Origin of the sequence: Facklamia hominis CCUG 36813 (assembly GCF_000301035.1) — a bacterium.
Lineage (GTDB): Bacteria > Bacillota > Bacilli > Lactobacillales > Aerococcaceae > Facklamia > Facklamia hominis.
This window is the reverse complement of sequence record NZ_JH932292.1, coordinates 734,857-792,072: the sequence shown is the minus strand read 5'-3', so window position 1 is coordinate 792,072 and position 57,216 is coordinate 734,857. Positions and strand designations below refer to the sequence as shown.

Sequence of the window (57,216 nt, the reverse complement as noted above, 5' to 3'; positions counted from 1 at the left end):
ACGATCACAGATGCCATTCATACTTATTTAAGTGACGTCTATGCGGACGGTCATAAGGAAGACCGCTTTACCTATGTAGGGGGGTCTACGAGTGAGGGACTAGTGGTTTATGATGACCTCTTTGCCTACTCGCACCACGGAACCGACCCAGTTGGGGGAAACACGGTCAACGCTTTTGACCTTGTGAGAATCCATCTTTTTGGAGACTTAGACCTAGATATAGAACCCGACACTAGCCCTAGCAAGCGACCAAGTTATAAGAAGATGATTGAGTTAGTGAAAGAAGACGGACCTTGTCAGGAAGAGATGGCTCAGTCCCTATTTGATGATGCTCAAGAAGACTTTGCGGACTTTGATGCGGTGGAGGGTTCCAAAGAGAAGCCTAAAAAGAAAGAAAAGGCACAGTTTCGTTTTACGGATACTGGAGCTCTGAAACAGGATCCTTATAACCTAGAAATTATCTTAAGGCAGTCTAAAGAATTCAAAGGGAAGATTGGGTTCAATGAGTTTAGTAGTCGATTTGAAAAGCTTGATTACATGCCATGGGACAATAAAGAAGAAGACCTTATCCCAAATTGGAATGATCCTGATATCGCCCTTCTTAAAAGCTACATTAACCGCAAGTATAACTTATTGTTCGGAGATGACCGAATCATTGATTGCCTAACAGTAGTCGGTAAAGATCGTCCTTTCCACCCAGTCATTGATTTCATCAACCGTGAAGAATGGGACGGAGAGGAGCGGTTAAGTCACTTTTTCATTGATTATCTAGGGGCAGAAAACTCAAGCTATGTCAAAGAAGTAACGCAGTTATGGTTTGCAGCTGCGGTCGCTCGTATCTGTAAGCCAGGCTGTAAATTTGATCAAGTGCCAGTTCTTGTTGGGGCGCAAGGGATTGGCAAATCGACTTTGATTCAAAAGATCGCTGGCAAGTGGTTCTGTGATGATCTTAAGAAGCTTGATGGGAATAAGGATGACGTTCAAAAGCTTGGTCAAAACTGGATCATTGAACTAGGGGAACTTGCTTCTATGAACCGAACGCACGTCGATCAAGCGAAAGGCTTTATCTCTCAAACCGAAGATAACTACCGTCCGCCATATGGTCGAATGACAATTATTCAACGCCGTCACGTTGTCTTTATTGGAACCACGAATAACGAAGAATTCTTGAAAGATGCGACGGGGAACCGTCGTTGGTACCCGATTGTCTGTCGGAAGAACCGTCAAGAAAAGAGTGTGTTTGATGGCAGCATTGAAAAGAACCTTGGTCAACTATGGGCAGAGGCCTATCACCTTTATATGACGAAGTATAAAGGCGGTAAGAATTTAATCCTTAGTGTGGCTAATGAGCGAGTTGCTAATGCAGCAAGGCAGGCGGCCGAAGCTCCCGACGTTACTAGAGATATGGTTCTGGAATACATCGAGATCCCTAAACCCTTAAATTGGCTTGAATTAACCATGAAAGAAAAAGCGGACTTTATGGATCGTTATGATGATGATTCGATCTTGGATACCTGGGATGAAGGCGAGTTAGCCGTGCCTGACTTTGTTACGAGTCGTGAGATTTATGACTTAATGGTCGGACGATTCTTAGGAAAAGGCACCCGAACCGCTCAAGCAAACGGCGAAATTAAGAAGATCGGCATGGTGCTAGGTGGCCAAGAATTGTGGGAAAGTGGCTACAAGAAAGTACAAGGAAAGTCACTTCGAGGCTTTAAAAAGACAGATAATGACGAAAACGAAGATCGCAAAATTATAGAGCTGAGAGGCTAAAAGGTCACACGTAATTCTATCTGTGACCTATGTGTGACCCTATCCGTGACCCTTGCAAACCTTGATAGTAAGCGGATCTTAAAGAGAGGGTCACGGATAACACTTAATTTACTATATAAAAGTAAGTTTATATATATACAGGGTGTATATAAGAGATAAAGGTACTGGTATCTGTAAATACGTGTTTACCTGTGACCAAATGACGTGAGCCCTACAGCCTCAAGGGTCACACTTGGGTCACAGGTAAGGTCACACATAATTTATCCGTGACCTCATGAAAGGAGACTGAATTTCAGACTTGTTAGAAAAGCATGTTGAAAATTATTTAAAAATTTTAGTAGAGCAGTCGGGAGGCTATTGTTTGAAATTTGTCTCCCCGGGTACTCGAGGGGTGCCTGATCGGATTATTCTTTCACCAAGAGGAATCTTCTTCGTTGAATTGAAACGACCTAAAGGTGGAAGACTTTCTCCGCAACAAAAACGGTGGCAGAAAAAATTTGAAGACTTGGGATTAAAGATCCACGTCTTGAAGAATCAAGAGGAGGTGTTAACGTTTGTCGAGCGTTATCTTACATGACTATCAAAAATACTGCTACAACTTTATCTTGGATCATCCGTCTAGCCTACTTCTTTTAGACATGGGGCTAGGTAAGACTTTGATCACTTTAACCGCGATTGATACCTTGAAGAATCTCTTTGAACAGTCTTATAAAGTCTTGGTGATCGCCCCGCTTAAAGTAGCTAAATATACCTGGGGAGATGAGATTGATAAGTTTGATCTGAACTTAACCTATTCTAAAGTTCTAGGCAGCGAGCGAGATCGAATGAACGCTTTGAATAAAAAGGCGGATATCTACTTAATCAACCGAGAGAATGTCACCTGGCTTGTTGATTTATACCGAGGGTGTTGGCCGTTTGACTTCGTAGTCATTGACGAGCTATCTAGCTTTAAGTCGAGCCAGTCTAAACGCTTCAAGTCTTTAAGGAAAGTTATGGGCAGAGTCAAGCGGTTTATCGGACTAACGGGGACCCCAGCACCTAACAACCTGATGGACTTATGGAGTCAAGTTTATCTAGCGGATCAAGGAGCTAGGCTTGGACGAACGATCACGAGCTATCGTAATCAATACTTTTATCCAGCTTATGCTAATGGGCACATCGTCTATAAGTACGGACTGAAAGAAGGGGCCGAGCAACAAATCTATCAAAAGTTGGAAGATTTGGCAGTGTCTATGAAAGCTAAGGACGTTCTGAATCTTCCTAAAAGAATTGATAACTTAGTCAAGGTTGATCTAGAAGCTAAAGAACGAAAACTCTATGACCAAATGAAACGTGATTTTCTACTAGAGGTAGACGCTTCAGAGATCGTAGCAGTGAATGCAGCCGTTTTATCTGGCAAACTCTTACAGTTAGCCAGTGGGGCGGTCTACGACGAGGGTGGAAAAGTTATTCCGATCCATGAAGAAAAGCTAGAAGCCTTAGAGCGGATTGTGGAAGAAGCTCAAGGAGAGCCAATCCTGGTCTTCTATCAATATAAGCACGAGCTAGATCGATTGAAGAAACGTTTCCCGCAAGCTCAGGAAATAGGGGAAAACATCCGAGAGTGGAATAAAGGAGAGATCCCTATTCTTCTAGCACACCCTCAGTCAGCAGGGCATGGACTAAACCTCCAACAAGGCGGTCATATCATCGTCTGGTTTAGCCTCACTTGGTCATTGGAATACTACCAACAAGCTAACGCACGTCTTGACCGCCAAGGACAAAAGCATCCAGTCATTGTTCATCATTTAATCGCTGAAGACACTTTAGATGAAGCGGTTATGGAGAGCTTAAAGCATAAAGACCAAGGTCAAGAGCGATTAATACAAGCCTTGAAAGCCGAGATAGGGGGAATCTAATGACTAAGTATTTATACGCACTCGTCGATCGCAATTCAAAAACAATCAAACACTGGGCAAAGACCAGGGCTGATCTCAATCGGTGGTTACTTAAGACTTACTTGAGACCACAGAAGCGGAAGGCTGATAGCGACATCTTTGAAATGGGGTTTGAAGCGATGATCTATCGAGTGGCATTTAGAAAAGATCAAGAAGAAATATATAAAGAAAAGTTGAGGAAAATTGGAGGTTATGAGAGATGAATAAAAAAGAACTAATCAACGCAATTGTGGAGCTTATCGAGGATAATTTTCCTGATCTGATCAAGAAAGAGAAAGCCCCTTTTGATGACGGGGATACCTATTACTGTATTGGTTCTTCTGGCGGAATTAATAATGATTCTTGGGACGATCATCAAATTGATAAAGAACGCCTATCATTTGGCAATATCTTTAAAACTAGAGAAGAAGCGGAGTTTATGGTCGAAAAACTGAAAGTGATCCATGAGTTGGAAATGCTTGGAAGACCGTTTAAATATTGCAGAAATAATTGCTATATCGCTCTCGATGCAGATGACGGTGACATACTTTTTTATAATAATTATAACCATCAAAGTAAATATTGTAATTGTTACTTTGACAATGAAGAAGAAGCAAAAATAGCCATTGAAAAAATCGGCAGAAAAAGAATCAAAAAGTATCTTTTTGGGGTGGAGGAGGAATGATGATAATTCCTAAAGTACCTATTGAAGATCTCGTCAAGCAATATCGTTTTAAAAAATGCAAAGGTGATTATGGTAAATCTGGCTTGTATTATTTGTGTGTTTCAAGAAACTGCGAAGTTATATTTTTAAGTGAGACGTATCTTGGTATTCAAAAGTGGGAAGATCGAGACCCCAGAATACACACTAGACCCAATTGTCGATATAGCGATCGAAGGGAAGCTATCGAGATACTAATCGATATGGCGAATAAACAAAAGATCGGACTTTTATAAAAAGGAGGATTAACCATGACAAAATTGGAAGATTTAAAAGTGAATATCGAAGAAGTTAAAAATGAATACCTAAAGCAACTGGAAGAACTTAAAGCGAAGATCGAAGAATTAAAACAAGAGTACGGATCAGAGGACGAAACAGATAATCGTTGGAAGCCGAATGTGGGCGAGGATTATTGGCGGGTTAGCGCTGGAGGAGATGTTTATAAAGCTGAATGGGACAATGATAAATTTGACAACAATTTATTTAATCACACAGACATTTTCCCCACCGAAGAACAAGCAATATTTGATAAAGAATGTAACCGTATCAGACGTGAGTTGATGAAGTATGGTAAGAATTTTGTTCCAAACCAGTATAATTGGGCAATTTATTATAATTATCGGGATAAAGCAATCGGTTATTGGAATTCAACTCTCTGCTTTCACCCTTTCGATATTTATTTTGAAAGCGAAGAAATGGCTAAAAAAGCAGTCGAAGAAGTCGGAGAAAATCGGATCAAAAAGTATTTGTTTGGGGTGGAGGACTAACTATGAACCAAATCAAAAAACTAACGTCACTTATCGTGTTTTTACCGATACTTTTAGTATCTAACTACTTAACTTTTACAATCGTTATACGATTTATCACGAGTTGGCCTGAAAGTTTATCTAGACAGATTCTTATTGCAGCGACTGCGAGTGTGTGTTTGACTTTGAATCTGATTGTAAGTGCAGGATTGATCTGTGGAATCGTGAGAGGTGGTGATAGTGATGATGAATCCTATTGATGATAATAAGATGCAAACAGCATTATCGAAGTATACTGCACCCTATCAGAAAGGTAAGTTTAACTTTACGATCGTTTATGATCACCTAAGGTACCGGCTAGACATAACCCCTTGTGGGAGTATTCAGTATCCAATGACGAATTATTTTAGATCGATAAAAGATGCTGAACTTTTTATTGATGAGCTTGGCGAAGGATTTATAATTGATTTTTGGTTTGATGGAGGAGGGAGCCAGTGAAAATGACAGGACTTTCTGATGAAATACTTCAAAAGCTACTTAACGCTAAAGATTCAGATGATGATGACTTTAAAAAGATCTTAGATGAAATGTATCAGACTTACAAAATTAAAAATAAAAAATACGGTGACTCTTTCAACATAACCCATCAGCTGTTCGGCGTTTCTAATGGGGTAGCGAGAATTCTTGAGAAGACGTTGCGTTGTGTTCAAATCGTGCTATTTGATCCAGATGATGATGAAACACTTGAAGACAATCTTCAAGATATCGCCAACTATTGTGTGATGTTAATTAAGAACATTCGAAAGTTTAAGAACCTTCGAAAACCCAAGAACGAGGAATTAGAGCTTAGGTATTCGCAATACATCAACGAGGGGGATTGATAGTTTGACTGTAAAGCTTAGAAGTGGAACCTATAAATATATCGAATCGATCTTAAGGTCTTATCACGATTATGAGCAGTACATTTACTTGAGAGAGCAAGAGTTGCTAAATCCTCATAAAGACTGCGACACCAACGTTGGGGGAGGACGAGGGAATGCGATATCTGATCCTACCAGAATCAAAGCCAGTCGATTAGTTGAAGATCGAAAAGTCCAAGTCTTAAAAGCTGAGAAGCAAGCGGTAGAAAAGGCTCTAGCTTCTGTGGACGACGTATCAAAAGAAATCATCGTTCTATGGTATTTAAAAAAGCCTAGGTTAGTAACCTGGGATGGTGTGGCTAATAAAGTCCATCTATCGAGATCTCAGTGTATTAGAAGGCGAGACAACTTTATTAGCTTAATAGCTGACGAGTTGGGGTTAAAATGATACTCTGATGCGACTTTAGGCCTCACTTTATCTGCTATTATGATAGTGTGGAGTAATCGCAAAGAGGTTACTCAGTCCCAAGATTACATGCGCTGGCATCCTCCTTTCTTTTTGGCACCCTTTTACTTTAAAAAAGCTATCATGTAATCGTATATATCAAAAGAAGACCACCTGACGACGGGGTGGTCTTTTAATATGATAAAATCCTTTTTAACTATTGTATATGTAAATAACATATGTTATAATAGAATTAGAAAGGAGATAGAGGTTATGAACAAACGTGACTTAGTAAAACTCTTATCTAAGAATGGTTTCGAAAAAACTGAACTTGGTAAAGGGAGTCATGAAGTTTGGCGACATCCAGATGGACGAGTCACAACCGTACCTAAGCCTAGTCGTTCTGATTATGCACCTGGAACACTGAACAAAATATTGAAAGACGCCGGGTTGAAATAATCAACCTGGGCGTCATATCATAACTTCTAGTTAAATGAGGAGGGGTCATATGAAATACTCATATTATGCTTTGATGAATGAGGAGGGGGGTATCTATACTATTTCTTTTCCTGATATCCCAGGAGCTATCTCTGAGGCGGATTCAATCGATCAAGCGATTTTAAATGCTCAAGAGGTGTTAGAGATCTTTATGTTGATGTATGAGAATGAGGGGAACGAATTCCCCAAAGGTTCTTCAGCTAGAGAGCTTAGTCAACGTTTAGAAAGTGACAATGATTTCATACAATTAATCACTGTAGATACTCGAATCGTCAGAATGCGAGAAGAAAATAAATCCGTCAATAAGATGGTCACTTTACCTAAGTGGTTGGTAGAGTTAGGCAAAGAGCGTCAAGTTAATTTTAGTCAATTGTTGCAGAGTGCTTTAAGAAGTGAGTTGCACGTATAAAGTATTTATTAAGCCATCTCGTTTGAGGTGGTTTTTTTATACCCAATTTTAGTAAGGTGGTGATGGAAAATGAGTAAGTTAACATTGAAGCAACAACGATTCGCTGATGAGTACATCATCAGTGGGAATGCAATGAAGGAGTTGATCCTTGATGGCTAAATATGATGAGTGGATAACCGAAGAGGGTCTGATTCGTATTCAAGGTTGGGCAAGAGACGGACTAACAGATAAAGAAATAGCAATTGAAAAATGTGGTGTAGCATACTCAACTTTTAAAGAGTGGAAAAAGAGGTTTCCGGACTTATCGGCCTCCCTAAAAGAAGGCAAGGATGTACCTGACCGAAAAGTAGAAAATGCACTTTATAATTCAGCAATTGGTTATTACTACTACGAAGAGCAAGTGACCAACACAGGAGAAGTTGTGGAAGTCAGACGTTATAGCAAACCAAACACAACTGCGCAAATATTTTGGCTTAAGAATCGTAAGCCTGATGATTGGCGAGATAAGCAAGAAGTCGAACAAACCAACCGCAACGTTGAAATTACAGTAGGTGATTACGATGAAGATTAACATTCCTAATCCATCTGCCGTATTCAATAAAAACATTTACGATATTTTATTCGATTATGCAACGTTTACAGAAGTTCACTATGGGGGTGCTTCGAGCGGAAAGTCTCATGGCGTGGTGCAGAAAGTTGTGCTAAAGGCACTACAGCCTTGGGAATACCCTCGTAAGATCTTGTGGCTAAGAAAGGTCGGATCGACTGTTAAAAACTCCATCTTTGCGGATGTGAAGTCGTGCTTGTCTGATTTGAAACTTTTAGATTTTTGTAAGGTAAATAATTCCAGTTTTGAGATTACGCTTCCGAATGGAGCATTATTTTTATTTCAAGGATTGGATGACCCTGAAAAGATCAAATCGATTAAGGGAATCTCTGACATTGTCATGGAAGAAGCGAGTGAGTTTAACTTAGATGACTATACGCAGTTGACGTTACGTTTGAGGGATAAGAAACACAAAGAACGGCAGATTTATCTGATGTTTAACCCAGTCAGCAAGGTGAACTGGGTGTATAAGATGTTTTTTGAACAGCAACCTAAAAAGACCGTCGTTTATCATACGTCCTATAAAGATAATAAATTTCTTGATCAAGACACGATTGATACGATTGAGAACTTAGCAAATACCAACCCTGCTTATTACAAAATCTATGCTTTAGGTGAGTTTGCGACGCTGGATAAGTTGATTTTTCCAAAGTACGAAAAACGATTGATTGATCGCGATAAAATCAGACATCTACCAAGTTATTTCGGCCTCGATTTCGGCTATCTTAACGATCCGAGTGCGTTTATTCATGCGAAAGTAGACACGACAAATCGAAAGCTATACATCGTGGAAGAATACGTTAAAAAAGGCATGTTAAACGATGAGATAGCGAGAGCAATTCACAGTTTAGGTTATGCCAAAGAACAAATCATTGCCGATTCGGCAGAACAGAAGTCCGTTGCTGAATTAAGGCAACACGGAATCACTCGTGTGGTCGCTGCAAAGAAACCGCCCGGAAGTATTCTGCAAGGCATTCAACTCATTCAGCAGTTTGACATCATTGTGGATGAGCGGTGTTTTAATACGATTACTGAACTGGATAACTACACTTGGGTTAAAGATAAAAAGACAGGCGAGTATATCAACAAGCCCGTTGATAGCTATAACCACTGTTTGGATGCTCTGAGATACGCTTTACAGAAACTAGTATTTAAACAAGATAACACGAAAGAAAAGATGAAGATTTTAAGGAAATTGAGGTGATGATTTGAAACAAACACAAGAGTTTTCTCAAGTGGCATCCAATGAGATATTTCGAACGGCATCGATTCCAGAGGATTACGATGTAATTTTGGAGCTAATAAAAAAACATCAGCAATACCAAGTTCCTAGACTAGAACGTTTAAATCGTTACTTTTTAGGTTATAACGACGGGATTGAAAATAGAGATAAACGTAAAGGTGAGGATAAGGCGGATTATCGAGCTAGCCACGCTTTTGCTGAGAACATAACCACTTTTAGAACGTCTTATTTGGCCGGCAATCCAATTAAGACATCCATCGCAGAAGAGGATGATCTAAACGCTTGGTTGGAATCTTGGAATCAGCAACAGTACATTGATGCTCACAACCTTGACGTGGTTACAGACTTATCAAAATATGGACGTGCTTATGAATTATTAAATTATAGCGAAGAAGACCGGATTGAAATTGCTATCAGCAATCCAATGTGGTCTTTTGTTGTATATGATGAATCAGTCCGTCAGGAGCCGTTATTTGGGGTGAGGTATCCAACCGTTATGCGCGATGGGATCGAACAGTATGCGATTGTGGTCTACTTACCAGAAGAAGTTTGGTATTTCGATCCAGTGGATGTGGGGAGCCAACGATTAGAAGAACCGAAAAAGCGGCCTCATAGATTCGGCGGTGTTCCCTTAGTGGAATATAGCGCTAATCGATTTAGGGTGGGTGACTATGAAAAAGTCTTATCATTGATTGATCTATATGACTACGCTCAATCTGATACGGCAAATCACATGACGGATACGAATGATTCTCTATTGGTAGTGGTAGGGGATTTTGATCCGGAGGAAGTTCATTATGACCGTGATTCTAATGCGCTTTTCTTGCGTAGCGGTTTTACGGCTGATGGGCAGCAAACAACCTTGTCTGCTCAGTATATTTATCCACAATATGATGTCGCTGGAACGGAGGCCTATAAAGATCGGTTAAGACGAGATATTTATGCCTTCACCTATACGCCAGACACTACGGATGAACAGTTTGGGGGCAACCAATCTGGGATTGCGATGAAGTATAAACTCATTGGCCTAGAACAAGACCGAGCGATTAAAGAACGATTGATCCGTAAGGGATTGGTGCGGCGTTATGAGATGCTATTCAATCAAGCAAAAGTAGTGGATGGATCATTTACCTACGAGGCTCAAGCAGGAGACTTAGAAGTAATCTTTACACCTAATTTACCTGCGAATGTGATGGAAGAAGTGGCAACTTTGACGAGTGCGGGTGCGAAGTTTAGCCAGGCCACCTTATTAGCACAAGCTTCGTTTGTCGATAACGTGCAAGATGAACTCAAAGCTGTAGACAAAGAGCGAGATGACAATATGAACTTTATGCGCAGGCAGATGGGTGGTGTTGATCGTCATGAGCATGTACTGGGAGAAACGACTGCAACAGGAGATGAAGTCTCTTCAAGAGAGGGACCGGAGTCTACAGGCGGTTTATAGTGATTTATACACCACCACGCATAATGAGATCGTTAAAGAGCTTGAGAATTATCACCATCGCTACGGCAATGCTTTAGGCTTAAGTCCTCAAGAGGCAAGCTTAAGGGTTAGCCAGTATGATGTAGAGGCTTTTGCGGATAAGGCTAAGCGATATGTCCAAACAAAGGATTTTAGTGATAAAGCAAATCGTGAGCTTAAAATGTATAATTACGCTTTAAGAGCAAGACGAGATGAACTATTACAAGCAAGTATTCAGCTTTCAATGCTTGAGTTACAAGCGCGAGAAGAGGCGTTAACCGAACGCAATATTCTTAAAGAAGGCTTAGCGGAGTATGAACGTCAAGCCGGAATCATGGGCATGTCAGTGCCTGATGTTGAAACAATGAAGCAAACAATTAAAGCATTAAGCCAGACGAGCTATCAATGTGCGACTTGGAGTGATCGGATCTGGCAACGGCAGAACGTTTTGCAGCGACATGTTATGAATATTGTGGAAGATGTCGCCTTAAGAGGTAAGAGTCCATTAGAGTATGTTCCCCAATTAAGAAAAGTTTTTGATGTGGGAGCTTATGAAGCCAGACGACTTGCCGTTACAGAATCTTGTCGAGTACAGACAGGGGTTCAAAAAGAGGTCTACTTAAATAATGACTTTCAGTATTATGTATGGTCGCCCGAGCCTTCTGCTTGTCCTGTTTGTGCAGCGATGAAAGGTCAATCATTCAGGACAACTGATATGCAACCTGGTGTTAATGCACCACCGATGCACCCACACTGTCATTGCACCACAGCGCCTGATGCTGATAAAGAGCGTGAGAAGCTAGAAGAGATGTTCAGGGAGTATGAAGAGGATCAATTCGAATTCATTGATCGAAAAGATCTAACGCAACTTATAAAACAATCAGGAAAGATTTCTCAAAAAGATAGGCAAATTATTTATGATAAAGCTTTTGGCTACATTCAATCTAACAATAGCTTTAAAATCAACTATGCGTTAAGAACTAATCAAACATACCGATTAACCGATCGGAGTCAAGAAACGATTCGTGTGCTCGATAAAGTAATTTCAGATAATTCTTTAACCAAGAATGTAAGGACGGTTAGATATGTTGATGGAAAGGTAATTGAATCAATTTTAGAACAGAATAGTGAATTTTTTCCTGGAGAAAGTATAAGTACTTCTGAAATTGTTAAATTGTTTAACAATGAGAAGCTTTCATTTAGAGAAAAAGGTTATACTTCAGTAAGTTTGATAGAAGAAAATAATGTATTTAAACAGTTTAGACCTGTGAAGTGTGTTATTGATGTTCCGTCCAATGCAAATTCATTTGTCACTGAAAATACTTTAGAAAGTGAAATGATCATCCACAGAGATTCCGAGTATGATATAATAGGGGCGAAGCAAGAAGGAAACCAACTGATTGTACACCTTAAAATGAGGAAGTGATAAAGTGCTTAAATTTAATGTTGATGATATCAATAGAGCGTTTGAAGAAGCGGGGATCATTGTGCATCAAATCACCCCTGAAGAATTAAGCCGAATGACAATTCAAGAGCTATTGAGCTTGCGAATGATTGGCTTGTCTGATCAAGAGGAAAAAGATGTGATAGCGGAGTTTGAAAAACCTCATCGCAAGAAGGAATTATTGGAGAAGTAAAATGGGGTGATTATTTGGATAAGACGTTAATACTAGATGGTCCAGAGATGACTCCGGAAGAATTCAAAAAAAGTATTTCTGAATGGGGAAAGAATTATCAAACAGAAGATAAGGATGAAGAAAGAAAACCAAAACAATAAGCACTCACTCATTCGAGGGGTGCTATTTTTATACCCTAAATTAAAGGGGCATGGTCTAAAGGCTAAGACGGTGGTCTCCAAAACCACAAATCAGGGTTCGATTCCTTGTGCCCCTGTAATAAATTATAGGGGGTGAACCATTGTTAGATAAAATTAAAGTCGGTGGAATTGATTACCAAATCGTTTTAAAAGACCTTGATACAAGAGGCGATGACAAAAATGGCCAGCAACTAGGTTGGTGCGTGATGGGCGATAACTTGATTGAAATCAATGAGAAAATTCATAAGACCAGGCAAGATCAAACGTTGATACATGAGCTGACTCATGCAATGTTTTTTGAAGCTGGTCTCGAAGATGAGGAAGATTTGGTCAATCGGTTGGGTTTAATTTTATACCAGGTACTAAAAGATAATGACTTTTCGTGGCTTCGGAGGTGATCCAAAATATATCTTGACTAGCAAAGAGCTAAGTAAAGGAGAGTTGATATGAAAAACGAAAAGAACAATTCGAGAATAGGATTTATGGAATTGCTATGTTTATTATTTATCGCATTAAAATTAATGGGGTTCATCGATTGGTCATGGTTATGGGTGTTAAGCCCGATATGGATTTCAATGACTTTGATGGCAGTGATAGCCGTAATTATTGTATTGGTGGAAAAGTATAGCGATATGTAAATCGTGAGTGAATCGTGTGAAAATCGTGCAAAAAAGATGAAGAACGCTGATCTTGTGAGCTTTGAAACGAAAATAATCGTGAGTGAATCGGTAGATTTGCGGTAGAAAAATATTGTAAATATTAATTTATCAACAATTAAACAGATGATTATCGGTAGATAATCGTGCGAAGTCGTGGAAACACGGCTATTTTTTATGCCCTGAACATGGCATTAAACTGTTTAAGTCATACGGACTTTATAACTGGATTAATTAGTGCATACGGCACTTAAAAAACGGAGGTATTTTATGACAAAGAAAGACAAGCTAAAACTAGACTTACAGATGTTTGCAGACAAAGTTGAATCTTCCGGAAATACCGGTAACGATTCAGGTCACGGAAATAGCGAAAATGCAAACGTAGTAGATTTTGATGAACAGCAACAAGAACATATTAATCGTTTGGTAGCTCAAGCAAAATCTAAAGCTAAAGCTGAAGCAGAAAAACAGTATGAAAAGGACGTCCAGAAAGCTGTTGAAGAAGCTTTGGCCAAGGAAAAGGATTATGCGAAGCTGTCTGAGAAGGACCGTGAGCGCAAACAACGCGAAGATGAGTATGCAGCTTTTAAGGCTGAAAAAGCAGCGTTTGAGTACGATAAGCTAGTTAACGATGTGAAGTCTGACTTATTGGCCAAAGAATTGCCTGGTGAATTCGCAGAGTGGCTAGCGGTAGAAGGCGATACAGAACAATCGCTAGCGAATGTGAAGCTGTTTGCTGAGCGGTTTGGTGCAGCAGTGTCCGAACAGGTCAAACGGCAGTTGATGCATCCTAGCGCTAAAACAGGAAGTGCATCAGGGAGTAAAGTGAATGCCGGTGCTGCGTTAGCTAAAAGAGCAAAACAGCAGTTTGGTGGCAAGATAGTTTAGAAGAGGAGAAAGAGTATGAAATTAAATTTTACAAGCAAAGAGATTTTGCACAACTTACCTTATACCGCTTTGACGGTCACGGTAGATAAGACCACTACAGGAACAGTTGATGAAAAAGGTCGTAAGATCCTTCCTGCAGGAACGGTCGTTTTCGGAGATGGTGCATCGGTATTTAAGGACCGAACCAAAAAGGTGAAGAAATCAACGGGAGAAGAGGCTGATGGTATTATTCTACATGATGTAGATGTGACTGATGGAGATAAAGAGGTCGCTATGGTTTATCAAGGAACCGTCCGATCAGATCGTGTAATTGATTATGCTGATACGATTGACAAAGCTTTGCCGCAAATTAAGTTTATCAAAGGTATTTAAGGAGGGACACTATGGCTTTAATTCATGATTTATTTACTGCTTCTAATGTGGCGGGTTACTACACAGAACTACCTCGGGAGACGATGGTAGGTGAACAATACTTCCCTGCCAAAAAGCAGCTTGGGGATGAATTGACGTATGTTAAGGGTGCGGAAGGGAAACCTGTTGTTTTAAGAGCTTCAGCTTACGATACGAAGGTAACCTTACGTGATCGCATCAACATCGAGATGGATAGCAAGAAGATGCCGTTTTTCAAGGAAGCACGCCTTGTGAAAGAAGAAGATCGTCAAATGCTAAATTTATTGGAACAGACGCATAATCAGGAGATGATTGATGTTGTTTCTACAACCATTTTCAATGATCAAATGGACCTAGTTAAAGGAGCTCACGCTCGTCTGGAGGCGATGCGTATGCAACTTTTGGCTTATGGTGTGATCTATATTAACTCGGGTGGCGTGTTTAAAGAGTTGGATTATGGGGTAGCCGAGGAAAACAAAGGTGTGGTAAAAACTGCATGGACCGACCCTGTGGCAAACCCAGTTCAGGACTTAGACACTGCTGTTGAGGCACTAAAAGCGCTAGGAACAACACCAGAAGTCTTAGTAATGAACTCTGTGACTTTCGTTCAATTACGCAAGGCACCTAAGACAGCTAAGCAAGTGTTGGCGGCGGCTCAGGAAGGATATGTTCCAAAGCGTACAGAGGTGGAGGACTACTTGCTAAGCGAGTATGGTTTGCGGTTATTGATTGATGACCGAACTTTTGTGGACGATGATGGTGTTTTGAAAAAGTATTACCCAGATGGAAAGGTGACATTGACACCTAACATGGCTTTAGGATCAACGGTCTTTGGGACAACACCTGAAGAATCTGACTTAGTATCAGGAAATAATCTGAATGTATCTATTGTTGACACAGGTATTGCGGTGACCACAAAAACAACCGATGATCCAGTAAATACTCAGACTAAAGTATCTATGGTTGCGCTACCTTCATTCGAACAGATCAATCGGGTGTATATGTTGGATGTAACAGCAAATTCAGTATCTCGTATCTAAGGGGGGATGAGTGATGATTGTAACTAAGGAATTCATTGATCAATATGACGAGCACCATTACCGTGTGGGGGACGAGTTCCCCCATGCAGATAGTGTGGTTGAGACCTTTAAAACTGAGCGGATAAATCTACTGAAAAGCGGAGGTTATATTGACCAAGCTACTGCGATGGAGGAAGTGGACTTAACTAAAGATGAGATCAAAGAACGATTGGACGAGCAGGGCGTAAAGTATAAAAGTAATGCCAGCAAAGATGAATTGGTCGCGTTGATGAATAGTGAGGAATAACCGTGAATGATTATATTCGCCGAGTTAAAACGCTACTTTGTATTGATGATAAATTACAGGATAGTCTGCTAGAAGAGATCCAAGACAACACAATCGCTTTATATAAAGCGTTAACTGGAGCGGATGCCGTCCCGCTTGACCACGACTTTATGATTGTGGAAGTTATGGTTAAGCGTTACAACCGAATCGGGAATGAAGGGATGCTTCAAGAGCGCCAGGCGGATATGTTGCAGGTGTTTAATTCGGATGATTTTAGTGAGTACAAGGACATCTTGCTTGCTCGGTATAAGCCACCAGACACAAGACAGAAAGGCGGTGTGTTCTGGCGATGAGATACAACAAACGTATTGAAGTTATTACCAAACGAGGCGAGGAAGTTTATAACCCTCGTACTCGAAAGAAAGAAAAGCAACCCGATGAAAGACAAGTGATATCTGCACACATTTCGCCGATCACACTCGAAAGCTCAGTTGGTATTTTCGGGTCTTACGATAAAAATATCCTTGTAGCACGTTGCTTAGGAAAGCCTCGACAGAATCATGTCGAGGTTTTTTATCGGAAAAAATTATATAAAGTCATTCGACAAACAAATTACCGTAACCGTTTTGAGTTGTATTTGGAGTTGGTTCAATGAAAGTCACGTTTAAAGGTGGAACGGAGCTTAGCGCTAAATTGATGCGTAATGCCAAGATGGAAGAAATCAAACAAGTTGTTCGGACAAATGGTGCAGAGTTAAATCGGGGTATGGTGCGCAACGCTGTATTCGTTAAAGGCTATTCAACCGGTGCGACAAGAAGAAGTATTACGTTGAATTTATCGAATGGAGATATGACTGCTACCGTAAAGCCTGGCACACATTATTCAGTGTACGTAGAATACGGAACCCGTAAGATGGCCGCACAACCGTTCGTCAAACCATCATTTAATGCGCAAAAAAATAAATTTATATCGGATTTAAAGAGGTTGGTGCAATGATTGATCAACTGTTATTTGACGAAGTGTTCATTGTTTCGACATCGCTCGGTTATAAAACATATGACACGTTACCAGATTTAGCCGAGAGTTATCCCTTCGTAGTATTAGAAGAAGTTCAAGTAGCGCCAAGGGGTACTAAGTCAAAAATGATTGGCCGTGTGTTTATGACCATCAGTATTTGGTGCGATGGGAATGACCGAGGATTAGCAAGTGACATGATGAATGCAATTTTATTGAATTGTATGAATATTAGCGAATCGGATGGAATCCGATTTATGGCAGTGCCAAGCGGTTGCGGAACAAGAATGTTAGAAGACACTTCAATCGGCAAAAGCTTATGGCACGGAGTTGTGGAATTAGAATTTAAATTTGCATAAATAACGAATAAGGAGATGTGGATATATGGCAAAATCAATTACAATGCCCATCAGAGGTAGAGATAAAGTTCTGTTTTTCCGCTTATTACAAGATGCGGCAAAGGGAGCAGCTGCTCGTTTAGCCTTACAAGTGGAGCACGAGTGGAAATATGAGCGTGATAATGAACCTGTTCAAACGAAGGACGGAGCGATCGTTCAGGGTGGTGGTTTAGAAGTAACTCTTGAAGTGAATGCTATTTCTACTCGTGATGAATTGAATAAAATGCTTTGGGAATCTGTAAAGAAGGGACTTAAAGTCGAGGTTTGGGAAGTTGATCTTGCGAGTGCAACCGAAGGGGAAGCTAATACCTATTCCGCTTTATATGCTCAAGGTAACCTAAACGAATGGACTATCCCAGCAAATGTTGAAGAGTTGGAAGAATTGTCGACAACTATGGCGATTGATGGTCAACCTATTTCAGGTAAGGTAACTCTAACAGAAGAAGAAGTTAAAGAAATTGAAGCAATATACGAATTTACAGATTTAAAAGCTAAAGCTTAATAGAAAGGGGGACGTAAGTTCCCCTTATTTTTGAATAAAAGGAGAATGTTAAATGGCAGATAGAACAGCAAAATTAACAATTGGGGATAATTCTTATTTAATGACATTTGGGTTAGGATGCTTAGCACGATTAAATCAAAAATATGTAACAGAAAAAGAGGGTATTAAACTCAGTGTAGGAATCCCCAATGCGATGGCAGAACTCGCTTTAGGAAACTTTGAAGTGGTTGCGGACCTTATCCGTTTTTCAACCGCAGATAATGTTAATCGACCATCTGAAAAGGAAATCGAAGCATATATCGATATGCGAGATCAAGAGGATGATACGACGGTGTTTGATGATTTTTTAACCTATTTGAAAATGGTACCAGGTGCGAGACGTTTCTTCAAAGAAGCGGAGGTCGCACAGCAAGAAATGGAAAAAGTCGAGAAGAAAATCACGAAGAAATAGACTGTCCATATCGATTAGCAATCGTTAACTGCTTTAGGTATTTAGGTGTTTCGTCTCTCAATGAAGCAATGATGATGAGTTGGGAAGAATACTTAGTCCGAATGGAAGCTCATTCGCTAAAAGTTAAAGATGAAAACTACTTACTTCATGCTTCAGCGTGGTTGAACGAACGTGAAGCAGGAGCAGTGGATGGTAGATCAAACAAGTACATCTATCGAAGTTTCAAAGATTTTTATAAAGACGCTGACTCGCCTGAAAAAGAGCAAGTTTTCGAAAGGTTGCGAGAAGTGGCAAGGCGAAGACAAGAATATATGAAAGGAGGTAAATAATGGCAGAAAGTTATAGCGTAGAAGCGATATTAACAGCAGTTGATTCCAATTTCAGCCGGACGATGGACAGTGCTAACTCGTCTCTTAAGTCTTTACTAGGATATCAATCCAAGGGGACCGCTGGTATGGGATCTTTAGCAAAAGGTTTCATGGTGGGTAATCTAGCGGCAAAATTAGTATCTAAAGGAATTCAAGGTATTACAGCGAATGTTGGTAAGGCGGTAGATCGTTTTGATACAATGAACACTTTTCCTAAGATGATGACTACGATGGGCTATTCAACGAAAGAAGCTAATAAAGCGATTAAAGATCTGGGTGATGGTATTGAGGGATTGCCTACTACTTTGGATAGCGTGACAGGTACTACCCAGCAATTAGCGTTGCTGACCGGTGATTTAAAGAAGTCAACTAAACTCACGCTAGCACTAAATAATGCTTTTCTTGCATCTGGTTCTTCAAGTGCAGATGCGAGCCGTGGACTTACTCAATATAGTCAAATGTTATCGAAAGGGAAAGTTGATCAACAGTCCTGGAATACTTTGCTTGAGACAATGCCAACGGCGCTAACGAAGGTGGCTGAATCATTCGGTTATGCGGGAGCAAGTGCGAAGACAGATTTATACGATGCATTGAAAGATGGAAAGATAACGTTCGATGAATTCAACGATAAATTAATGGAATTGAATGACGGTGTTGGCGGTTTTGCTGAAATGGCAAAAATAAACTCGGAAGGAATTAAGACGAGTTTTGGCAATATCAGTAATGCAGTGGCTAAAGGCTTAGCTAATACAATGTCAGCGATTGATCGGTCGTTAGAAAGTCTAGGCTTTGATAATATGGCGAAGTTAATCGATAAGGGGAAATATACAATTAACGATGCATTTAAGGCATTGAATGGGGACGCTGAAAAAGGGGTTAAAGGTTTAATCGATATTTTTACAGATAACGTCAAACCATTTCAAGACGAGATTAAACGCTTCTTCAGTTTTGGAGATGTGGATATTTCATCCGTTGCAAAAATGGCAGCAGCATATCTCGGAGCGTGGAGCGTTGTCGGTAACGCACTCCCTTTGATTGAGAGATCAGTCGGAGGGTTAGAACTCTTTTCAGATACCGTCATGGCAATACCTGGTAAAGCAATAACAGGACTGAATGCCACGAAAAGTAGTATTGCAAAATTTGCGAGCACCGCTTATTCAAAATCGAACATCATTAAGAAATCGGCAAATTTTATGGCGGACGGCTATACAAAGTCGCTATTTAGAATTCAAGCAGCGATGGGACGTTTCGACGGCGGGAAACCGTGGGCATCATTTGAGAAGATGACAGCCTCTATGGGGAAATTCTGGAATGGTATGAAACGAGTTGGATCTCTCGGAGTGCAAGCCATCTCTAAAACAGCTGGTGCATTTTCTCAACTTGCCATGGCTGGGCTTCAAACGGTCGGTCCGGTAGCGATGATTGGTGTTGCTTTAGCTGGTGCAGGGTTAGCCTATCAAACATTTGGAACGCAAATTGATATGATAGCTCAAATGGCAACCACACAAGGACCTGCAATTATATCGAATTTAGCAGATGGCATTATCAGTCAACTACCTACCTTGATTGATTCAGGGGTACAGATGTTACAGCTGTTTGCCGATGCATTTTCAGCGAATTTCCCAGTGCTAGTTCAAAAAGGTGTGGAAATTATCTCATCTCTTGTGCAAGGAGTGGGGCAGAATATTCCTCAATTGATTTCGATTGCATCGCAAATTGTATCAACATTTGTAGGTAGTATCGTCCCAGCAATTGCACAGTTAACAATTGTTGGAATGCAGTTTATTTTGCAGTTAGCACAAGGAGTTGTCGGAGCGTTACCTCAAATGCTCTCGCAAGGTCAAGGGTCTGTAAGTCAATTTATTCAAGGGGCTTTAGGGTTCATTGACCAAGTGATGCAGATTGGATTTCAGATAATCAGCACCTTGATAAGTGGAATTATGAATAATTTACCTCAGATTCTTTCAATTGGGGTTCAAGCGATTACACAGTTTATTCAAGGATTGGTGCAAATGTTACCGACAATTATTAACTACGGTGTGCGAATAATTCGGCAATTAATTACTGGTATTGTTACTAATTTTGGAACTATCATTTCAACAGCCGCCAAAATTATCTTGGTAATTGTTTCGGGGCTTTTACAAGCTCTTCCTCAAATCGTGTCAGCGGGTGCTCAAATTATTGTGTCGTTGCTTAATGGCATTACACAATTGTTCGGTTCTCTATTTGAAAGTGGTTTTGAAATTGCCTCTAAAGTTATCGAAGGGATTAAGAACGGAGTTGCAAACCTGGGCAGTGCAGCATGGGATGGATTAAAAACAGGTGTATCTGGCGTTTGGGATTGGGTAACGGGTAAATCTGCTGAGGGTTCAACAGCTACGGTTGAAAATGTACAAACGATGGAACAGGGTGTTACTGAATCAACTGCACTGATGAATCAGAACGTTACTGAAAATGTTGATAGTATGTCCGGCAATCTTCAGACAAAGGTTGGTGAGATGTCACTGAATATTCCATCTCAATTTGAAACGATGGCGCAAATGGCAGGGCTTAATTTCCAACAACTCGGTATTAACTTAGATACAGAAATGGCTAATATTCAGGCTAATTTGCCAGCAGGAGCTCAAGTAACAGCGGAAGGCATTAAAGCGCATTTTGCTAATTTGGGTGTAGATGTTCCAAACGACTTTGCACAAATGGCAGCAAATGCTATGGGAGCTATGTCTGGATTCGATGTTGATGCGATAGCATCGGCCGGGAATACAGTTAATCAGATTGTATCGGAATTTGGTAAATTACCTCCAGAGGTCACTCCTCCAGTAGATAGTGCTGTGCAACAGGCGAACGCTTCATTTAATAATTTAGCATCAGAAGCGCCAGCCAATGTTAGTTCGACCACTTCTTCTGTTTCAAGCGAATTTACGCAAATGGAAGGCGAAGTAACTGGAGCGATGACTTCAATGGAGTCATCTGTTAGCTCAGGTTTTACAGGCGTGGGGGCAAGTGTACAAAGTTTCACTAGTCAGATGAATTCCACGATGACAAGTGCTATGAATAGCATGAAAACGTCGGTTCAATCTGCAATGAATTCCATTAAGTCTAACGTTCAGTCATCAATGAATTCAACAAAATCAGTTATGACATCATCGCTTAATTCAATGAAATCTCAAATGCAAAGCGCTGTAAACTCAATGAAATCAACCATGCAAAACGCAATGAGCTCAATTCAATCTGTTGTTTCAAGCGGTATGAATCAAGTTGTAAGTGCGATTCGAAGCGCTATGCAACAAGCAGTATCTGCCATGAGAAGTGCAGCGGGTCAGGCAAGATCAGCTGGCTATCAAATGGGCGCTGGCTTTCTAGGTGGGCTTAATGCAATGAGTGGTGCTATTATCGGTCGTGCTAGGGCGATCGCTAGTGCGGCGGCGGCAGCGATGAGATCGGCTTTGCGGATTCACTCTCCTTCACGAGTAACCGCTGAAATTGGGGGCTATTTCGGTAAAGGTTTAGCAGTGGGAATTGATGATGAAACTCGTAAAGTTGAAAAGATTGCAGCGAATTTAGCTGTATCTGCATCAAGCGCAACTGAAAGAGCAAGTGAACGCAACCCGTTATCACTAGCGACAACCGAGCTTAGAGGTAGCCGACAAGCGATTGAAAGTTTAGCATCAAATCGAACAGCAAGTGTTGAATCGCCAAATCAACCAGCAGAGATTTACTTAAATATGGGCGGGACAGTATTTAAGGCATTCACTCAAAGTATTACGCATCAACAAGAACTTGATCTAAGTTTGTCACATTATTAGAAAGGGGCATGAACAGTGTATGAATTTACAGATTTAAACGTTACAACAAATCGAACGCTAAAGCTTGCCTCGGATTGTATGTCGATCAATGGTGAATACTTAGAAACATTAATCAAAGGCTATCGTCAGCTAGGAGTATCTGGTCGAGGGATCGTCTCCCGTAAAGTAAAACGTGATGACGTACCTCGTCGGGCTGGCTCGTGGTTTAGTTACGCACAAGACAATGAACGAATGATCGAGGTGAGATTCAAGTTAGAGGCACCGACTTCTGAGAAATTAAGAGAGCGCTATTGGCAGTTGAATAAATTCCTTAGACCAGACGGAGAATTTTTAAAACTGAAATTCAAAGACGAGCCTGATTACACGTACGAAGCAATTTATATTGAGGGTGAAAGTAATCCAGAGCAAGCATTGAGTATTATTGATAAATTAGTGTTTGTTTGTCCGAATCCGTATAAGTACAAAGAAGTTAGAACATCATTAGACACCGTTAATTCTAGCGATTGGATAGAGTTGATTGAAATCACTGGAACGGTTAAATCATCTACTCGGACGATTGATATCACGAACGGACGAGAAACCATTCATCTTAAAGGCAATTATGCAAGTGGCGATAAAATCGTTATTCATTTTGGCGATGAAATTAGCATTACAAAGAATGGAAACAATATTCTACATGAGTTGCAGTTACACAGTCCGTTAGAGTTTTTTGACGTGAAAAATGGCGAGCGCATCACAAGTAATGAGCTTGATATCCAATTCAAGTGGAGGGAGTATCGAGCATGATTTATCTATTTAATAATCAAGAGAAGCTATTAAAAATACTTTCTGATAAAACGTTGAAATCCGTTGAACAGGTGCAGACGTTAACGGACGAGAAGTATATCTCCGATAAATTATTCGTTGAGTTACGGAATGTGAACGATGAATTATTATCTGAAGTTGAGTACGTTGCAATTCATAATGCAGAAAATCCACAGAAGTTTGATCTCTATTTCTTGCTCAGATATCGACATGACGGAGAACTAACGATTCTAGACTGCGTTCAATCAGGCATTGAAGAGCTGATGAAAACGCCAGTCTACGATATTCGTCCTACTGGGGACGTACGACTTCACGCAGAACGGATATTAAAGGATAGTCGATGGACAGTGCAGTACACGCCAAGTAAACCGAATATCACGAGAACATACTATTACGAGGATGCATTTACAGCTTTGAAGAAGCTGTGTGCATCCTTTAATGTTGAAATGCAGTTTCATGTGGAGATTAATAACAATCGGATTGGGAATCGGTACATTGAATTTAAAAACCGTATCGGTACAGCCACACATAAGCGAGTGACGTACGGGCATAATGCGCTATCGATTGTTAAAGAAACGCAACGAGACGATATTTATACGGCAATGATTGGTCGTGGACGTGGCGAACAAGTATCTGAGGCAGGACAGGAAAATCCAGACGGTAAGGTTCAGGAGCGAGACGGATACGGACGTAAAATCACGTTTGAGGATATCGAATGGTCAAAGGCGAAAGGCAATCCAGTTGATAAGCCTAAGGGACAGAAATACATTGAATTGCCTGAAGCGACAGCACAGTTTGGGATTATTACCGATAAAGGTGCAGTACCGAAGATTGGTTTCGTGGAGTTTGATACCGAGGATAAAAACGATTTAATTCAACGCACGTATGAAACGTTATTGGAATATAGTCGTCCACGAGTGGAGTTAAAAACAAGTGCCGTCTATCTTGATGCGAAAATCGGCGACACGGTTCGTGTTGTAAGGCACGACTTGAAAATCGACTACCCAGTCCGAGTATTTGAAGTCAAATGGGATAGATTGACAAATTCTGTTGTTGAATTAAAGCTCGGCGATATTCTTCATGAATCAGCAAGCAAACGTCAGTCGAGAATGATGAATGCAATCCGTGATGCAGTGGCTGAGGGTCAAGATGAAATCGTTGATAAACTTAAAGACAACTTGCCGAGTGCAGATGGTTTCAATACTAACTGGTATTCACTCACCGAGCCAAAAAATCCTCGAATTAGGGACGTTTGGTACCAACCGGATCCTGAATTTGAGGGGCATTATATTATTCAAATGTGGACAGGGGAGATATGGCAAGAGCTAATCCGGACTAAAAATTGGAAAGTTGTCAGCGAGAAGTTAAAACAACTAGAAACACAAGCTACCGAAGCGAATCAAAAAGCGGACTCAATATCTGAAAAGGCAGACGAAGCAATCTCAACCGCCACCGGTGCTAAAGACATAGCTGAACGTGGCAAGCAGCTTGCTGACGAACTGAGCGCACACAGAACCAAAATAGATGATGAGATCAATCGTTTAAAAGAACGCAATACGATCAATGACGAGGTGACCGCCGAGTTTATTACCAATAAGGAACTAATTCGCTACAACGAGAACCGTTGGCTAGGTGAGCCTTATGGAAACTTAGATCAAGGCGATAATTGTATTCCTATAAGGCATAATGGCGGTGGTTTCCTGATCGGCAAGGAGTACACAGTGTCAATGATTATTTATCCAATGGATAAACCAAATATTGAAGCTCCAATTTATATGGGGGCTTATGTAGAAAGCGAGGTTAAGTATGGCTAATTTTACAGGCGGCCTTAATGCAGACGGCAAGTCGCTTATATCGAGTGCTATTGCAAATAAAAAACCAATCGTTATCAACAAACTGCTGATCAACGGTGCAGAAGCTAAGAATTTAGTGATCAATCGTGATGGTAACAAGATCAAGGTATCGGGGCAGTATGACAATATGACCATGGCAGATAATCGAACGTTAAACAAAATTGATGTTCGTGCATCTGTCGAGGGCGTGGGCGATAAAGTCATTGCTAGCTTTACCGCAAGCCAAGGAGATGTCGTACCACCTAGGTCAGCCCATCCATGGGTAGCTACCTACACAGTCAATCTAGTAGTTAGCAGTGACGCTAGTGTGGGAATAACTTACAAGGTGCAGAGTGGGATCGGGAAGTATGAAGTACCAATCGGAGATGGGTCAAATAGGGAGTACACAGTCACCCACAATCTTGGCACACGCTCGGTAATTGTGCAGTTGTATCAGAATGGTCAACCGTATGAGGAGTACTTATTCGAGGTGTATAGACCGAATGAGAACCAAATTAAAGTGGTGGCTAACAGAGCATTAACTAAAAATGAATTTGTATTGGTGGTGATTGGGTGAAGAATTTAGGAAAATTTGAACACGACGATGATGTTGTATCGCTAAACTTATTGACGCAACCGAGCTTTATGATTCCACCTAGCGAGTTGCAAGAGGGGGCTAATGAATTTTTAACCCTTTACTGGACTAACGAGTTAAAAATGACTGGTGATTATGTTCTTAATTATTTGGTGGACGGTCAAAAATATTTACTTTCGTATGATTGTGAGGTTTTAGGAGAATACGGAGATTTAAGTGGATTAGACCTTCGCTTTGCATTTCTTAATTTCTTCTACACAAAAGAAGTTTGGACGATGAACTCCAACGGACATATCATTAATTATTTTAATAAAAAGCTACCTTACAAATTTAATATAAGTAGAGTAATGACGGTCGATCATAACAGTAGTATCCCTCATGCTTATTGTTATGGAGTGAGAAATAATAAAGAAAATAGAAACATAAATGTCAAAGTTACGAACATAAAGTTAACACCAATCGGAGGTATAGCATGAAAGATTTATCACCAATCAAGCATGATGAGGATTTAATAACATCAAAATATTTGAATAACAATATTGCTAAAATAATCGGGGGGGGGGGCAATATTGTTCTAAACGGTGATGTTTTTATAACAAATGAAAGTGAAAAGAAAAGCATAGAATGTGGACTGACCATATCACAAAGTTTAAATTTATTACGAGGTAAGCGGATAAGAGTGAGTGTTTATGTGGAAGTGGAGAACGCACAAAGTGGGCGTATCGGAGCAGAACCTGGTTTCAAAATAAGAAGTAGTAATCGCTATTTTAGTGCATGGTTAAACGCTGATGATTACAAAGGTAAAAATTTCAAAGGTGTAATTTCCAAAGAATACACAATTCCCGATGAGCCTATCAATGAGATCGTGCAGAGTGGCATTTATAATCAGATTAAAGCGGATAAATCAAAAGTTGGTAATTTTAAAATTGAGATTTTAGACGATATATCGCCAACTTTTAACGATTTAGTCAAGAGATTAAAATACATAGACGAAAAGTTAGACGCACTTGAAAGAAAAGGAGTTATGTGATGAAATCTTTAGCACCAATTAATCAAGATTCGGACTTAATAACATTAAAATATTTGTATGACAATATAAATGAAATGGTCGGGGGGGGGATATATTGCGATAATTTAGTTGAAAAAGATAAGCTCGCTTCTTTTGATAATTACAGTAATTTAAAAATAAACGAGTTTGGTGAATTAATTTTCACTTTTGTACAAGGCAAAGACCTTACCTTAAGAATCATAGAAGACCCCTTACATAACAAAGGAGAATTTTTGATACAAGGTTTGATCGAAAAGAACGGCAAGCCCCTTTCAAAAAGTGAATGGACAAGTTTAACTGTTTCTAAAATCCAGCCAAAATTAACAAGCTTTATAAAAGATGGTTTCTTTAGAGCGGTCGGTGAATTTACAGAACAGAATTGGATTATCCACGCACCCATAAAAACGCAAGCGGGTGACGAAATTAAGATTAAGCATTTACAAATTTATAAATTGTAGGGGGTGACAACTATTGCAATTCAATTAACGCAAAATAACAAACCCATCAAAACCACCGTCACACCACTACATGGCGGTGGTTATCGCATTGAAGCAACTTTCATAGCGGAAAGTAAGCAACCTAAGCTTTGCCTAGCACCTAACGACACTAGTAAGCAATACACCTTTGCAGAAGCTAATCTCAACCGTGGTACTAAAGCCCTTGACTATGTTAAGCCCGAAACGAGTGAAACGGTTATTAAGGAGCTATTTGATAATCTCAATCAGATTAAGCTTGATTTTAAGAATGCTGACGAGGGATTGACCCATAAAATCAACTTAACCGCCGAGGGAATAAAAGCCCTACTCACTAAACAGGGTAATGATCTATCTAAACAAATTCATTCCATAAGATCAACTGCTGACTTTTATGAGCGAGTTTTAGGGACAACTGAAGACAATGTAGTAAGTAACCTATCACGAATGGTTCAAGCGAGTGGCGTTATCCAAACGGAAGTTATGAAAAAAATTGACCCCTTATCTACCAAAGTGACACAGACCGCTGATTCGTGGGCGGTTAAGAATTTGAACTCCAACGGCGACGTATTAGCAGAGCTTAACCAAACTGATGGCTTAACCAAAATTAAGAATAAGCTAATCCATCTTGACGGTGATGTATCAATGACCAACGCATTTGCTGAAAACCTATTGACGAAGAGTTTTAGCACTGACAGCTTAAAAGCATTTAGTGCAAAAATCCAAAACCTTATCACGGTCAATGTTGATGCAAGAAGTGTCACAGGTATGGACGCAAACTTTATTAGAGCGAGATTAAATAGTGGTTCAAGCAATGTCACAATTACAGGTGAAGGCTTTACGGTGCTTCATAAGAACGGTAAAAAGACGGTCATCGATTACGATGGCCTTTATCATTATGACGGTGGATGGTATCACACACATTACTTACACGATGTAATTCCTGTGTCCGGCATTAACCATACGTCAGACACGGGGTATAAATGGGTTACAATTCCTAGTGTGTATCATGGGAAGCGGTTTAACGCCCAAGTTGCATTCGCTGATGCGTGCGTGTGGAAGAACACCAATGGCGATTATCAAAATGGTTGGTTAGTGCTACAACGTATTGTCTGTTATGTCCAAAAAGATAGCATCGATTACGATAACGGACGAGTGCCTATCGTAGGATATGCACGTTATTGGAATGCCAGAACACGTAAGGCCGAACAATATGATATTCAAGTTCAATTGATTATCGATTACTAAAGCGAGGTATCCTATGAATGAATTGATTTATATTAAAACACTAACAGAACTGTCCGAGGATTTGTTGCTGGCGAAGTTGGAGATTAACAAGTATAAGCAAAAGTTAGAGGAAGCCATGAAAATCATTGATGAATTACAAAAGGAAAGCGAGGAAGCAGATGAAGTATCAAATTCTGAACACACCGTACTACAAGCAGAGGCTTGATCGAACGGAGATTCAAATCTTTTGTGAACAACCCTATACCATCATCACACGAGATGTTGTGGGCGACGCAACGGGTAAATCAAAAGACGAGCAGATTCAGTTGGTATTAGATCAAATGAATATTGAGTACGATCCTAGCGACAAAGTAAATGAGTTAGACAGCAAACAAATCAAGTTGGATAAAGCTTTAGAAAAGGCAGATGCAAAATTATCCGAGGTTGATGAAGCAATCGCAAACATGAAGAAAGAATCTCAAATAACGCAGGGCGCACTGATCGAGTTGATGAACAAGGTATTACCGATTGTCGCTCATCTACAACTCAAGAAAGAAGATGAGGTGAGTGAAGATGCGCCGACTACTGGTGATGATGACAATGCTGAGAAAGGGGGTGAGACAGGTGATGGTAATGTTACTAGCAATTAACATTGTAGCTGGTCGCTATGAGTATAAGAATGTTTTACCGTTCATGAAAGAAGCGGTCGCAGAACAGCTCAAACTCATGAACGCAGAAGAATTAATCACAGAATAATGACGGAAAAAATTATCATCACACTAGCAATCGTCCTCTCAATTTTGGGGGCGGTTGCTTATTTGATTAAACAACGAAAGGGGTAGGTTATGACTTGGGACTCTATCATAGACTACATTGTAAGTGTGGGCGGTATCATAGCGCCACTGACGGCGATTTTAGGATTTGGCTATAAATACCTAGTTGCCCCTTGGGAGAGAAAGAAAGCTAGGGAAGAAGATCTTGCAAGACGAGAAAGGCTACAACAAGATAAAGATTATCAGAATAAAATGCTTGATATTACTAAAAAGCAGATGGAGCCAATCGTTAAGATGTTGGAAGAATTTAAAACAATTACAGTCGAATCAAACTATGACCGCAAAAATTTAAATGAAATCACAAAAGAGAACAAACAAGCGATCAAAGATCATGACGAGCGCTTAGACGATCACGATATGCGATTGATCGTGCTAGAAACAAGTCGGGAAAATGGTCACCAAACGATCACTTATAAAGAACATTACGGCAACGGAAAAGAGGATAAAAAATAATGGAAATCATTAAAGGACTAGTAGAACAATCAGAATTAATTGCAATCATTTTAATCCCAATCGTGAGTGGATTTGTTCAAGTATTTAAAAACACGCTTAATCTACAAGATCGGTATGTACCTTTGCTATCTTTGATAGTCGGGGCTACTATCGCTATGACAGTTATGCTTAGTGCTGGTCAATCGCTAAACAGCGCGATCATCGTTGGGCTTATATCGGGATTAGGAGCTTGTGGTTTGTATGATCAAAAGAAGATTGGAGATGGGGGATCTAAAAATGCTTAAGTACAAAGGGGCAACGTTAACAGATGAAACCCTAAATATGCTAATTAAAGAGGCGGAGCGCTTAGGTGTTCCGCCTTCATACTTGATTGTTAAATTGCACTTTGAGGGGTTGTGGGGAACATCCGCAGTAGCCAAAGCAAATAATAATTTAAGCGGTATGACCTATCCAAATACACATATGAACGCTTTTACTAGACCAAGTGGCGTTCAAGTCAAAAGAGGCACGAAGCGTCCGGCAAACGAAGGCGGCTATTACATGCACTATTCGAGTTTGGATGACTTTTTCAAAGATTGGCTTTATTTAATCCGGAGGGGTGGATCCTACAACATTGCAGATTCTAAGAACTTTGATGAAGCTGTTAAGGGTATGTTTAGGTATGGCGGCGCTAAATATGACTATGCGACTATGAATCTTCCGGATTCTCAAAGCAAGCAACGATATGAAGCTTATTTACGAGGGATGAAAGCTAGAAGATCAGCAATCAATCAAGCGAACAATGGTGTTTTAGATAAATTAGACAAAGGAGTTGAAAATATGACAGCAACAGCAAATGCAGTCATTCAAGAGGCTAAAAAATGGTTAGGATCTAATAAGTGGGGAGCTAACCACAAGAAAATCATTGACGGTTACAACGCAGTCCGGGCTTTGCCAAGAGGATACGCAGTCAAATATTCTGATGATTGGTGTGATACTTTTGTATCGTTCGTGGCAGTAAAGTCCGGAGCTAAGGACTTGATTGGCCGTGAATGCGGTGTGGAAAGACACAAAGATATTTTCAAACAGCTAGGGATTTGGAAAGGACTAGTAAAGCCTAAAGTTGGAGATATCGTTATTTTTAATTGGAGCGGTAACCGTCAAGGATGGGGAAATCATATCGGCTATGTTGCTAACGTGGACGGTGATATGATCACCACAATTGAGGGGAATACCACTAAAAACGGTGTGTCTACAGTGGCTTATAACCGCTTTGTGTGGAATAGCGTCTATATTCAAGGTTACGCACGTCCACGTTATGCAGAAGGAAGTCAAGCACCTAAAGTTGAGCTTAGCGGAGATATCGAGCAACTGGCTAGAGATGGTATCGCAGGCAAGCTAGGTAATGGCGAAGACCGCAAACGACTACTTGGCGATAAGTACGAAGCAGTACAAGCTAAGATTAATGAGTTGCTAAGCGGTACTACAGTCGAGAAAGTCCAAGAGGATCAGCAAGAAGCGATTGAAAAGATCGTCAAGTCTGAGATCTCAGACGAGGATAAAAACGAGATTATCCAGGGTATCCTTGAGCTAGTCAAAGCAGAAGATATTAAGGCGGTTATTGAGAAAGCTTTGAAAGATTAATATATAGAAGTGTGATAGCCCTCTACCATTTTGGTAGGGGGCTATTTTATTTTTAGGGGGGTTGACAAGTGTGGTATACTATAGAAAATGTCACTTAAGGTAATTTAGATGAAGAAGTAGAGGGGTGAATAGAAGTGAACAATACTATAGCTCAGATAGTTATATGTAAGGACATTATTTCGGAAAAAAATATAGAATTGGTTGATCCTATACTAATGTTAGAAGTTCCATTTCTTCCTACTGTATATTCATTTAAAATATTTGTGAACTTTTATTCTGAAAAGTTAAATGATGGCAAAGAGCACTCTATACGGGTTTCTTGTTTAAACAAAGATACTGAGGAGTTAATTATAGACTCCGAGGGGCCGACTATTATTCCAACTGAAAAATTTCATCTTGGTATGCATGTGAATGAGATAATATTAAAAAATAAAGGAACTTACGAAGTTTTGGTTTATATCGATGGTGAAAAGATTTCAAGCCAAAGTTTTGAAATAAAGGTATCAAAGCAAAATGAAGAGGGTGACTATAATGAATAGTAGAAACCTTGCTATGGCTACAATTCCTGTTTTCACGCTGTCGCCAGTTGTAAATAACCAAGCCATTTCTGTTGAATGGAAAAATTTAGATATTAGCGTAGAAAATAAGTCTTTGATCAATTTTACCAATGAAAGTCAAATAAATTTAATTAAAGAAAAAGCTAAGGAAATATTTGAGGTCAAGAGCGAAATTAAATTAGATAAAGTGGAGCATACTAATTTGATAGAGATAGAGTTGATTCTTCCACTCAGTAAAAAGAAAATCAACATGAAACGTCAAATATTTGACGAATGGTGGTTCGAAGAATCAGGTTTATCAGAGCTTGACTATATACTTACCTATGGGAGTGCTTTGTAATGCCTTTTGATTGGAACCAATATGGTAATTTAGCTATCCAGCTTTCTAACGACGAAAATTTAGATGAAACAAAGATCAGAACGGCTATATCAAGATTTTACTATGCAGCTTTTCATATGTCTAAAGCAGCTTTTAACGTGGGAAATCCATCAGGCGATGGAGGGAGCCATGAAAAAGTGTGGGAAGCTATTAAACGTTCTCAGCAAATTGGCTGCCATAAAGTAGCAGATCATGGCTATAGATTAAAAAAATTAAGAAGACAAGCTGACTATGTAGATGTAAAGATGGATAACGAAGACCTTAATGAGGCTCGCTATGAATATGACTCTTTAATTAACTGTCTATAACAAATCCCCACCTTAATTGGCGGGGGTGTTTTTGTGCAGTGAAACAGCATAGTTATACAGTTTTTCAATCGTAGAAAATTTTGCATTATCAATAGAAGACTTGCCATTTACCAAGTCGTTTACAGTCATATAAGGAACATTTGCATCTTTTGAGATGCGATAAGCAGACAGATCAGAATTCAGCAATTCTTCGACTACTTTTCTCATGGTATTACCCCCAAATAAAATAAATAATATTCAGTGCTAACAGTACCGACAAAATAATAGTCCAAATAAGGTTTTTTTTCGTCTCTTTTTTCATTTGATTTCCTCCTAAATTTGAATTAAAATTAAGAGGAAGGGAAGGTCAACCTTCCTCTGATAAACTATCCGATGATTAGTTTTATTAGGTTTATGATTAGCGAGATGATATTTAGTATTGCGAGTACTAAGTTGATTTTCTCGCTAGTCTTTTTTATTTGTTCACTTTTCTTTTCTTCTTTGTACTGTTTTCTTGATAACATATCACGCTTCCTTTCCTGACCTTCTATATATATTATAACGGCTAACCGTTATAAAGTCAAGCGTTTTTTTAAAATTTGTTATGTGAAGCCTATTAAAAAAGGGGCAGAAAAGGGGCAGAAAACATACAGAATGGTATATTTTTATACTTTTTATATAAATTTATGGACGCTTTGAACGTTGTCATATCAACCAATACGCTTGTGTTCACTTGCGGCTTCATCCACCGCTTAGAAGTGATGGATAATGCCAAATTAGCAGTAGGATAAGATGGTGTAAGATTATACATTAATTGATTTAATAAAAGAGGCAGAAAAGGGCAAACTAGATTGTGTGGTTTAGCCTGTTTCTGCTTTTTTATTTTATTCTTAATGTGCCTATTTCCTGTTTTGACAAATCTGATTCAATCGATTAGAATGGCATTATGCGATGAGTCGTAGCAATCTGGAAGATTGCCAAGCAAATTGCCTAGAACTTAGAGTTCAAGCCAGGAAGGCGGCAATTCAAAAGATGAATGTGAAGCGTCTTTTGTGACACCTTAGTGTTTTGCTCAAAAAGCTTTGCTTTTTAGGGTCCGATATATATCGGATCCTTTTTTTATTGATATTGACCATTCGGTCTTGAATCGCAAGGATAAAGGGATAGAACGAATTTGTTTAGTAGGGAATGCAATGGTATTTGTCTTTCATTTGTTTTCATTTTAAATTTGTAACTATATTTTTTAGACATAAAATGACCCCAAAAAAGTTAGTTTTTAACTCTAACTTTTGGGGGTCACCTCAACCTTAATCGGTGGGGGTGTTTTTTGGTTTATTCATATAATAAGCAACTAGTTTCTCAGCTATATAAAGCTTCATATTATCAATTTTACTGCCGTTTCTGTATCGATCAATTGTTTGCACTGGAACACCGATCGCTTTTGCGATTGAGTAACTAGTTTGATCTGAATTCAAAACAGATTCAATTATTTCTGTGTAGGTCATAATGCACCCCTATCTGAAAATGGTTAATAAGATATCGATCGCTTGTAAAACAATTAATACTATTAATAGCTCTTTGAGTGTTACTTTTTCTTTTTTCATGATATAATGCAAGTAAGAAAAGGGCCGAGCTGGTTGCCCAGCCCCTTGTGTTATTTAAGAAGTTTGTCGATGATTTCTACTAACGTTTTAATTATTTCAAGCACCGCTACTGCTTTTAATAATTTGGTTAGCTTGATTTCATCTTCAAGCTTCTTTTTTTTTCCTACTCACTTAGTCACCTCCTTTGTTTTTATTAGAGGTATCTCTCAACCTCTATTGACTTTATTCAACGGAAGTTGTATAAAGTCAAGCACTTTTATCAAATAAATGTTAATATTTATAGCATACGAATTTTTCAAAAATTTGTTTTATGGCCATTATTTAAAAAAGGGGCAGAAAAGGGGTTAAAATTCGATCATATTTGGACGTATTTGTAAAAGCGGCAGCGTACAAATGGCGGTATAGTACGTATTTGCACGTTTATGGTGCAATTTAAACCATTTTAAGCTATAATAAAATCAATCGATCAGTAAACGGTTTCCACATTATTTTTTAATGTTAGGAGAGGTGTTATGACTTTTGAATCACCCCATTCCTCGTCCATCAGTCGAGAAATTGAAGCATTTAACCAAGGTGATCACTTGCATGCTTACCGTCTATTAGGTGCTAAGCCAACAGAAGAATTTGGGCAAGTGGGTTATCGTTTTAGGGTCTGGGCTCCCCATGCTTTTCAGGTATATTTGCAAGGAGATTTTTCTAATTGGCAGCTTATCCCAATGGAAAGATTATCAGGTGGGATTTGGGCTTTGTTTAATGCTCAAGCTCAAGCCGGACAGTGCTATAAATATGGGATTGATCATGGAAATGGCCATATTGAATATAAAATAGATCCCTTTGCGACTGAATTTGAGCGACCTCCTAAAGATGCTTCAATCTTATCGTCGCATGCAACTTTTCATTGGCAAGATCAAACCTGGCTAGAACAGCAATCACAAATTAATAAGTTTGAATCTCCTTTACAAATATACGAACTTCATCCAGGGTCTTGGCGGCGACATCCTGATGGTCGCTTCTATACTTGGGAGGATTTGGCAGAGAGCCTGATTCCTTACCTTAGAGAAATGTCCTATAGTCATGTGGAGCTAATGCCTGTCATGGATCATCCTCATGAGGCTTCGTGGGGCTATCAAATCACTGGGTATTTTGCAGTGAGTGCTCGTTATGGAGATTGCCAGGGATTAAGGCATTTTATTAATACCGCTCATCAAGCTAATATTGGCGTGATTTTAGATTGGGTTCCGGGACACTTTAATCGGAATGCGAATGCTCTTGCTTATTATGATGGGACTGCAACTTTTGAAAGTGACGATGTAACTCTAGCAGATAATCCAACTTGGGGGACCCTAAATTTTGATTTGAGTAAGGGACCGGTGCAATCTTTCTTGCTATCGAATCTTTATTATTGGATTGAGGAGTTTCACGTCGATGGGATTCGGGTAGACGCAGTATCGCATATTTTATGTAAGTCATTAGACCAACAGCCTCAAGGATCGATACAAGATAATTTAAGCTTTTTAAAAGAGGATAGCCTTGCTTTCTTACGAAGGATGAATCAACTATTGGCTAGAGATCATCCACAAGTCTATCGAATTGCTGAGGAGTCTTCAGCCTTGGAAGGAATTACCACATCCCTTGAAGATGGGGGGATTGGTTTTGATTTCAAATGGAATATGGGTTGGATGCAGGATACGCTAAAATTTATGAGTTTAGACCCTTTGTATCGTCCAGCTTCATTAAGGCTATTGACCTTTGTTTTTATGTACCAGTTTAAAGAACGCTATATATTGCCCTTGTCGCATGATGAAGTTGTTCACGGAAAGTGCTCGCTCCTTGGCCGTATGCCTGGAGACCGATTCAGTCAATTTGCCAATTTACGCTTGCTTCATGCTTATATGCTGGCACAACCTGGGAAAATCTTGCACTTTATGGGTAATGAGTTGGGGCAATTTCTAGAGTGGCGTTATTATGAAGAGCTTGATTGGACCGGCTTGCAGCGCCCTTATAATCAAGAATATCAGTACTTTATAAAAGAATTGAATCATTTGGGTCTGACTTGTCCAGAATTTTATCAATTGGATGATCAGCCTCAAGGTATTCTGATTTTGGATGCTGATGATCTAGAAGAAGGGGTCTTGAGCTTTATAAGAAGAGGAAAGCAGGAAGAAGACTTAACTTTAGTTTTATTAAACTTTACACCAGTTGACCGATTCAAGCGTCGGGTAGGGCTACCGATTGATGGAACATACCAAGTGATTATGCACTCGCAAGCCATGGTCTATGGAGGTAAGCTGAAAGATTTTCAGAAAACTTATCAAACGGAGGCGATTCCTTATCATCATCAAGCTTTTTCTGTTGAGTTGGATATTCCAGGTTTAAGTGCTATTTTTATTCGTTTACAGTCAGATCCCTCAAAAGGAGGGAATTCTAATAAGGGAGGTTGCTAATATGAAGCATGAAATGATCACAATGATTTTAGCAGGAGGACAGGGAACCCGGTTGGGACCTTTGACCAAGCATATTGCCAAGCCGGCTGTATCCTTTGGTGGAAAATATCGAATGATTGATTTTGCTATAAGTAATTGTGCTAATTCAGGAATTGACCATGTAGGAATTGTGACGCAGTATCAACCTCTCGACTTAAACGCTCATATTGCTAATGGAGAAGCTTGGGGATTGGATACTCGGGGAGGGGCTACGATTTTGCAGCCTTATTCCTCATCAGAAGGTGAGAAATGGTTTGAAGGAACGGCTCATGCGATTTATCAAAATATGGCTTATATTGATCGGCTAGATCCAGAATATCTTTTGATTCTATCAGGAGATCACATCTATAAGATGAATTACGAAACCATGCTGGCTCAACATAAAGCAAAGAAGGCGGATCTAACTGTTGCAGTCAAGCCGGTTCCGCTAGAAGAAGCCAGTCGATTTGGTATTATGACGACAGATGACCAGGGACGGATTACCGCTTTTGAAGAAAAGCCAGACGAGCCACAATCGAATTTAGCGTCGATGGGAATTTATATATTTACCTGGTCTATCTTAAGAGAGTATTTATTGAAAGGATCGAAGCTGGATGATTTTGGTAAAGATGTTATTCCAGCCTTTTTAAAAGCGGGTCAGGCTTGTTATACCTATTCCTTCGAAGGATACTGGAAGGATGTGGGGACGATTCAAAGTTTATGGCAAGCTAATATGGAAATGCTGGATCAAGATCATCCAATCTTTAAGGATGAGAATGAGTGGCGCATTTATACCAATGCTCCCATCTCTCCCGCTCAAGTCATCACTAACCATGCGGCAATTTATAATTCCTATGTTAACGATGGCTGTTATGTTTCGGGTGAGATTCATGATTCGATACTCTCACAAGACGTGGTGATTGGATTAGATAGTCAAGTAAAAGGTGCTGTATTGATGGCTAATGCTCAAATTGGGGCATCATGTCGAGTGGAGTATGCCATTCTTGGAGAGAATGCAGTCGTTGAAGATGGCGGCATGGTGATTGGCACCAAAGATCAAATTGCAGTCGTTGGGGCTAATGAAAGAGTAGGAGGACATTAAAATGGTTAAATATGATACATGTGCGATCCTTAATTTAACAGCCAATAATGCCGCTTTATATCCTTTAACTTACAATCGTCCGATCGCTGCCCTTCCTTTTGCGGGACGCTATCGACTGATTGATTTTATGCTGTCACCACTAAGCTACGCCCATATTGCTTCAGTGGCGCTATTCATCGGAGATTCTGGACGGTCAATTTATGACCATGTTCGTTCAGGTAAAGACTGGAAATTAGATTCACGTATACGAGGGGGGATCTTTACCTTCTCTCAACAAAATTGGAAGGCAAGACATCACCATGAAAATCAGATTGAGGACTACTATTATAACCACCGAATTTTTTTGGAGCGGTCACGGTGTCAGTATGTCTTAGTAGCTGGAACTAAAATTATCGCCAATGTTAATTTTAGGAATCTAAAATCTGCTCATATTGAAAGTGGGAAAGATATTAGTCTGGTCTATGCGGATAGCCATCCAGATCTTTTTGGTAAAGATCATCCTAACGAACGATTTTTAGATATAGATACAAAAGGTCAGGTTAAAAAATTGCTTAAAAAGAGTCAATTGAATGAGACGCATTATACTTATCCAGTTAGTCTGAATATGTTTCTCCTTTCAACGGACTTATTAAGGGATTTGATTGATCAAGCCCGTGCTCGTGGAGAATATATGGAAGTGGATGAATTAGTTCAAGCGCATCTGATGGATTATTCAATCAACCTTTTTAAGCATGAGTCATATATTGCGAATATTAATCATCTGATGGCGTATTACCAAGCCAATGTGGATATGTTAAATTATCAAAATTTTAAAGACTTGTTTCATTCAGACCAACCCGTTCTTACAAAAACCAAAAATGGTGTACCAAGCTACTATCATGAGCGGTCTTTTGTGCGTAACGCGATTGTAGGGACTGGGTGTAAAATGTTCGGCGAAGTCCTAGATTCAGTGATCAACCGTCGGGTCTTGGTCGGTGAAAATGCGCGAGTGACACATTCGGTTATTCTGCAGGGGGCTCAAATTGGTGAAGGGGCAGTGGTTGAATATGCCATTTTAGATAAAGGCGCTCAGATTGCACCAGGGGCTATTATTCGTGGAACGAAGGAGCAGATTAAGATTATTGGCAAGAACCATTTTGTGGATGCCAAGATTCATTAGGAGAATACCATGAAATTACTATATGTGGCAGCAGAAGCGGATCCTTTTTTTAAGACGGGTGGACTGGGGGATGTTGCTTATGCCCTGCCAAAAAAATTAGCGCAGGATCCAACCTTCGATGTGAGGGTGGTCTTGCCTTACTATCGTCAAATGCCAGCTCATTTTCAAGAGCAAATGGAAGATCTTGGCTATTTTTACTTTAATCTTTCTTGGAGGCATGTTTATTGCGGAATTAAATCATTAAAACGCGATCAGATTACTTATTATTTCATTGATAATCAAAGCTATTTTTATCGAGATCATTTATATGGAGAGTGGGATGATGGCGAACGTTTTGCCTATTTCCAAAAGGCTGTTATAGAGATGTTGCCTATTATTCAATGGATTCCCAATATCATCCATTGTAACGATTGGCAGACGGCCATGATTCCTGCTTTGTTAGTGGATTCTTATCAAGATCAGCCGATCTACCAGTCGATTCGAAAAGTGCTGACCATTCATAATCTTCGTTTTCAGGGGAATTATGATTCAGTCATGCTTCCGGATGTGTTTGGTATGTCCTGGGAAACTTTTAAGGAAGATGGTCTGCGACATCATGATCAACTTTCTTATTTAAAGGCGGGTATTTCCTATTCGGATCGGGTTACAACTGTAAGTCCTAGCTATGCTCAAGAAATTCAAACTCCAGCATTTGGAGAGGGATTGGATTCAACACTGAGATATAATCAATGGAAATTGTCGGGGATCATTAATGGGATTGACCAAGACCAATTAGATCCAGCTAAGGATCCCGCTTTAGATTACCCTTATTCAGTGGAAGACTTATCCGGAAAGGTTAAGAATAAACTTAAGCTCCAAGCTGAACTGTCTTTGGAAGAGGATGCTCGTATTCCTTTGATCGCAATGGTTAGTCGGTTGACGGATCAAAAAGGATGCGATTTAATTCTGGCTTGTCTAGATCAATTAATGACGAAAGACCTTCAACTAGTAATTTTGGGGACAGGCGATCCTTATTTTGAGGACTGTTTTAAAGAGAAGGCTTTACAATATTCGAATAAGTTCAACGTTCAAATTCGTTTTTCAAGTGAGTTTGCTTCGCAATTGTATGCTGCTTCGGATATCTTTTTGATGCCTTCAGCCTTTGAACCTTGCGGTCTTTCTCAAATGATTGCCATGCGGTATGGTAGCTTACCCTTAGTCCATGAAACGGGTGGCTTAAAAGACACGGTAGAAGCTTATAATTGTTACACAGGATCGGGTTATGGTTTTTCATTTGAGGATTATCGGCCAGAGGTATTTTATCATTGTTTAGAACAGGCCTTATTGATATATGATTATGAACCTGAGATCTGGCAGTCTTTAGTTCAAAAAGCCATGACTCAGGACTTCTCTTGGGATAAACCCGCTCAAAAGTACAAGGAACTGTATCGTAGTTTATTAGCAGAGTGAGCAATTTTCCCAAAAAAGACGCAAATAATTACTACTTTAGTCTCAGGACTTTCGATTTAATCCGTCATAATATAGAATAGGGAAAAAGTCTGTTAGAAAGTAGCTGATGATATGAAAGAGCGATTAAGGTATTTTTGGCGAGGATTTAAAAACATATGGCGTTACTATCGGGGATGGAAATGGCTTGTCTTTTTAGGCTTAAGTTTAGGACTCTTTTTATCATCCTATATGGTTTTGATTGCTAAAACAACAGACGTTGATACGCTACATAATGCGCTACAATCCAAGACAATCATTTATGATCGACAAGATCAAGTAGCTGGTTCGCTCTTAGGTCAAAAAGGGGATTATGCTGCTTTGGACCAGATTGCGGAAACCATGCGAAAAACGGTCGTTAACACGGAGGACAAACGTTTTTACCAACACAATGGTTTTGATACCATGGGGATCGGGCGAGCCTTTGTCCGTATGCTTATTAATCGAAATACATCCGGAGGCGGGGGATCAACTCTCACTCAGCAACTCGCAAAGAACGCTTTTTTATCTCAAGATCAAACCTTTCAACGTAAGTTAAAAGAATTATTTCTCGCATTAGAGCTGGAGAAAAACTACACTAAAGACGAGATTCTAGAAATGTATTTGAATAATGCCTATTTTGGTAATGGCGTCTGGGGTGTTGAAGATGCGGCAATGAAGTATTTTGGAATCTCAGCGAGTCAGTTAGACTGGAATCAGAGTATGGTACTGACTGGGATGCTTAAGGGCCCAAATATATATAATCCGATTGACCATTATGATAATGCCATCGATCGCCGAAATGTAATTGCTGATCTTTTGAGTCAAGAAGGGGTTATTTCTTTTAATCAAGCCGAAAGCATTAAGCAATCGGGGATTAATCTCTATGATGCTTATATCGCTGCTTCGTCTGGTCATGAGTATCCTTATTATTTTGACGGGGTTATCAATGAAGCCATTCGAAAGACATCCATTCCTGAAGATGACTTGATGTCCAAAGGTTATCAAATCTATACTAATTTAGATCAAGCAGCCCAACAGGCCTTGGATGCGGCCTATCGAGACGGAGCCTACCTATTCAATGATGGGGAAGACCCCATTATCCAATCAGCAGCTACAGTCGTTGATTGTAAGACAGGTGGGGTAATGGCGGTTTTTGGTGGACGCGGTGAGTACACCTATCGAGGGTTTAATCGTGCTAGCGATATGTATCGGGCACCCGGATCTACGATCAAGCCGCTTGCGGTCTATGTACCAGCATTAGAGGCAGGATATAATATGCATTCGATGCTACCTGATGAAGTTAGGTCGTATGGCAAGAACCACTATACCCCAGAGAATTATAATCGAACAACGGAAGCAGACCATCAAGCTCCTATGTATTATGCCTTGGCTCAAAGTAAAAATACGACCGCTGTTTATTTGATGGATAAATTGGGAATTGAAAAATCGGTTCAAAAGTTAAAGCAATTTGGAATTCAAGTCCCTGAAAAAGATCGACATTTACCATTAGCTTTGGGGGCATTTTCAACGGGACTATCGCCGCAACAGTTAGCCAGTGCATATGCTAGCTTTGCTAATGCGGGTGTTCGAAATGAATCAAATTATATTCGTAAAATTGTCGATGCTTCAGGTAAGACTGTTTATGATCAAGAGCGGCCTAAACGAACCCTAGCTATGACTAAAAATGTTGCAGCAGATATGACCTCGATGATGTTGGACACTTATGGTGGCTATGGTCTTGGCTATAACGCGAGTCCAGATAATGGGCAGATTGCAGGCAAGACCGGGACCACTGAAGTCTCAGATGGGTCGAATAAGGTCAGAGACCAATGGATGGTGGCTTATACGCCTGATTTTGCGATTGCGACTTGGGTTGGTTATGATGATATTTCTTCGGGAGATATTAAGGATCGGATGCCTTCGGGAATGAGCCCCCTTTTCAAGTTACAAACGTCCTATTTGATTGCTCAGTCAGCTCAAACTCCGTTTGAAGTAACGTATGCTTCTACTATGCAACAAGATAGCAATCACTTGGAGGAAAGCAATTGGTGGCAAATGGGTCAAGATTGGTTGGATCAGGCTGGACAGTATTTAGAGGATCATTCTGGATCGTGGTGGCAATCGGCTAAGGACTTGTTGGATCAGATAAATCAACGCATTAAGCGTCAGTGGGATGACTGGGGCTTATCTAACTATTTATAGGGGACCGGTTAATTTTTAGGTTTTAATTGAAAATGTCTTGATAAATTGATAAGATAAAATTGAGCTATTAAATATCATTGATGGATTATTAAGTGATCAAGATAGGATCAATGAAAAAAGAAAAAGATAATAGATAGCTGTGCATGATGAGCTAGTGAAATGGGTCGCTACAGATAACGGACTATGGATCTGGAAGAGTTATCGACTGATTGAATGCTGAAACTGACATCATTTTATCATTGGATGAAATGTCAGGGTCATCCTTTGATAGCAGCTTTTGTTGATAACAGCACCGTAACATTTTGTGAAGCAACTGAAGTTTTTGATCTTACATCGTGATCAAGAGACTTTCAGTTGCTTTTTATCAAGGAGTATCATTCAAGACTAGAAAGGAAAGAGCAATGCGGTTACTTCATTTGGCCGATCTACATTTAGATAGCCCCTTCTTGGGGATGGACAAACAATCGGCAGATTTAAAACAAGCTTTGGTACAAGCGCCTTTTACGGCTCTAAAAAAAGCCGTTCAGTATGCCATTCGCGAAACAGTTGACTTGGTTGTTTTAGCGGGAGATTTATACGATACCAATCAGCAGAGCATCTATGCTCAACATTTTTTGATGCAGGAATTAAAGCGTTTGGCAGATGCTGAAATTCCAGTAGTGCTTTGCCATGGGAATCATGATTATCTTAAGCCGAACCAGGTATCGATTAATTATCCTAATAACGTGTATGCCTTTACTGAAGAGGCAGTCGATTATGTGGATATTGAATTAAAAAATGGACAGAGTGTGAGGATCTACGGCTTCTCCTACTGTAATCGTTGGATCGATCGAGAGATGCTGGCAGATTTTCCTAAGAATCCACGTCAGACTGATTTCGTCATTGGACTTTACCATGGGGCTCAAAAAACGCAGCAAGGAAAGCTGGATCATTATGCTCCCTTTACTCGGCAGACAATGATTGACAAAGGATATGACTATTGGGCATTAGGCCATATTCATCAAGAGGCCTGCTTGAATCAGAGTCCAATGATCTGTTATGCGGGGACCATTCAAGGACGTAATCGCTTGGAGGTGGGGCCTAAGGGGGGATACCTAGTGAGCTTATACAAGGATCGCCCCAATCAGCTAGATTTTGTTGAATTTGCTCCTATCGAGTGGCAGATCGAAGAGATTGAAGTTCAGCGACACTGGCAACTGCAAGACGTGGTTGAAAGTTTACAGCAGACTTTGACTGTCTACCAAATGCGACAAGAAGAAACAGGACGGTCACAATTACTGAGTATTATCTTGACACAAGCCCAGCGGTTAGATTTAGCTTTGCAGGAACAGATTGAATCGGGTGAATTAGAGTCAGTTATTCAGGGTGAAGGTTCAGTAACAGACCAAGCCTTTACCCAATTGGTTGCAGTTCGTCTAGAACGGTCTATGCTATTTAAGGCTTTTGAATATGATTCTACCCTAAAGGAGAGTTTCCAATCGGCCTGTCACCAGTTAGAGTCTGGTGAAATGTATGACCGACTCATGGCAGATTTTTTTAAGCACCCCATCGTGAAGGAACGATTAGCTGAATTAGAGTTAGAAGAATCTTTGAGAGCAGAGAATGTTGCAGCGGCTAAGGAATTAATGATTCAAGCTATTGGTTTTGATTCGGAGGAGGTGAAGCGCGATGAAAATTAAAAAGTTAGATATTTATGGCTATGGGAAGTGGGTAGATCAGCATTTTGAATTAGAAGATCACTTGCAATTATTCTATGGGCAAAATGAAGCCGGAAAATCAACCCTGCAATCCTTTATCCGAAGTATCTTATTTGGTTTTCCAGATAAGCGTTATCGTGTGAATCAGATTAATCGCTATGAGCCGAAGATGGCCGATGTTTATGGAGGCCGACTCCTCTTGACCGAGACCAAGCTGGGGACGGTTTGGGTAGAACGAACACTTGATGGATTAAAAGTGACTGATCAAGAGGGGACAGATTTAGCTGAAGATAGTTTAGATATTGTTTTAGGGGGGTTAGATGAGAATCTCTTTGATGCCTTTTATGCTTTTTCATTGCAGAATTTACAAGAATTAGCCAATGTGGATTCAGATAAGCTGAGTGACTATTTCTTATCAATTGGCACCCTTGGATCGGATAAATTCTTATCAGTAGCCAAAGAATTTGAGAAGGAATCCGATGCACTGTTTAAACCCAAGGGACAAAAGCCTGCTTTAAACCAGGCTTTAAAAGATTATGAATCCTTGGCGAAAGCCCTCGATACTCTAAAAGGGAAGATGGACCAGTATGATCAATTAGTGCAGCAGTCCAAGGAATGTCAACTTAAAATTGATGAGACCAATGAGGCTATTACCCAAGTGGAAGTGTCGCTCAGCCAAATTGATAAGTTGATGGGAAGGTATGACATTTATGTTAAAGATCAGCAGGCAGCTAATCGCTTAGACCAGTTGGTCTACACCGAAATGGATCCTCAATTACCTGAGCAGCTAGCCCATTCTTTGAAGATTCAAAGTGAGGGTCAAGCTTTAGTCACTCAGATGGAAGAGCGGATTCGCAACATCAACCAGGAGATGACTGCCCTAACGCGTTTGAATTGGGCTAAGAATCACCAAGAAGAAAGGCGTCAGTGGGTACGAGAAACTGCTCATATTAAGGAGGTTCAGGGACGACTCGAGCATGTTCAAGAGCGGATTCAAGAGCAGACGAACCAACTTGCCCGCTTAGCCCAAGAGGGACAGTTTTATCCAGAAAAGCTTTTACAGGTACAAAATTATTCCGCAGAAATTGAAAATGGGATTGAATTAAAGGCACAGTTAGATCAAGCTAGGGGACAGCAAGAGACCCTACAAGCTCAGCGTAAAGTATTTATCGATCAGCGTCGAGAATTACAAACTTATTCAGTGACGGTTCGACACCAATATGCTCAGTTGGAAAACCAACGGCTTAATGAGAAGGCTCAACTATCTGAAACGACTTCTTGGAAGCATTATGGCCTTTCAATGGCGTTATTTGTTTTAGCCGCTATTTTGTTTATTTTTAATCAATTTCGTTTTGATAGTCAAGTCGTTAAATGGCCAGCGATAGTCTTGATGGGATTGGCACTTGCGAGTGGAATTTATATTTTTATCCGGCATCAACAAGCTAAAAAGCACTATCAAAATAGTCCCATTATTGAAAAGATGCAAGAATTAAGGCAAAAAGACCAGCAGTATCAGGAACGATCCAACGCCCTTGGTGGTGATATTAATGATCGAGAAGCTGCACTTAGAGAAGGTCAGATTCAAATTCAAACCTTAGAAAGTCGTCTGCAAAATTGGCTAGTGCAACTTGGTTTTTATCCAACAGCCGAAGTGGACTTGGTTTTGAAGTCTAATCCGGCCAAGGAATACCGTCAGGTATTGATGATGAGAGACCAATATGAACAAGAGTTGAGTGACTTACAGGTTGAAATATTGGATTGGCGTCATCATATTCAAGAATTACTCCAACGTTTTCCATTTGAAGAACAACCAACACGACCTTTGATTCAGCATGTGGAAGAAGTTGAAGCTTCGCTGGCTCGTCAAATGGAACGTGGAAAGGCGATGGAAGAACGCCGTCAAAACGCTGAAGAAGTGATCGAGCTACAAAGCAAAAAGATGAAGGAAGAGCAGCAGCAGATTGAAGCAATCTATCAAGCAACCAATGCTTTTGATGAGGTTGATTTCCAACAAAAACTACGGGTTAATCAAGAAGTAGACCAGTTAAAAGCCAAACGACAGCTTTATGCAGATCAAATGGTGGGGTATGAAGAAGAGTTAGAAGCGATAACTAGTAAACAGCGTTTAATTGAATCTTATAATCAAGAGCAGAATCAACTTAATCAATTAAAAGCTCAATTACAACCTTATCTCTATCAAAGAGCGGACTTAGCGGTGAGCATGAATCAATTAGAACAAGATGGCTCCTATCAAACGCTAATTCAAGAATTGGCTGATAAGAAGAGTGAGATCATTCAACTGTATCAACAATGGGCGAAGAAGCGAATAGCCATGGACCTAATTTATCGCACATTACGACAAGGTTTTGATAATCCTTTACCGGAAATGAATCAGTTAGCCAACGAAATATTTTCATTATTGACGTATAACCGTTATACGCAGATTAATTTGAATAAAAAGGGAATAAAGGTTCGACAATTTTCAGATATTCTTTTTGAACCCCATGAACTATCGCAGGGCACACTTGAGCAATTGTACGTGGCTTTGCGACTCGCCTTCATTGCGACGGCTTCTCGAATGGTTAAGATGCCAATCATGATTGATGATGCCTTTGTTAACTTTGATGAAGTTAGAAAGACCAGTATGTATAAAGTCTTACAAAAAGTGAGTCAAAAACACCAGGTACTTTTCTTTACTTTTGATCAACAAGCACAAGAAATGTTAGCCAATGATCATCAGATTGATTTGAATCAATATGTTGAAGCGGTTGAAGTAAGTAAGTCTAAAAAGGAGTAAAAAATGGCAAAATTATACGATATCAAAGAGGGCGATCAATTTGGCATTTATGTCTTAATTAAAGGGGCTGATCGCCGTATTGCCCGTAATGGGAATCCATTTATCGCCTTTCGCTTTCAGGATCGATCTGGAGCCATGGATGGCATGTATTGGTCAGCGAGCGAGGAAGAAATTGAAAAATTCCAGGTAGGGCGTGTGGTCTTTTTAAGAGGGGAACGTGATACTTATCAGGGGACCCCACAGGTGAAGATTAAAGCTTTACGCTTAGCCGAGGAGGGCGAGCCAAATGATCCTGCCTTATATTTAGAGCGTATTAGTCTGAAGAAGGAAGACTTGAAAGAGATGATTAATGAGGCTCTTTTCCAGATTCATGAGCCAACCATTAACCGGATTGTTCGTAAGATTTTGACAGATCATGAAGAGGCCTTCTATACTTATCCGGCAGCTAAGCGGAATCATCATGCCTTATCGGGAGGGTTGGCCTATCATACGGTATCTATGCTTCGTATAGCAAAGACGGTTATTGAATATTATCCTCAAATTAATCAATCTTTATTAATTGGGGCATTGATTCTTCATGACGTTGGTAAGATCTATGAATTATCGGGACCGATCTCAACGGAGTATACCTTTAAAGGAAAATTATTAGGTCATATTGTGATTATGGATGAAATGATTCAGGATACATGTCAGAAGCTAGCGCTAGATCCAGACAGTGAGCCGGTCTTATGCTTGAAGCATTTAATTCTAGCCCACCACGGTAAGTTGGAATATGGAAGTCCGGTCCAACCTAAGTTATTAGAAGCTGAAGTGTTACATCAAATTGATAACATGGATGCGACGATTAACATGATCTCACAAGCCTTGGAGCGTACGCAACCCGGTGAAGAGAGTGCACAAATCTACCCACTAGATCGTCGATCTTTCTATAAACCAAATTTTAGATAATAAAAGAGAGACTGTGATTTCGATTAATCACAGTCTCTCTTTATATTTAGATTTTGTAGTACATCTAGCTATTATTAATTCGTTTAAAGGCTTATTCTGCTTGGGATTCTTGCGTTTCTTCTGCAGATTCTTGACCTTCTTCGCTGGTAGCTTGGTCGCTATCTTCTTTTTTATCCTCTTTTGTTTCTTCCTTCTTGTCTTCTTCAGGTTTATTTTTTTGATCAGCAAGTGATAATAAGTCATCGACCGCTGTCTTCAAGCTATCATCCATGATCTTAAGATCTGATTTTTTGATTAATTCTCCAACAATACCATAAGTGAATTGTTGATCAGCAAATTTAGCTTCTTTATAGGCTTCAACGACTTCGTCTTTGCTGTCCTTAAGTGGTTTTTTCTCTCCATTATTGATGACTTTAATAACATGGAAACCGAATTTTGATTTAACGGGTTCTTGGGTCATCTCGCCATTTTTTAAGGACTTAACGGCATCTTCAAATTCTTTAACCATTTGACCACTGGTGAATGGTGAGAGCAGACCCCCGTTTTTAGCTGAGCCATCTTTTGAGACCTCTTTAGCTACGGCATCAAATTCTTCACCATCGTTGATTCGTTTGATGGCTGCTTTGGCTTCATCTTCCGTATCAACTAGGATGTGTTGGGCTTCCATCTTTGGTTGGTAATCTTTGTCGTAGAAGTTTTGGATGGCTTCGTCGGATAGATCAATTTGTTGAGTGACAACCTCTTTTAGCATATTGCGAATATATAATTGATATTCGTATTGTTCAATGGTTCCTAGTTTTTGATAAGCTAGGAATTGATTGAAGACTTCTTCGCCACCTAGTTCGTCGATTTGTTTTTTGACTTCTTCGCCGGCTTCTTTCTTGCATGCAGCTGGATCTTTGACATTGTTTTCTAATACTTTTTCAATGACTTTCGCACGTAAGGTCACGGATCCATATTGTTCTTTCATATCTTCATACAAATCGGCAGCTGTAAATTCAGTGTCTCCCATCTTAGCAACGACACCATCTTGGGCAGCCACGTTAGCAACAGGTAGGCTTAAGAAGACTAAGCTAGAGGCTGTTAAAATAAAACGACGGATAGATTTTTTCATATGATACTTCACTCCTATAAGTTATTGTCTTTCACGTTATTATAATAACATTTAATGTTATTAAATGGTGGATTCCAAGGAAAAATTAACAAAAAGATCAATCTTTTATTATACTTCCTTAGTAAATTTCTCTTTTTCTGATTGAAGGGTGTCTGTAAGTTGATTGACCTGAGCTTTGACTCGTTTTAAACGGGGTTGATTTTCCTCTTGGAAGTGTTTGAGACTTTCACTAACAGCTTCGACCGCTTCATTAACCGATAAAATTCCTTCCTTTGAAAGATGCTGGATGGACTGACTAAGATTGTCTAAACTAAAACGTAGATCATGGACATCTTGGCTCGTTCGATCAATTTTTAGGCGAAGGAGTTGGCGAGTTTCGTGTCCTGGACGTTTGGCATTCATAAGTCCAGCTAAGACACCAAGTCCTAAGCCTGTCCAGAATCCTTGTATAAATGATGATCCTTTCATAGCTTAATCCTCAATCTGTTCGGCAATTGATCTGGCGATGTCTTGTAAGTCTTCCGCCTGGTATTGATCAGCGTGATTGACAAACTTAAGTCCAAAGCCTTCATCTTCTTGATACCTTGGAATGAGGTGGATGTGTGAATGGAAGACGGATTGATAAGCCACTTCGCGGTTGTTATTAAGAATATTGAGGCCTTTTACACCAGGTAGACCTTTTTCAATAGCTCGAGCAATTTTGGGTATTCGGCTGAAGACTTTTGCAGCCAATTCTTGATCGTACTCAAAAATATCACTGACATGTTGTTTGGGAATGACCAAAGTATGGCCAGGCGTTACTTGGCTAAGATCTAGAAAGGCATAGACATCTTCATCTTCATAAACTTTAGTTGATGGGATGTCCCCTTGAATGATACGACAAAATAGACAGTCTGTCATAGTTTCACTCCTTAATGAATTGATTAATTAAACTACACTCTAAGCATATCAATAAATGCTTATAAAAACTAGTAGAAAGCAAAGGTGGACTTCACAAAAAATTCATGATTGATGGAGGAAGTTCATGTTTTTTTCTAGACTTTCTCATTCTCATCGAATAGGAGTATGCTATAATTAAGGCATCTTAAATGGAGAATGAGGGGGAGTTAGGATGTTAATAAAAGATTTTAACAAGCAGAGATGTCTTCGGCTTGTTATGATTGCTGGGTGGTTATTCGCTTTAGCAAGCACTCCTCATACTATAAATGCGATGGATCAGAATACAGAAGAAACGATGAATGAACTGGAAGAATCTACTCATGAATCGGAACAAACGGATGAATCCATCCTTGAAGAAAGTGATCGTTCAGTTACCTTGGATGCCCAAAAATATTATGCGATTTTGCCATTTTCTCAGTTTATGAATTATCAGTATATTGGCCAAGGTCAATCTTTTATCAATAAGAATATCATCTTAGAGTATCGCCCTGACGATCAAGGGATCTTTCAAGTGGCAGAATTTACCGATCAAAAAGCTGTCGCCTATATTTACCAAATCCGTGCAGATGGTCTTTATGAATTAGCCTGTATTGACCCCTACGATCAGGTTCAAGACTTACGGTATTCCCCTCAAGCTAGTGGGGCAAGTGCGTCCTTAATTTTGCCGGCCCGATTAGCAGTTGGCAGTCATTTTAGGTCCGGCTATCAAAATGAAAAAAGTCTTTCTTTTATCAAACAAGTAGATCAAGTCGCCATTGGATCAACGGTCTATTCAAATGTTGTTGTTCTCGAAGAAACTCAGGACGGTATGCGACCGTTACGTTATTATTATGCGGATAAGGTAGGCCTAATCTTGGTCCAAGAATTAGAATCAGACGGTCAAGAAGTGACCCTAATGTATTTGAATGCCACTCAGGGAGAGTTGGCGGAATAGATAGTTAAACCACTTGTCTAGTGCAAGTGGTTTTTATAATGGGAAAAAGTTGAATTTAAGAACGAATAGTTTAGAGGGTATGTTATAATGAAAGCATTAACAGTGAGGTGGTTATTATATGTATTCTGTTGGGTTAGATATTGGTATAGCCAGCTGTGGGTATAGTATCATTAACGATGTCAATGGAAATATTGTAGAACTCGGCACCCTTCTCTTTAAGTCGCGAAATAGTGATAATAATGAGGAGAGAAGAACTAATAGGGGTTCAAGGCGATTAATTAACAGACGACGAACTCGGCTTGATGATGGTAAAAAATTGTTAGCAGAAAAAGGATTTAAACAAGATTCCAAATTAAAACATGTATGTCCTTATGAACTTCGTGTTAAGGGGTTACATGAAAAATTAACACAGGGGGAGATTTATAAAGTAGTTCTACATATTCTCAAAAAAAGGGGAATTAGTTATTTAGATGAATCGGATGAAAATTCATCTGGAATTGACGGTGCTAGTTATAAAGATCAAGTAAATCTAAATTTAAATTTGCAAAAGGAATTAACTCCAGGTCAAATTCAATTAAAACGTTTGAAGGAAAATGGTCGCATAAAATCAGGCGTTACTTTTGAAAATGGATATCAATTAAATGTGTTTTCTGTAAGTGCTTATGCTAATGAATTAAATAAGATATTAACAAAGCAATCAGAATATTATTCTGAAATTGACCAAATTTGGATCGATCGTTTCACTAAAAATGGTTATCGTAAAGAAGCAGGCCTAGTTTATAGAAAAAGACCTTATTATGATGGCCCAGGAAATGAAAAGAACAACTCAATTTATGGGCGGTGGGCAAATTTTAAAGAGGATGGACACCCTAAGGAGAATATATTTGATCAATTAATTGGATTAGACTCAGTGGATTCAACACAAGTAAGAGCCAGTGCGTCTACTTTGACAGCACAGAAATATAATCTATTGAATGATCTAAATAACTTAACAATTATAGAAGATGATCGTAAGTTTACAACAGATGAAAAAGTTTCTATTATTAATTATTTAATGACTCAAGATATAACTCGGTTTGGCCCCAAAGAATTAGCTAAGTTTTATCAATTAGAAGTGGATCAAATTAGAGGGTGGCGAATTGACAATAAAGGGAACCCAGAAATCCATTCATTGAAGGTATATAGAGATTGGAAAAAAATATTTAATACATCTAGTATTGATCTAACTAGTATTCAAACTTGGGTAGTTGATGAGCTGGCTAATGTTATTACTTTGAATACGGAAATTCCATCAACATTAGCTACATTAAAGATAAAGATACCTGATATAGATCAGCAGATATTAAATTTTGTTGAGAATAATTTTTATGAATTAAAGAAAAAAACAAGTAAAAATTCTTGGCATAGCTTTTCGCTTAAAACCCTCAATATTTTAATACCAGAATTGTTAAATACTTCTGAAGAGCAGAATACTATATTAGAACGTTTAAATCTAAAGTTCGATTTAAAAAATAAATATGCAGAAAAAAATCAAATACCTGTTAAGGAGCTTCTAGAACAAATTTATAATCCTACAGTAACCAAATCTGTTCATCAATCAATTAAGTTATTTAATGAAATTATAGAAAAATATGGAAAAAATAATATATCTTATGTAACGATCGAAATGCCAAGAGATAAAAACGATCAGGATCAAAAAGATACTATAAAAAGAATAAATAAATTAAATAGTGAACGAAAGAATGATAGTGAAAAATATTTTTTAGAAAGATCAGGTTGGGATACTATTCGATTTGAGAGTGCGTTAAAAAAACCACGCTTTGCAGAGAAGCTACTGTTTTATTATGAACAAAAAGGCAAATGTGCGTATAGCGGTCAGGATATTCTGGCAGAATCTTTATTGAATGAATCTTGTGAAGTTGATCATATTATTCCGTTATCAATAAGTTTTGACGATTCGATCCATAACAAAGTGTTAGTTACTGCAAGCTCTAATCAAGAAAAAGGACAGAGAACACCCTATATGGCATTCATTGATGGAGCGAAGTTGGGGCAAAGTTGGGATGACTTTGTCGCTTGGGTAAACTCATGTGGATTCCATCGAAAAAAGGTTCAAAATTTACTTTATGAGGAGAATATTTTTAACCCAGATGTGCAAAGGGGATTTGTTAGTCGTAATTTAAACGATACTAGATATGCCAGCCGAATTGTGTTAAATGCTATACAAAGCTTCTTTTATAAACAGAAAGATTTGACCAAAGTTAAAGTTGTGAATGGGAGTTTTACACATACTCTAAGGAAAAAATGGGGGAGTAGCTTAGATAAAAATCGGGATACATACCATCACCATGCGGTTGATGCTACTTTGTGTGCAGTAACGCCTTTTATTAATATAGTAAAATATGAGTTTTTTGAAGAAGATGGAATAAAATATATGGTTGATTTAACCACGGGAGAAAAAGTTGCATATAGTGATTATAAAAAAATGAAGTTTTATGATAAAAGGGCATATGTCCCCATTTGGGATGGGTTTATTAAGCAGTTAACACCTGCAAATTTATATCCAAAGATTAAGTTTTCTCATCAAGTTGATTCCAAATGGAACAGAAAAATTAGTGATGCGACGATCTATTCTACAAGAAAAATTGTAGAGACCAAGATTAATAAAAAAGGAGTCGCTAAAGAAACTGTAAAAGATATAGTCATTGATAAAATAAAAGACATATATACTCCTGAGGGGTGGAGGAAATTTAAAGAGAAACAAGATAAACTTCTTATGAAGAACTTTGATGAAAAAACTTATAATAAGTTAATAAAGATAGCAAAAGAATATCCAGAAAAAAAAGAAGTTCAAACATCAAATGGGAAAGTAAGTCTTGTTGAGGTTTCACCATTTAAAATGTATTGCGAAGAACAGAATGTTCCTGCAATACGAAAGTATTCTAAAAAGGGCAATGGGCCTTATATTCGTTCTTTAAAGTTTTACGATAAGGAACTAGGGAAGCATATTAATATTACAAAAGATTCTTATGGAAATGATATTGAGCGAACAATCAGAAATAAAAAGATCATTTTAAAAAATCAAAACTCCTGGAGAACTGATGTTTACTATAATTCTGTAAATAATTGTTATGAATTATTGGGTATTAAGTACTGTCACCTTAAATTTTACCGAGGAAAATATGGTATACCAAAATCGATCTATGATGAATTAAAGAAAGAAGATGAGATTTCCTCAGAAAGTGTTTTTAAATTTAGTCTGTATAGACATGATAGAGTTCGATTCGAAAAAGATGGTGAGTATATTGAAGCTTTATTTGGATCAAAAAATGAATCGAATAAAAATTATTTAGAACTGAGTCCAATTGACAAAAATAAATGGTTATCAAAAGAGAATGTTAAGTTTTTTGGAGAGGTGGCTGCATCAGGACGATTTATAAAAGGGCTAAAGCCTGGTATTAAAGTGATAAAACAGTCGACAGATTATATGGGACATGTATACGCCATTCATCAGGAAAAATTAAAATTTGTTTTGTCGGATGCTTGAATAAATTTTGTAGAGTGATATAATGTATTCATAGCCGACGGGCTATCATACTTGACGAAGTATGTTTGATAATTTTGCTGATAGAAAATTATCTGAGAATCTACAAAGATAAGGCTTTATGCCGAATTTACCACCTGACTTTTGATCAGGTGGTTTTTTCATATTATCGAATAGAGGAGAAAGATGTGATGGGGTTTCGAACAATATTTGTTAAAGATGGAGAAAAACTTAATTTAAAATTGGATAACTTACAAGTAAAAAAACATGGAGAAACATATACTATTCCATTAGAAGATATTCAGTCTATTATTTTAGAAGGATATGATACTGTAATTACAACTAGGTTATTAGCGAGATTGAGCAAGTATCATATACCAATAGTTGTTTGTGATCAGTCATACTTGCCAACGGGTATATTTTTAGAATTATCTCAATATCATAGAGCTTCAAAACGAGTTCAACATCAAGCAAAGTGGTCTCAAGAAATGAAGGATTTGGTATGGCAAAAAATTATACAGATGAAAGTAGGAAACCAATTATGGGTTGCTAAGAAGTTAAGTAAAGACCTAGCTCGTATTGATAAAATGCAATATCTTCTTGATGAGATTGAACCAGGAGATCCCACTAACCGAGAAGGACATGTTGCTAAGTTATATTTTAATGCTATATATGGAGTTGGTTTTTCAAGAGATATGGACTATATTGAAAATTTATATATGGACTATGGCTATTCGATTATTCGATCTCAAATAGCAAAAGATATTGTTGCAATGGGTTTGCAGCCTGCTCTTGGAATTTTTCATAAGAATGAGTATAATGCCTTTAATTTAGTAGATGATTTGATGGAACCATTTAGACCAATAATGGATTGGTATATTCACACAAAAATTATTGATGAAAATAATTATCTGACTTATGACAAGCGTTTGAAAATAATAAATTTCCTTAATCAAACTATGCGTATTAAAGGTCGAAATCAACTAATTTATCAAATAACAATAGATTATATTCGGTCATTTATTAAGGTAATGGAAGAGAATAATTTAGAATTACTAATGAATATTAGAATTGAAGATTGGGTGGAAAGTGATAAAAATGAGGTATGAGCATATGCAGTTACTTTGTTTATTTGATTTACCAACTGAAACTAAAGCTGAGCAACGTTCTTATCGCATTTTTAGGAAAGCTTTAATTGAGCATGGATTTCAAATGATTCAATATTCTGTTTATTCCAGGGCTTTGCCAAATCGTAGTGCATTAAAGAAATATGAGGCAATACTAAAAAGATATGCTCCTTTGAATGGGAATATTCGTTTGCTTTATGTCACGGAACGTCAATATGACGAAATGATATTGTTGATTGGAAGCAAAAGTCGGCAGGAAGAAGTTGTCGGTTGTAGGAAGTTGGTGGTTATATGATGCAAGAGTTTCGAATTGAATATCGGAAAGGTACTTTTTTAGAATTTGAGATTGATGATTATGTTATTATTACAGGCAATACGTATCAATTAAAAAGAGAGGTTAATTATGCATTAGAAAGACTTTTTTATGGAAAAACTTTGTCAGATATGGAGATGAATTATTTTGGGACCAATGGGATTTTAACTATTGATGGAAAAAATATCTCTGATAAAGAAGCATGCTATTTATCCATAACACAGTTTTCCTCATTAGAAAAAGTTTATTCTATAAAAAAAGGGAGTCTTTTATATGATAGATTAATTAGATTGAGCCAAGAAAAAATAATAACACAACAACTTGAAAGAGTTAATGATGAATTACTACGATTAGAAGATCAAATAAATCTATTAGCGGGAATGTATTTGAAAAATATCACAATAAATATTAATCAATTTGAGTTTGAGGAATTGATCAAATCTTATAGTTCATACATTTATAGATATGATGGGCAAGAAGTGCCGTTAGATACTTTTACGCTTAATTTAGCATATCAGGACATGTTAGAATTAATAAAATTTAGAGTTGAAGAAGAAGGGCGTTTAGTTATACTATTATTGGATTTGGAGCCTTTTAGAACTATAAATTTTGAGGTTGCTGAATTTATTACACAGTTAATTGAGATAGCTAATAACACTCATCTAATAAAACTGATAATTTTTGATGATGGAGATTTAAATCAAAAAATTCCACTTTCTATTTCAAAGACGATTATTGTTACTGATGACATTCAACAGATGCCAGAGGATGAGATCTTTTATCAATCGATAAAAAGAAATTACCCTGATAAAATAACTTGTAGCGATAGCAATTTACGTGATCGATTTTATTGTATCTGTAAATATTTAGGTCATCAAATTTATAAAAATATTAGTTTAAGTTCAAAAGATGTGGTATTATTATATGTAGTTAAAGATCTCTTAGCAGATAACACTTATATTGAGACGTCAGTTGATAGTTTATCGGAAGCTGAGAAATTTTATTTAGCAAGTAAGAATACTAGGTATTAGGTTAAAAAACATTTGAGGTTTTTGTACTCTCGATAATTTTCTATCAGTAAAACAAGTAAGCTATTATAACTCGCCACATGACTGTTTTTGTACTCTCGATAATTTTCTATCAGTAAAACTTTATAGAAACGGAGGCTCTTTATGAGTAAGTTTTTGTACTCTCGATAATTTTCTATCAGTAAAACAACGTGAAGCATCATTAGCCGAACAACTCAGTTTTTGTACTCTCGATAATTTTCTATCAGTAAAACTAGGGCGAGAAATCTTAGGACAAGCCGTCAGTTTTTGTACTCTCGATAATTTTCTATCAGTAAAACGAAAATGTATGCCTTACGAGGCACGAAACTGTTTTTGTACTCTCGATAATTTTCTATCAGTAAAACAAGAAGAG

General features: G+C 38.8%; 66 protein-coding genes, 1 tRNA gene, 1 pseudogene and 1 CRISPR repeat array (1 of these 69 only partly in view). Of the genes and pseudogenes, 63 read left to right on the top strand and 5 right to left on the bottom strand.

What is annotated here, in order from left to right:
- The 50 genes and pseudogenes from HMPREF9706_RS03505 to HMPREF9706_RS03265 form a co-directional block, all read left to right on the top strand.
- Positions 1-1,773, top strand: the 3' portion of a protein-coding gene (locus tag HMPREF9706_RS03505; protein WP_006908000.1) for a virulence-associated E family protein. The gene continues 699 nt to the left of window position 1, outside the view; only the last 1,773 of its 2,472 coding nucleotides appear in the window; the start codon falls outside the window, past its left edge; the stop codon is at positions 1,771-1,773.
- Between the two features lie 298 nt (positions 1,774-2,071).
- Positions 2,072-2,350 carry a VRR-NUC domain-containing protein gene (locus HMPREF9706_RS03500; RefSeq protein ID WP_006907999.1) on the top strand — a complete coding sequence of 93 codons (279 nt, stop codon included), beginning with the start codon at positions 2,072-2,074 and terminating at the stop codon, positions 2,348-2,350.
- Positions 2,328-3,671 (top strand): DEAD/DEAH box helicase, encoded by a 1,344-nt coding sequence (locus tag HMPREF9706_RS03495; RefSeq protein WP_006907998.1) that lies wholly within the window; start codon positions 2,328-2,330, stop codon positions 3,669-3,671. The genes HMPREF9706_RS03500 and HMPREF9706_RS03495 overlap by 23 nt, the downstream gene beginning before the upstream one ends.
- Positions 3,671-3,913 (top strand): hypothetical protein, encoded by a 243-nt coding sequence (locus tag HMPREF9706_RS03490; RefSeq protein ID WP_006907997.1) that lies wholly within the window; start codon positions 3,671-3,673, stop codon positions 3,911-3,913. The genes HMPREF9706_RS03495 and HMPREF9706_RS03490 overlap by 1 nt, the downstream gene beginning before the upstream one ends.
- Entirely contained in the window at positions 3,910-4,374 is a 465-nt protein-coding gene (locus HMPREF9706_RS03485; protein ID WP_006907996.1) for a hypothetical protein, read from the top strand. Before HMPREF9706_RS03490 ends, HMPREF9706_RS03485 begins: the two co-directional genes overlap by 4 nt.
- 287 nt (positions 4,375-4,661) lie before the next feature.
- Complete coding sequence (locus tag HMPREF9706_RS03475) at positions 4,662-5,177, top strand: hypothetical protein (RefSeq protein ID WP_006907994.1); 516 nt, start codon at positions 4,662-4,664, stop codon at positions 5,175-5,177.
- 2 nt (positions 5,178-5,179) lie between these two features.
- Positions 5,180-5,416, top strand: coding sequence for a hypothetical protein (locus HMPREF9706_RS03470; RefSeq protein ID WP_006907993.1), 237 nt, complete (start codon positions 5,180-5,182; stop codon positions 5,414-5,416).
- Positions 5,400-5,654 (top strand): hypothetical protein, encoded by a 255-nt coding sequence (locus HMPREF9706_RS03465; RefSeq protein ID WP_006907992.1) that lies wholly within the window; start codon positions 5,400-5,402, stop codon positions 5,652-5,654. The genes HMPREF9706_RS03470 and HMPREF9706_RS03465 overlap by 17 nt, the downstream gene beginning before the upstream one ends.
- Positions 5,651-6,037 (top strand): nucleotide modification associated domain-containing protein, encoded by a 387-nt coding sequence (locus HMPREF9706_RS08845; protein WP_051009492.1) that lies wholly within the window; start codon positions 5,651-5,653, stop codon positions 6,035-6,037. Before HMPREF9706_RS03465 ends, HMPREF9706_RS08845 begins: the two co-directional genes overlap by 4 nt.
- 4 nt (positions 6,038-6,041) lie before the next feature.
- Positions 6,042-6,464, top strand: a complete 423-nt coding sequence (locus tag HMPREF9706_RS03455; protein WP_006907990.1) for a RinA family phage transcriptional regulator — start codon at positions 6,042-6,044, stop codon at positions 6,462-6,464.
- A 270-nt stretch (positions 6,465-6,734) separates the two neighbouring features.
- Entirely contained in the window at positions 6,735-6,920 is a 186-nt protein-coding gene (locus HMPREF9706_RS03450; protein WP_006907989.1) for a type II toxin-antitoxin system HicA family toxin, read from the top strand.
- Between the two features lie 49 nt (positions 6,921-6,969).
- Positions 6,970-7,368, top strand: coding sequence for a type II toxin-antitoxin system HicB family antitoxin (locus HMPREF9706_RS03445; protein ID WP_006907988.1), 399 nt, complete (start codon positions 6,970-6,972; stop codon positions 7,366-7,368).
- A gap of 69 nt (positions 7,369-7,437) precedes the next feature.
- A pseudogene (locus HMPREF9706_RS09425) lies at positions 7,438-7,524 on the top strand (terminase small subunit); the annotation flags it as partial.
- Entirely contained in the window at positions 7,520-7,939 is a 420-nt protein-coding gene (locus HMPREF9706_RS03435; RefSeq protein WP_006907986.1) for a hypothetical protein, read from the top strand. The pseudogene HMPREF9706_RS09425 and the gene HMPREF9706_RS03435, both read left to right, overlap by 5 nt.
- On the top strand, positions 7,929-9,179 hold the full coding sequence (locus tag HMPREF9706_RS03430) for a PBSX family phage terminase large subunit (RefSeq protein ID WP_006907984.1): 1,251 nt from the start codon (positions 7,929-7,931) through the stop codon (positions 9,177-9,179). Before HMPREF9706_RS03435 ends, HMPREF9706_RS03430 begins: the two co-directional genes overlap by 11 nt.
- A gap of 4 nt (positions 9,180-9,183) precedes the next feature.
- Positions 9,184-10,662: a phage portal protein gene (locus HMPREF9706_RS03425; RefSeq protein ID WP_006907983.1), complete on the top strand. Its 1,479-nt coding sequence runs from the start codon at positions 9,184-9,186 to the stop codon at positions 10,660-10,662.
- Positions 10,580-12,106, top strand: a complete 1,527-nt coding sequence (locus HMPREF9706_RS08840; RefSeq protein ID WP_081580741.1) for a minor capsid protein — start codon at positions 10,580-10,582, stop codon at positions 12,104-12,106. Before HMPREF9706_RS03425 ends, HMPREF9706_RS08840 begins: the two co-directional genes overlap by 83 nt.
- 4 nt (positions 12,107-12,110) lie before the next feature.
- Complete coding sequence (locus HMPREF9706_RS03415; RefSeq protein ID WP_006907981.1) at positions 12,111-12,317, top strand: hypothetical protein; 207 nt, start codon at positions 12,111-12,113, stop codon at positions 12,315-12,317.
- 14 nt (positions 12,318-12,331) lie between these two features.
- The gene (locus HMPREF9706_RS09350; RefSeq protein ID WP_269208126.1) at positions 12,332-12,457 is read left to right on the top strand and encodes a hypothetical protein; all 126 of its coding nucleotides are present in this window, start codon (positions 12,332-12,334) and stop codon (positions 12,455-12,457) included.
- 44 nt (positions 12,458-12,501) lie between these two features.
- Positions 12,502-12,573: transfer RNA gene (locus HMPREF9706_RS03410), tRNA-Trp, on the top strand.
- A gap of 24 nt (positions 12,574-12,597) precedes the next feature.
- Entirely contained in the window at positions 12,598-12,894 is a 297-nt protein-coding gene (locus tag HMPREF9706_RS03405; RefSeq protein ID WP_006907980.1) for an ImmA/IrrE family metallo-endopeptidase, read from the top strand.
- Between the two features lie 48 nt (positions 12,895-12,942).
- On the top strand, positions 12,943-13,134 hold the full coding sequence (locus HMPREF9706_RS03400; RefSeq protein WP_006907979.1) for a hypothetical protein: 192 nt from the start codon (positions 12,943-12,945) through the stop codon (positions 13,132-13,134).
- Between the two features lie 288 nt (positions 13,135-13,422).
- Positions 13,423-14,040, top strand: a complete 618-nt coding sequence (locus HMPREF9706_RS03395; RefSeq protein ID WP_006907978.1) for a capsid assembly scaffolding protein Gp46 family protein — start codon at positions 13,423-13,425, stop codon at positions 14,038-14,040.
- Positions 14,041-14,055: 15 nt separating this feature from the next.
- Positions 14,056-14,412, top strand: coding sequence for a hypothetical protein (locus tag HMPREF9706_RS03390; protein WP_006907977.1), 357 nt, complete (start codon positions 14,056-14,058; stop codon positions 14,410-14,412).
- A gap of 11 nt (positions 14,413-14,423) precedes the next feature.
- On the top strand, positions 14,424-15,470 hold the full coding sequence (locus tag HMPREF9706_RS03385; protein ID WP_006907976.1) for a major capsid protein: 1,047 nt from the start codon (positions 14,424-14,426) through the stop codon (positions 15,468-15,470).
- A gap of 13 nt (positions 15,471-15,483) precedes the next feature.
- Complete coding sequence (locus HMPREF9706_RS03380; protein WP_006907975.1) at positions 15,484-15,756, top strand: hypothetical protein; 273 nt, start codon at positions 15,484-15,486, stop codon at positions 15,754-15,756.
- Between the two features lie 2 nt (positions 15,757-15,758).
- Complete coding sequence (locus HMPREF9706_RS03375; RefSeq protein ID WP_006907974.1) at positions 15,759-16,088, top strand: phage head-tail connector protein; 330 nt, start codon at positions 15,759-15,761, stop codon at positions 16,086-16,088.
- Positions 16,085-16,390, top strand: a complete 306-nt coding sequence (locus HMPREF9706_RS03370) for a hypothetical protein (protein WP_006907973.1) — start codon at positions 16,085-16,087, stop codon at positions 16,388-16,390. The genes HMPREF9706_RS03375 and HMPREF9706_RS03370 overlap by 4 nt, the downstream gene beginning before the upstream one ends.
- A complete protein-coding gene (locus HMPREF9706_RS03365; protein WP_006907972.1) occupies positions 16,387-16,731 on the top strand; it encodes an HK97-gp10 family putative phage morphogenesis protein in 345 nt (114 codons plus the stop codon). The genes HMPREF9706_RS03370 and HMPREF9706_RS03365 overlap by 4 nt, the downstream gene beginning before the upstream one ends.
- Positions 16,728-17,108 carry a DUF3168 domain-containing protein gene (locus HMPREF9706_RS03360; protein ID WP_006907971.1) on the top strand — a complete coding sequence of 127 codons (381 nt, stop codon included), beginning with the start codon at positions 16,728-16,730 and terminating at the stop codon, positions 17,106-17,108. The genes HMPREF9706_RS03365 and HMPREF9706_RS03360 overlap by 4 nt, the downstream gene beginning before the upstream one ends.
- A 25-nt stretch (positions 17,109-17,133) precedes the next feature.
- Positions 17,134-17,649, top strand: a complete 516-nt coding sequence (locus HMPREF9706_RS03355) for a phage major tail protein, TP901-1 family (RefSeq protein WP_006907970.1) — start codon at positions 17,134-17,136, stop codon at positions 17,647-17,649.
- 52 nt (positions 17,650-17,701) lie between these two features.
- The gene (locus tag HMPREF9706_RS03350; protein ID WP_006907969.1) at positions 17,702-18,100 is read left to right on the top strand and encodes a tail assembly chaperone; all 399 of its coding nucleotides are present in this window, start codon (positions 17,702-17,704) and stop codon (positions 18,098-18,100) included.
- A gap of 71 nt (positions 18,101-18,171) precedes the next feature.
- Positions 18,172-18,429: a hypothetical protein gene (locus tag HMPREF9706_RS03345; protein WP_040444568.1), complete on the top strand. Its 258-nt coding sequence runs from the start codon at positions 18,172-18,174 to the stop codon at positions 18,427-18,429.
- 62 nt (positions 18,430-18,491) lie between these two features.
- On the top strand, positions 18,492-22,274 hold the full coding sequence (locus tag HMPREF9706_RS03340; protein WP_196793077.1) for a tape measure protein: 3,783 nt from the start codon (positions 18,492-18,494) through the stop codon (positions 22,272-22,274).
- A 15-nt stretch (positions 22,275-22,289) separates the two neighbouring features.
- Positions 22,290-23,060 (top strand): distal tail protein Dit, encoded by a 771-nt coding sequence (locus tag HMPREF9706_RS03335; protein WP_006907966.1) that lies wholly within the window; start codon positions 22,290-22,292, stop codon positions 23,058-23,060.
- Entirely contained in the window at positions 23,057-24,892 is a 1,836-nt protein-coding gene (locus HMPREF9706_RS03330) for a phage tail spike protein (RefSeq protein WP_006907965.1), read from the top strand. Before HMPREF9706_RS03335 ends, HMPREF9706_RS03330 begins: the two co-directional genes overlap by 4 nt.
- Positions 24,885-25,487 (top strand): hypothetical protein, encoded by a 603-nt coding sequence (locus HMPREF9706_RS08835; RefSeq protein ID WP_006907964.1) that lies wholly within the window; start codon positions 24,885-24,887, stop codon positions 25,485-25,487. Before HMPREF9706_RS03330 ends, HMPREF9706_RS08835 begins: the two co-directional genes overlap by 8 nt.
- Positions 25,484-25,981 (top strand): hypothetical protein, encoded by a 498-nt coding sequence (locus HMPREF9706_RS03320; RefSeq protein ID WP_006907963.1) that lies wholly within the window; start codon positions 25,484-25,486, stop codon positions 25,979-25,981. Before HMPREF9706_RS08835 ends, HMPREF9706_RS03320 begins: the two co-directional genes overlap by 4 nt.
- Entirely contained in the window at positions 25,978-26,535 is a 558-nt protein-coding gene (locus HMPREF9706_RS03315) for a hypothetical protein (RefSeq protein ID WP_006907962.1), read from the top strand. Before HMPREF9706_RS03320 ends, HMPREF9706_RS03315 begins: the two co-directional genes overlap by 4 nt.
- On the top strand, positions 26,535-27,011 hold the full coding sequence (locus HMPREF9706_RS03310; RefSeq protein WP_006907961.1) for a hypothetical protein: 477 nt from the start codon (positions 26,535-26,537) through the stop codon (positions 27,009-27,011). Before HMPREF9706_RS03315 ends, HMPREF9706_RS03310 begins: the two co-directional genes overlap by 1 nt.
- A gap of 3 nt (positions 27,012-27,014) precedes the next feature.
- Positions 27,015-28,274 (top strand): hypothetical protein, encoded by a 1,260-nt coding sequence (locus tag HMPREF9706_RS03305; RefSeq protein WP_006907960.1) that lies wholly within the window; start codon positions 27,015-27,017, stop codon positions 28,272-28,274.
- A 13-nt stretch (positions 28,275-28,287) separates the two neighbouring features.
- Positions 28,288-28,479 (top strand): hypothetical protein, encoded by a 192-nt coding sequence (locus HMPREF9706_RS09045; protein ID WP_006907959.1) that lies wholly within the window; start codon positions 28,288-28,290, stop codon positions 28,477-28,479.
- Positions 28,433-28,903: a hypothetical protein gene (locus HMPREF9706_RS03300; protein WP_006907958.1), complete on the top strand. Its 471-nt coding sequence runs from the start codon at positions 28,433-28,435 to the stop codon at positions 28,901-28,903. Before HMPREF9706_RS09045 ends, HMPREF9706_RS03300 begins: the two co-directional genes overlap by 47 nt.
- On the top strand, positions 28,881-29,009 hold the full coding sequence (locus HMPREF9706_RS09345) for a CD1375 family protein (RefSeq protein WP_006907957.1): 129 nt from the start codon (positions 28,881-28,883) through the stop codon (positions 29,007-29,009). The genes HMPREF9706_RS03300 and HMPREF9706_RS09345 overlap by 23 nt, the downstream gene beginning before the upstream one ends.
- Before the next feature lie 89 nt (positions 29,010-29,098).
- Positions 29,099-29,539, top strand: a complete 441-nt coding sequence (locus HMPREF9706_RS03295; RefSeq protein WP_006907956.1) for a hypothetical protein — start codon at positions 29,099-29,101, stop codon at positions 29,537-29,539.
- A complete protein-coding gene (locus HMPREF9706_RS03290; protein ID WP_006907955.1) occupies positions 29,539-29,823 on the top strand; it encodes a holin in 285 nt (94 codons plus the stop codon). The genes HMPREF9706_RS03295 and HMPREF9706_RS03290 overlap by 1 nt, the downstream gene beginning before the upstream one ends.
- On the top strand, positions 29,816-31,162 hold the full coding sequence (locus tag HMPREF9706_RS08830; RefSeq protein ID WP_051009490.1) for a glucosaminidase domain-containing protein: 1,347 nt from the start codon (positions 29,816-29,818) through the stop codon (positions 31,160-31,162). Before HMPREF9706_RS03290 ends, HMPREF9706_RS08830 begins: the two co-directional genes overlap by 8 nt.
- Positions 31,163-31,296: 134 nt before the next feature.
- Positions 31,297-31,701, top strand: a complete 405-nt coding sequence (locus HMPREF9706_RS03275; RefSeq protein WP_006907953.1) for a DUF6941 family protein — start codon at positions 31,297-31,299, stop codon at positions 31,699-31,701.
- Entirely contained in the window at positions 31,694-32,059 is a 366-nt protein-coding gene (locus HMPREF9706_RS03270; RefSeq protein WP_006907952.1) for a hypothetical protein, read from the top strand. Before HMPREF9706_RS03275 ends, HMPREF9706_RS03270 begins: the two co-directional genes overlap by 8 nt.
- Complete coding sequence (locus HMPREF9706_RS03265) at positions 32,059-32,406, top strand: hypothetical protein (RefSeq protein WP_006907951.1); 348 nt, start codon at positions 32,059-32,061, stop codon at positions 32,404-32,406. The genes HMPREF9706_RS03270 and HMPREF9706_RS03265 overlap by 1 nt, the downstream gene beginning before the upstream one ends.
- A 12-nt stretch (positions 32,407-32,418) precedes the next feature.
- On the opposite strand, the gene HMPREF9706_RS03260 is transcribed toward HMPREF9706_RS03265, so the two are convergent.
- Both HMPREF9706_RS03260 and HMPREF9706_RS03255 read right to left on the bottom strand, forming a co-directional pair.
- Complete coding sequence (locus tag HMPREF9706_RS03260) at positions 32,419-32,613, bottom strand: hypothetical protein (protein WP_006907950.1); 195 nt, start codon at positions 32,611-32,613, stop codon at positions 32,419-32,421.
- A gap of 1,079 nt (positions 32,614-33,692) precedes the next feature.
- The gene (locus tag HMPREF9706_RS03255) at positions 33,693-33,890 is read right to left on the bottom strand and encodes a hypothetical protein (RefSeq protein ID WP_006907949.1); all 198 of its coding nucleotides are present in this window, start codon (positions 33,888-33,890) and stop codon (positions 33,693-33,695) included.
- A 611-nt stretch (positions 33,891-34,501) separates the two neighbouring features.
- Between HMPREF9706_RS03255 and glgB the strand changes: the two genes are divergently transcribed.
- The 8 genes from glgB to HMPREF9706_RS03215 all read left to right on the top strand — a co-directional run bounded on the left by glgB (position 34,502) and on the right by HMPREF9706_RS03215 (position 47,823).
- Positions 34,502-36,433, top strand: coding sequence for a 1,4-alpha-glucan branching protein GlgB (gene glgB / locus HMPREF9706_RS03250; protein WP_006907948.1), 1,932 nt, complete (start codon positions 34,502-34,504; stop codon positions 36,431-36,433).
- A 1-nt stretch (position 36,434) separates the two neighbouring features.
- Positions 36,435-37,553, top strand: a complete 1,119-nt coding sequence (locus tag HMPREF9706_RS03245) for a glucose-1-phosphate adenylyltransferase (RefSeq protein WP_006907947.1) — start codon at positions 36,435-36,437, stop codon at positions 37,551-37,553.
- Position 37,554: 1 nt separating this feature from the next.
- Positions 37,555-38,712 carry a glucose-1-phosphate adenylyltransferase subunit GlgD gene (gene glgD / locus HMPREF9706_RS03240; protein WP_006907946.1) on the top strand — a complete coding sequence of 386 codons (1,158 nt, stop codon included), beginning with the start codon at positions 37,555-37,557 and terminating at the stop codon, positions 38,710-38,712.
- A 9-nt stretch (positions 38,713-38,721) separates the two neighbouring features.
- Positions 38,722-40,161 (top strand): glycogen synthase GlgA, encoded by a 1,440-nt coding sequence (gene glgA, locus HMPREF9706_RS03235; protein ID WP_006907945.1) that lies wholly within the window; start codon positions 38,722-38,724, stop codon positions 40,159-40,161.
- Positions 40,162-40,272: 111 nt separating this feature from the next.
- The gene (locus HMPREF9706_RS03230; protein WP_006907944.1) at positions 40,273-42,381 is read left to right on the top strand and encodes a PBP1A family penicillin-binding protein; all 2,109 of its coding nucleotides are present in this window, start codon (positions 40,273-40,275) and stop codon (positions 42,379-42,381) included.
- Between the two features lie 401 nt (positions 42,382-42,782).
- A complete protein-coding gene (locus HMPREF9706_RS03225; RefSeq protein WP_006907941.1) occupies positions 42,783-44,060 on the top strand; it encodes a metallophosphoesterase family protein in 1,278 nt (425 codons plus the stop codon).
- The gene (locus HMPREF9706_RS03220; protein ID WP_006907940.1) at positions 44,050-46,875 is read left to right on the top strand and encodes an ATP-binding protein; all 2,826 of its coding nucleotides are present in this window, start codon (positions 44,050-44,052) and stop codon (positions 46,873-46,875) included. Before HMPREF9706_RS03225 ends, HMPREF9706_RS03220 begins: the two co-directional genes overlap by 11 nt.
- 3 nt (positions 46,876-46,878) lie before the next feature.
- Positions 46,879-47,823 carry a 3'-5' exoribonuclease YhaM family protein gene (locus HMPREF9706_RS03215; protein ID WP_006907939.1) on the top strand — a complete coding sequence of 315 codons (945 nt, stop codon included), beginning with the start codon at positions 46,879-46,881 and terminating at the stop codon, positions 47,821-47,823.
- Between the two features lie 91 nt (positions 47,824-47,914).
- Here the strand turns inward: HMPREF9706_RS03215 and HMPREF9706_RS03210 are convergent, their stop codons facing one another.
- From HMPREF9706_RS03210 to HMPREF9706_RS03200, 3 genes are all read right to left on the bottom strand, one after another.
- Entirely contained in the window at positions 47,915-48,937 is a 1,023-nt protein-coding gene (locus HMPREF9706_RS03210) for a peptidylprolyl isomerase (RefSeq protein WP_006907938.1), read from the bottom strand.
- 108 nt (positions 48,938-49,045) lie between these two features.
- Entirely contained in the window at positions 49,046-49,405 is a 360-nt protein-coding gene (locus tag HMPREF9706_RS03205; protein WP_006907937.1) for a YtxH domain-containing protein, read from the bottom strand.
- Between the two features lie 3 nt (positions 49,406-49,408).
- A complete protein-coding gene (locus HMPREF9706_RS03200; protein WP_006907936.1) occupies positions 49,409-49,837 on the bottom strand; it encodes an HIT family protein in 429 nt (142 codons plus the stop codon).
- A 211-nt stretch (positions 49,838-50,048) separates the two neighbouring features.
- Between HMPREF9706_RS03200 and HMPREF9706_RS03195 the strand changes: the two genes are divergently transcribed.
- From HMPREF9706_RS03195 to csn2-St, 5 genes are all read left to right on the top strand, one after another.
- On the top strand, positions 50,049-50,810 hold the full coding sequence (locus tag HMPREF9706_RS03195) for a hypothetical protein (protein ID WP_006907935.1): 762 nt from the start codon (positions 50,049-50,051) through the stop codon (positions 50,808-50,810).
- A 118-nt stretch (positions 50,811-50,928) separates the two neighbouring features.
- A complete protein-coding gene (gene cas9 / locus HMPREF9706_RS03190; RefSeq protein ID WP_006907934.1) occupies positions 50,929-54,357 on the top strand; it encodes a type II CRISPR RNA-guided endonuclease Cas9 in 3,429 nt (1,142 codons plus the stop codon).
- A gap of 188 nt (positions 54,358-54,545) precedes the next feature.
- Positions 54,546-55,463 (top strand): type II CRISPR-associated endonuclease Cas1, encoded by a 918-nt coding sequence (cas1, locus tag HMPREF9706_RS03185; RefSeq protein ID WP_006907933.1) that lies wholly within the window; start codon positions 54,546-54,548, stop codon positions 55,461-55,463.
- 4 nt (positions 55,464-55,467) lie between these two features.
- Complete coding sequence (cas2, locus tag HMPREF9706_RS03180) at positions 55,468-55,776, top strand: CRISPR-associated endonuclease Cas2 (protein ID WP_006907932.1); 309 nt, start codon at positions 55,468-55,470, stop codon at positions 55,774-55,776.
- Positions 55,773-56,825 carry a CRISPR-associated protein Csn2-St gene (gene csn2-St, locus HMPREF9706_RS03175; RefSeq protein WP_006907931.1) on the top strand — a complete coding sequence of 351 codons (1,053 nt, stop codon included), beginning with the start codon at positions 55,773-55,775 and terminating at the stop codon, positions 56,823-56,825. The genes cas2 and csn2-St overlap by 4 nt, the downstream gene beginning before the upstream one ends.
- Before the next feature lie 17 nt (positions 56,826-56,842).
- Positions 56,843-57,208: direct repeats of the CRISPR family, unit length 36 nt; unit sequence GTTTTTGTACTCTCGATAATTTTCTATCAGTAAAAC.
- Positions 57,209-57,216: the final 8 nt, after the last annotated feature.

Excerpts from the sequence above, each read along its gene's own strand:
- HMPREF9706_RS03365 (WP_006907972.1), top strand. The coding sequence starts at position 16,387 with ATGAAAGTCACGTTTAAAGGTGGAACGGAGCTTAGCGCTAAATTGATG.
- HMPREF9706_RS03225 (WP_006907941.1), top strand. The coding sequence starts at position 42,783 with ATGCGGTTACTTCATTTGGCCGATCTACATTTAGATAGCCCCTTCTTG.
- cas2 (WP_006907932.1), top strand. The coding sequence starts at position 55,468 with ATGCAGTTACTTTGTTTATTTGATTTACCAACTGAAACTAAAGCTGAG.
- HMPREF9706_RS03360 (WP_006907971.1), top strand. The coding sequence starts at position 16,728 with ATGATTGATCAACTGTTATTTGACGAAGTGTTCATTGTTTCGACATCG.
- HMPREF9706_RS03245 (WP_006907947.1), top strand. The coding sequence starts at position 36,435 with ATGAAGCATGAAATGATCACAATGATTTTAGCAGGAGGACAGGGAACC.
- HMPREF9706_RS03210 (WP_006907938.1), bottom strand. The coding sequence starts at position 48,937 with ATGAAAAAATCTATCCGTCGTTTTATTTTAACAGCCTCTAGCTTAGTC.
- HMPREF9706_RS03255 (WP_006907949.1), bottom strand. The coding sequence starts at position 33,890 with ATGACCTACACAGAAATAATTGAATCTGTTTTGAATTCAGATCAAACT.
- HMPREF9706_RS08840 (WP_081580741.1), top strand. The coding sequence starts at position 10,580 with ATGAGCATGTACTGGGAGAAACGACTGCAACAGGAGATGAAGTCTCTT.
- HMPREF9706_RS03215 (WP_006907939.1), top strand. The coding sequence starts at position 46,879 with ATGGCAAAATTATACGATATCAAAGAGGGCGATCAATTTGGCATTTAT.
- HMPREF9706_RS03200 (WP_006907936.1), bottom strand. The coding sequence starts at position 49,837 with ATGACAGACTGTCTATTTTGTCGTATCATTCAAGGGGACATCCCATCA.
- HMPREF9706_RS03260 (WP_006907950.1), bottom strand. The coding sequence starts at position 32,613 with ATGAGAAAAGTAGTCGAAGAATTGCTGAATTCTGATCTGTCTGCTTAT.
- HMPREF9706_RS03435 (WP_006907986.1), top strand. The coding sequence starts at position 7,520 with ATGGCTAAATATGATGAGTGGATAACCGAAGAGGGTCTGATTCGTATT.
- glgB (WP_006907948.1), top strand. The coding sequence starts at position 34,502 with ATGACTTTTGAATCACCCCATTCCTCGTCCATCAGTCGAGAAATTGAA.
- HMPREF9706_RS03445 (WP_006907988.1), top strand. The coding sequence starts at position 6,970 with ATGAAATACTCATATTATGCTTTGATGAATGAGGAGGGGGGTATCTAT.
- HMPREF9706_RS03295 (WP_006907956.1), top strand. The coding sequence starts at position 29,099 with ATGACTTGGGACTCTATCATAGACTACATTGTAAGTGTGGGCGGTATC.
- HMPREF9706_RS03490 (WP_006907997.1), top strand. The coding sequence starts at position 3,671 with ATGACTAAGTATTTATACGCACTCGTCGATCGCAATTCAAAAACAATC.
- cas9 (WP_006907934.1), top strand. The coding sequence starts at position 50,929 with ATGTATTCTGTTGGGTTAGATATTGGTATAGCCAGCTGTGGGTATAGT.
- HMPREF9706_RS03380 (WP_006907975.1), top strand. The coding sequence starts at position 15,484 with ATGATTGTAACTAAGGAATTCATTGATCAATATGACGAGCACCATTAC.
- HMPREF9706_RS03385 (WP_006907976.1), top strand. The coding sequence starts at position 14,424 with ATGGCTTTAATTCATGATTTATTTACTGCTTCTAATGTGGCGGGTTAC.
- HMPREF9706_RS03300 (WP_006907958.1), top strand. The coding sequence starts at position 28,433 with ATGAAGTATCAAATTCTGAACACACCGTACTACAAGCAGAGGCTTGAT.
- HMPREF9706_RS09345 (WP_006907957.1), top strand. The coding sequence starts at position 28,881 with ATGGTAATGTTACTAGCAATTAACATTGTAGCTGGTCGCTATGAGTAT.
- HMPREF9706_RS08835 (WP_006907964.1), top strand. The coding sequence starts at position 24,885 with ATGGCTAATTTTACAGGCGGCCTTAATGCAGACGGCAAGTCGCTTATA.
- HMPREF9706_RS03195 (WP_006907935.1), top strand. The coding sequence starts at position 50,049 with ATGTTAATAAAAGATTTTAACAAGCAGAGATGTCTTCGGCTTGTTATG.
- HMPREF9706_RS03395 (WP_006907978.1), top strand. The coding sequence starts at position 13,423 with ATGACAAAGAAAGACAAGCTAAAACTAGACTTACAGATGTTTGCAGAC.
- HMPREF9706_RS03230 (WP_006907944.1), top strand. The coding sequence starts at position 40,273 with ATGAAAGAGCGATTAAGGTATTTTTGGCGAGGATTTAAAAACATATGG.
- HMPREF9706_RS03400 (WP_006907979.1), top strand. The coding sequence starts at position 12,943 with ATGAAAAACGAAAAGAACAATTCGAGAATAGGATTTATGGAATTGCTA.
- HMPREF9706_RS03350 (WP_006907969.1), top strand. The coding sequence starts at position 17,702 with ATGGCAGATAGAACAGCAAAATTAACAATTGGGGATAATTCTTATTTA.
- HMPREF9706_RS03475 (WP_006907994.1), top strand. The coding sequence starts at position 4,662 with ATGACAAAATTGGAAGATTTAAAAGTGAATATCGAAGAAGTTAAAAAT.
- HMPREF9706_RS03265 (WP_006907951.1), top strand. The coding sequence starts at position 32,059 with ATGCCTTTTGATTGGAACCAATATGGTAATTTAGCTATCCAGCTTTCT.
- HMPREF9706_RS03220 (WP_006907940.1), top strand. The coding sequence starts at position 44,050 with ATGAAAATTAAAAAGTTAGATATTTATGGCTATGGGAAGTGGGTAGAT.
- HMPREF9706_RS03390 (WP_006907977.1), top strand. The coding sequence starts at position 14,056 with ATGAAATTAAATTTTACAAGCAAAGAGATTTTGCACAACTTACCTTAT.
- HMPREF9706_RS03370 (WP_006907973.1), top strand. The coding sequence starts at position 16,085 with ATGAGATACAACAAACGTATTGAAGTTATTACCAAACGAGGCGAGGAA.
- HMPREF9706_RS03485 (WP_006907996.1), top strand. The coding sequence starts at position 3,910 with ATGAATAAAAAAGAACTAATCAACGCAATTGTGGAGCTTATCGAGGAT.
- HMPREF9706_RS03315 (WP_006907962.1), top strand. The coding sequence starts at position 25,978 with ATGAAAGATTTATCACCAATCAAGCATGATGAGGATTTAATAACATCA.
- HMPREF9706_RS03340 (WP_196793077.1), top strand. The coding sequence starts at position 18,492 with ATGGACAGTGCTAACTCGTCTCTTAAGTCTTTACTAGGATATCAATCC.
- HMPREF9706_RS03290 (WP_006907955.1), top strand. The coding sequence starts at position 29,539 with ATGGAAATCATTAAAGGACTAGTAGAACAATCAGAATTAATTGCAATC.
- HMPREF9706_RS03450 (WP_006907989.1), top strand. The coding sequence starts at position 6,735 with ATGAACAAACGTGACTTAGTAAAACTCTTATCTAAGAATGGTTTCGAA.
- glgD (WP_006907946.1), top strand. The coding sequence starts at position 37,555 with ATGGTTAAATATGATACATGTGCGATCCTTAATTTAACAGCCAATAAT.
- HMPREF9706_RS03355 (WP_006907970.1), top strand. The coding sequence starts at position 17,134 with ATGGCAAAATCAATTACAATGCCCATCAGAGGTAGAGATAAAGTTCTG.
- HMPREF9706_RS03270 (WP_006907952.1), top strand. The coding sequence starts at position 31,694 with ATGAATAGTAGAAACCTTGCTATGGCTACAATTCCTGTTTTCACGCTG.
- HMPREF9706_RS03205 (WP_006907937.1), bottom strand. The coding sequence starts at position 49,405 with ATGAAAGGATCATCATTTATACAAGGATTCTGGACAGGCTTAGGACTT.
- cas1 (WP_006907933.1), top strand. The coding sequence starts at position 54,546 with ATGGGGTTTCGAACAATATTTGTTAAAGATGGAGAAAAACTTAATTTA.
- HMPREF9706_RS03470 (WP_006907993.1), top strand. The coding sequence starts at position 5,180 with ATGAACCAAATCAAAAAACTAACGTCACTTATCGTGTTTTTACCGATA.
- HMPREF9706_RS03310 (WP_006907961.1), top strand. The coding sequence starts at position 26,535 with ATGAAATCTTTAGCACCAATTAATCAAGATTCGGACTTAATAACATTA.
- HMPREF9706_RS03330 (WP_006907965.1), top strand. The coding sequence starts at position 23,057 with ATGATTTATCTATTTAATAATCAAGAGAAGCTATTAAAAATACTTTCT.
- HMPREF9706_RS08830 (WP_051009490.1), top strand. The coding sequence starts at position 29,816 with ATGCTTAAGTACAAAGGGGCAACGTTAACAGATGAAACCCTAAATATG.
- HMPREF9706_RS03465 (WP_006907992.1), top strand. The coding sequence starts at position 5,400 with ATGATGAATCCTATTGATGATAATAAGATGCAAACAGCATTATCGAAG.
- csn2-St (WP_006907931.1), top strand. The coding sequence starts at position 55,773 with ATGATGCAAGAGTTTCGAATTGAATATCGGAAAGGTACTTTTTTAGAA.
- HMPREF9706_RS09045 (WP_006907959.1), top strand. The coding sequence starts at position 28,288 with ATGAATGAATTGATTTATATTAAAACACTAACAGAACTGTCCGAGGAT.
- glgA (WP_006907945.1), top strand. The coding sequence starts at position 38,722 with ATGAAATTACTATATGTGGCAGCAGAAGCGGATCCTTTTTTTAAGACG.
- HMPREF9706_RS03430 (WP_006907984.1), top strand. The coding sequence starts at position 7,929 with ATGAAGATTAACATTCCTAATCCATCTGCCGTATTCAATAAAAACATT.
- HMPREF9706_RS03345 (WP_040444568.1), top strand. The coding sequence starts at position 18,172 with ATGATGAGTTGGGAAGAATACTTAGTCCGAATGGAAGCTCATTCGCTA.